This window comes from Sessilibacter corallicola, assembly GCF_021290925.1.
GTDB lineage: Bacteria > Pseudomonadota > Gammaproteobacteria > Pseudomonadales > Cellvibrionaceae > Sessilibacter > Sessilibacter corallicola.
The window spans coordinates 57,672-115,342 of record NZ_JAJSLX010000002.1 but is presented as its reverse complement, the minus strand read 5'-3'; the positions used below and the strand labels follow the sequence as shown (position 1 = coordinate 115,342).

General features: G+C 45.4%; 51 protein-coding genes (2 of these 51 cut by a window edge). 29 read left to right on the top strand and 22 right to left on the bottom strand.

Annotated elements, in window-relative coordinates:
• Window positions 1-114, bottom strand: the beginning of a protein-coding gene (locus LU361_RS07840; protein ID WP_233088303.1) for an LON peptidase substrate-binding domain-containing protein. Its footprint begins 468 nt before the window's first position; only the first 114 of its 582 coding nucleotides appear in the window; the start codon lies at window positions 112-114; its stop codon lies beyond the left edge, outside the window.
• 465 nt (window positions 115-579) lie between these two features.
• Between LU361_RS07840 and LU361_RS07835 the strand changes: the two genes are divergently transcribed.
• Genes LU361_RS07835 through LU361_RS07825 form a run of 3 tightly spaced genes read left to right on the top strand, consistent with a single transcriptional unit; the run spans window position 580 to window position 3,045 of the window.
• Window positions 580-945 carry a hypothetical protein gene (locus tag LU361_RS07835; RefSeq protein WP_233088302.1) on the top strand — a complete coding sequence of 122 codons (366 nt, stop codon included), beginning with the start codon at window positions 580-582 and terminating at the stop codon, window positions 943-945.
• A 12-nt stretch (window positions 946-957) separates the two neighbouring features.
• Window positions 958-1,638: a response regulator transcription factor gene (locus tag LU361_RS07830; RefSeq protein ID WP_233088301.1), complete on the top strand. Its 681-nt coding sequence runs from the start codon at window positions 958-960 to the stop codon at window positions 1,636-1,638.
• 42 nt (window positions 1,639-1,680) lie between these two features.
• Entirely contained in the window at window positions 1,681-3,045 is a 1,365-nt protein-coding gene (locus tag LU361_RS07825; RefSeq protein ID WP_233088300.1) for an ATP-binding protein, read from the top strand.
• On the opposite strand, the gene LU361_RS07820 is transcribed toward LU361_RS07825, so the two are convergent.
• From LU361_RS07820 to LU361_RS07810, 3 genes are all read right to left on the bottom strand, one after another.
• On the bottom strand, window positions 3,017-4,606 hold the full coding sequence (locus tag LU361_RS07820) for a cation:proton antiporter family protein (protein WP_233088299.1): 1,590 nt from the start codon (window positions 4,604-4,606) through the stop codon (window positions 3,017-3,019). The two genes, LU361_RS07825 and LU361_RS07820, sit on opposite strands and share 29 nt — an antisense overlap.
• 36 nt (window positions 4,607-4,642) lie before the next feature.
• Window positions 4,643-7,231 (bottom strand): efflux RND transporter permease subunit, encoded by a 2,589-nt coding sequence (locus LU361_RS07815; RefSeq protein ID WP_233088298.1) that lies wholly within the window; start codon window positions 7,229-7,231, stop codon window positions 4,643-4,645.
• A 795-nt stretch (window positions 7,232-8,026) separates the two neighbouring features.
• The gene (locus LU361_RS07810; protein WP_233088297.1) at window positions 8,027-8,314 is read right to left on the bottom strand and encodes an Rdx family protein; all 288 of its coding nucleotides are present in this window, start codon (window positions 8,312-8,314) and stop codon (window positions 8,027-8,029) included.
• 277 nt (window positions 8,315-8,591) lie between these two features.
• Between LU361_RS07810 and LU361_RS07805 the strand changes: the two genes are divergently transcribed.
• Window positions 8,592-8,918: an FHA domain-containing protein gene (locus LU361_RS07805; RefSeq protein WP_233088296.1), complete on the top strand. Its 327-nt coding sequence runs from the start codon at window positions 8,592-8,594 to the stop codon at window positions 8,916-8,918.
• A 2-nt stretch (window positions 8,919-8,920) separates the two neighbouring features.
• Here LU361_RS07805 and LU361_RS07800 read toward each other — a convergent pair whose 3' ends face one another.
• Complete coding sequence (locus LU361_RS07800) at window positions 8,921-9,532, bottom strand: flavin prenyltransferase UbiX (RefSeq protein ID WP_233088295.1); 612 nt, start codon at window positions 9,530-9,532, stop codon at window positions 8,921-8,923.
• A 19-nt stretch (window positions 9,533-9,551) separates the two neighbouring features.
• Entirely contained in the window at window positions 9,552-10,904 is a 1,353-nt protein-coding gene (mpl, locus tag LU361_RS07795; RefSeq protein ID WP_233088294.1) for a UDP-N-acetylmuramate:L-alanyl-gamma-D-glutamyl-meso-diaminopimelate ligase, read from the bottom strand.
• A gap of 637 nt (window positions 10,905-11,541) precedes the next feature.
• On the opposite strand from mpl, the gene LU361_RS07790 reads away from it, so the two are divergent.
• Window positions 11,542-12,549, top strand: a complete 1,008-nt coding sequence (locus tag LU361_RS07790; RefSeq protein ID WP_233088293.1) for a class 1 fructose-bisphosphatase — start codon at window positions 11,542-11,544, stop codon at window positions 12,547-12,549.
• Between the two features lies 1 nt (window position 12,550).
• On the opposite strand, the gene LU361_RS07785 is transcribed toward LU361_RS07790, so the two are convergent.
• Window positions 12,551-12,922 carry an ArsR/SmtB family transcription factor gene (locus LU361_RS07785; RefSeq protein WP_233088292.1) on the bottom strand — a complete coding sequence of 124 codons (372 nt, stop codon included), beginning with the start codon at window positions 12,920-12,922 and terminating at the stop codon, window positions 12,551-12,553.
• Window positions 12,923-13,188: 266 nt separating this feature from the next.
• Between LU361_RS07785 and ppa the strand changes: the two genes are divergently transcribed.
• The 3 genes from ppa to LU361_RS07770 all read left to right on the top strand — a co-directional run bounded on the left by ppa (window position 13,189) and on the right by LU361_RS07770 (window position 15,555).
• Window positions 13,189-13,722: an inorganic diphosphatase gene (ppa, locus tag LU361_RS07780; protein WP_233088291.1), complete on the top strand. Its 534-nt coding sequence runs from the start codon at window positions 13,189-13,191 to the stop codon at window positions 13,720-13,722.
• Between the two features lie 763 nt (window positions 13,723-14,485).
• Window positions 14,486-14,959 carry a hypothetical protein gene (locus LU361_RS07775; RefSeq protein ID WP_233088290.1) on the top strand — a complete coding sequence of 158 codons (474 nt, stop codon included), beginning with the start codon at window positions 14,486-14,488 and terminating at the stop codon, window positions 14,957-14,959.
• A gap of 113 nt (window positions 14,960-15,072) precedes the next feature.
• Window positions 15,073-15,555 carry an RDD family protein gene (locus tag LU361_RS07770; RefSeq protein WP_233088289.1) on the top strand — a complete coding sequence of 161 codons (483 nt, stop codon included), beginning with the start codon at window positions 15,073-15,075 and terminating at the stop codon, window positions 15,553-15,555.
• A 113-nt stretch (window positions 15,556-15,668) separates the two neighbouring features.
• Here the strand turns inward: LU361_RS07770 and lptG are convergent, their stop codons facing one another.
• Window positions 15,669-16,730 carry an LPS export ABC transporter permease LptG gene (lptG, locus tag LU361_RS07765; protein WP_233088288.1) on the bottom strand — a complete coding sequence of 354 codons (1,062 nt, stop codon included), beginning with the start codon at window positions 16,728-16,730 and terminating at the stop codon, window positions 15,669-15,671.
• Window positions 16,717-17,826, bottom strand: a complete 1,110-nt coding sequence (gene lptF, locus LU361_RS07760; protein ID WP_233088287.1) for an LPS export ABC transporter permease LptF — start codon at window positions 17,824-17,826, stop codon at window positions 16,717-16,719. Before lptF ends, lptG begins: the two co-directional genes overlap by 14 nt.
• 486 nt (window positions 17,827-18,312) lie before the next feature.
• Between lptF and LU361_RS07755 the strand changes: the two genes are divergently transcribed.
• The 4 genes from LU361_RS07755 (at window position 18,313) to LU361_RS07740 (ending at window position 23,564) form a co-directional block, all read left to right on the top strand.
• The gene (locus LU361_RS07755; RefSeq protein WP_233088286.1) at window positions 18,313-19,791 is read left to right on the top strand and encodes a leucyl aminopeptidase; all 1,479 of its coding nucleotides are present in this window, start codon (window positions 18,313-18,315) and stop codon (window positions 19,789-19,791) included.
• Between the two features lie 12 nt (window positions 19,792-19,803).
• Window positions 19,804-20,238, top strand: coding sequence for a DNA polymerase III subunit chi (locus tag LU361_RS07750; RefSeq protein WP_233088285.1), 435 nt, complete (start codon window positions 19,804-19,806; stop codon window positions 20,236-20,238).
• 172 nt (window positions 20,239-20,410) lie between these two features.
• Window positions 20,411-23,191, top strand: a complete 2,781-nt coding sequence (locus LU361_RS07745) for a valine--tRNA ligase (RefSeq protein WP_233089509.1) — start codon at window positions 20,411-20,413, stop codon at window positions 23,189-23,191.
• Window positions 23,192-23,339: 148 nt separating this feature from the next.
• On the top strand, window positions 23,340-23,564 hold the full coding sequence (locus LU361_RS07740) for a hypothetical protein (protein WP_233088284.1): 225 nt from the start codon (window positions 23,340-23,342) through the stop codon (window positions 23,562-23,564).
• 303 nt (window positions 23,565-23,867) lie between these two features.
• On the opposite strand, the gene LU361_RS07735 is transcribed toward LU361_RS07740, so the two are convergent.
• Together LU361_RS07735 and LU361_RS20290 are read right to left on the bottom strand one after the other, a co-directional pair.
• Window positions 23,868-24,269 carry an energy transducer TonB gene (locus tag LU361_RS07735; RefSeq protein WP_233088283.1) on the bottom strand — a complete coding sequence of 134 codons (402 nt, stop codon included), beginning with the start codon at window positions 24,267-24,269 and terminating at the stop codon, window positions 23,868-23,870.
• A gap of 451 nt (window positions 24,270-24,720) precedes the next feature.
• On the bottom strand, window positions 24,721-25,752 hold the full coding sequence (locus tag LU361_RS20290) for a M15 family metallopeptidase (protein WP_233088282.1): 1,032 nt from the start codon (window positions 25,750-25,752) through the stop codon (window positions 24,721-24,723).
• A gap of 264 nt (window positions 25,753-26,016) precedes the next feature.
• Here LU361_RS20290 and LU361_RS07725 point away from each other — a divergent pair, with 264 nt between their 5' ends.
• A complete protein-coding gene (locus LU361_RS07725) occupies window positions 26,017-27,120 on the top strand; it encodes a phosphoribosylaminoimidazolesuccinocarboxamide synthase (RefSeq protein ID WP_233088281.1) in 1,104 nt (367 codons plus the stop codon).
• A 210-nt stretch (window positions 27,121-27,330) separates the two neighbouring features.
• On the top strand, window positions 27,331-27,846 hold the full coding sequence (locus tag LU361_RS07720; protein WP_233089508.1) for a 3'-5' exonuclease: 516 nt from the start codon (window positions 27,331-27,333) through the stop codon (window positions 27,844-27,846).
• On the opposite strand, the gene LU361_RS07715 is transcribed toward LU361_RS07720, so the two are convergent.
• From LU361_RS07715 to LU361_RS07705, 3 genes are all read right to left on the bottom strand, one after another.
• Complete coding sequence (locus tag LU361_RS07715) at window positions 27,843-28,337, bottom strand: dihydrofolate reductase (protein ID WP_233088280.1); 495 nt, start codon at window positions 28,335-28,337, stop codon at window positions 27,843-27,845. The genes LU361_RS07720 and LU361_RS07715 overlap by 4 nt on opposite strands.
• Window positions 28,338-28,439: 102 nt before the next feature.
• Window positions 28,440-29,072, bottom strand: coding sequence for a glutathione S-transferase family protein (locus tag LU361_RS07710; RefSeq protein ID WP_233088279.1), 633 nt, complete (start codon window positions 29,070-29,072; stop codon window positions 28,440-28,442).
• Between the two features lie 36 nt (window positions 29,073-29,108).
• Window positions 29,109-29,684, bottom strand: coding sequence for a PhnA domain-containing protein (locus LU361_RS07705; protein WP_233088278.1), 576 nt, complete (start codon window positions 29,682-29,684; stop codon window positions 29,109-29,111).
• A gap of 387 nt (window positions 29,685-30,071) precedes the next feature.
• Between LU361_RS07705 and LU361_RS07700 the strand changes: the two genes are divergently transcribed.
• Both LU361_RS07700 and LU361_RS07695 read left to right on the top strand, forming a co-directional pair.
• Window positions 30,072-30,491 (top strand): hypothetical protein, encoded by a 420-nt coding sequence (locus LU361_RS07700; protein ID WP_233088277.1) that lies wholly within the window; start codon window positions 30,072-30,074, stop codon window positions 30,489-30,491.
• 238 nt (window positions 30,492-30,729) lie between these two features.
• The gene (locus tag LU361_RS07695; RefSeq protein ID WP_233088276.1) at window positions 30,730-31,179 is read left to right on the top strand and encodes a globin family protein; all 450 of its coding nucleotides are present in this window, start codon (window positions 30,730-30,732) and stop codon (window positions 31,177-31,179) included.
• Window positions 31,180-31,288: 109 nt separating this feature from the next.
• Here the strand turns inward: LU361_RS07695 and LU361_RS07690 are convergent, their stop codons facing one another.
• The 3 genes from LU361_RS07690 to LU361_RS07680 form a co-directional block, all read right to left on the bottom strand.
• A complete protein-coding gene (locus LU361_RS07690; RefSeq protein WP_233088275.1) occupies window positions 31,289-33,748 on the bottom strand; it encodes a DNA polymerase II in 2,460 nt (819 codons plus the stop codon).
• A 10-nt stretch (window positions 33,749-33,758) separates the two neighbouring features.
• Window positions 33,759-34,820 (bottom strand): DUF2333 family protein, encoded by a 1,062-nt coding sequence (locus LU361_RS07685; protein WP_434064659.1) that lies wholly within the window; start codon window positions 34,818-34,820, stop codon window positions 33,759-33,761.
• 242 nt (window positions 34,821-35,062) lie between these two features.
• A complete protein-coding gene (locus LU361_RS07680; protein WP_233088274.1) occupies window positions 35,063-35,812 on the bottom strand; it encodes a tetratricopeptide repeat protein in 750 nt (249 codons plus the stop codon).
• Window positions 35,813-36,737: 925 nt separating this feature from the next.
• Between LU361_RS07680 and LU361_RS07675 the strand changes: the two genes are divergently transcribed.
• The 10 genes from LU361_RS07675 (at window position 36,738) to purD (ending at window position 49,010) form a co-directional block, all read left to right on the top strand.
• Entirely contained in the window at window positions 36,738-38,540 is a 1,803-nt protein-coding gene (locus LU361_RS07675) for a protein-disulfide reductase DsbD family protein (RefSeq protein ID WP_233088273.1), read from the top strand.
• A gap of 310 nt (window positions 38,541-38,850) precedes the next feature.
• On the top strand, window positions 38,851-39,291 hold the full coding sequence (gene aroQ, locus LU361_RS07670) for a type II 3-dehydroquinate dehydratase (protein WP_233088272.1): 441 nt from the start codon (window positions 38,851-38,853) through the stop codon (window positions 39,289-39,291).
• Between the two features lie 79 nt (window positions 39,292-39,370).
• Window positions 39,371-39,847 (top strand): acetyl-CoA carboxylase biotin carboxyl carrier protein, encoded by a 477-nt coding sequence (gene accB, locus LU361_RS07665; RefSeq protein ID WP_233088271.1) that lies wholly within the window; start codon window positions 39,371-39,373, stop codon window positions 39,845-39,847.
• 50 nt (window positions 39,848-39,897) lie between these two features.
• Window positions 39,898-41,238 (top strand): acetyl-CoA carboxylase biotin carboxylase subunit, encoded by a 1,341-nt coding sequence (gene accC / locus LU361_RS07660; RefSeq protein ID WP_233088270.1) that lies wholly within the window; start codon window positions 39,898-39,900, stop codon window positions 41,236-41,238.
• Window positions 41,239-41,336: 98 nt separating this feature from the next.
• Complete coding sequence (gene prmA / locus LU361_RS07655) at window positions 41,337-42,215, top strand: 50S ribosomal protein L11 methyltransferase (RefSeq protein ID WP_233088269.1); 879 nt, start codon at window positions 41,337-41,339, stop codon at window positions 42,213-42,215.
• A gap of 226 nt (window positions 42,216-42,441) precedes the next feature.
• Window positions 42,442-43,977: a DUF3426 domain-containing protein gene (locus LU361_RS07650; RefSeq protein WP_233088268.1), complete on the top strand. Its 1,536-nt coding sequence runs from the start codon at window positions 42,442-42,444 to the stop codon at window positions 43,975-43,977.
• Window positions 43,978-44,419: 442 nt separating this feature from the next.
• A complete protein-coding gene (dusB, locus tag LU361_RS07645; protein WP_286206457.1) occupies window positions 44,420-45,412 on the top strand; it encodes a tRNA dihydrouridine synthase DusB in 993 nt (330 codons plus the stop codon).
• Complete coding sequence (fis, locus tag LU361_RS07640) at window positions 45,409-45,741, top strand: DNA-binding transcriptional regulator Fis (protein WP_233088267.1); 333 nt, start codon at window positions 45,409-45,411, stop codon at window positions 45,739-45,741. The genes dusB and fis overlap by 4 nt, the downstream gene beginning before the upstream one ends.
• A gap of 332 nt (window positions 45,742-46,073) precedes the next feature.
• Entirely contained in the window at window positions 46,074-47,651 is a 1,578-nt protein-coding gene (purH, locus tag LU361_RS07635; RefSeq protein ID WP_233088266.1) for a bifunctional phosphoribosylaminoimidazolecarboxamide formyltransferase/IMP cyclohydrolase, read from the top strand.
• 66 nt (window positions 47,652-47,717) lie between these two features.
• Window positions 47,718-49,010 (top strand): phosphoribosylamine--glycine ligase, encoded by a 1,293-nt coding sequence (purD, locus tag LU361_RS07630; RefSeq protein ID WP_233088265.1) that lies wholly within the window; start codon window positions 47,718-47,720, stop codon window positions 49,008-49,010.
• Between the two features lie 51 nt (window positions 49,011-49,061).
• Here the strand turns inward: purD and LU361_RS07625 are convergent, their stop codons facing one another.
• A complete protein-coding gene (locus tag LU361_RS07625) occupies window positions 49,062-50,525 on the bottom strand; it encodes an AAA family ATPase (RefSeq protein WP_233088264.1) in 1,464 nt (487 codons plus the stop codon).
• A 148-nt stretch (window positions 50,526-50,673) separates the two neighbouring features.
• Here LU361_RS07625 and coq7 point away from each other — a divergent pair, with 148 nt between their 5' ends.
• A complete protein-coding gene (coq7, locus tag LU361_RS07620; RefSeq protein ID WP_233088263.1) occupies window positions 50,674-51,318 on the top strand; it encodes a 2-polyprenyl-3-methyl-6-methoxy-1,4-benzoquinone monooxygenase in 645 nt (214 codons plus the stop codon).
• A 104-nt stretch (window positions 51,319-51,422) separates the two neighbouring features.
• On the opposite strand, the gene LU361_RS07615 is transcribed toward coq7, so the two are convergent.
• Window positions 51,423-51,842, bottom strand: a complete 420-nt coding sequence (locus LU361_RS07615) for an OsmC family protein (RefSeq protein WP_233088262.1) — start codon at window positions 51,840-51,842, stop codon at window positions 51,423-51,425.
• A gap of 327 nt (window positions 51,843-52,169) precedes the next feature.
• On the opposite strand from LU361_RS07615, the gene crp reads away from it, so the two are divergent.
• Window positions 52,170-52,805 (top strand): cAMP-activated global transcriptional regulator CRP, encoded by a 636-nt coding sequence (crp, locus tag LU361_RS07610; RefSeq protein WP_233088261.1) that lies wholly within the window; start codon window positions 52,170-52,172, stop codon window positions 52,803-52,805.
• 492 nt (window positions 52,806-53,297) lie between these two features.
• A complete protein-coding gene (locus LU361_RS07605; RefSeq protein WP_233088260.1) occupies window positions 53,298-53,996 on the top strand; it encodes a winged helix-turn-helix domain-containing protein in 699 nt (232 codons plus the stop codon).
• A 71-nt stretch (window positions 53,997-54,067) separates the two neighbouring features.
• On the opposite strand, the gene LU361_RS07600 is transcribed toward LU361_RS07605, so the two are convergent.
• The 3 genes from LU361_RS07600 to LU361_RS07590 form a co-directional block, all read right to left on the bottom strand.
• A complete protein-coding gene (locus tag LU361_RS07600) occupies window positions 54,068-55,195 on the bottom strand; it encodes a methanobactin export MATE transporter MbnM (protein ID WP_233088259.1) in 1,128 nt (375 codons plus the stop codon).
• Between the two features lie 6 nt (window positions 55,196-55,201).
• Window positions 55,202-55,966 carry an MbnP family copper-binding protein gene (locus LU361_RS07595; protein WP_233088258.1) on the bottom strand — a complete coding sequence of 255 codons (765 nt, stop codon included), beginning with the start codon at window positions 55,964-55,966 and terminating at the stop codon, window positions 55,202-55,204.
• A gap of 395 nt (window positions 55,967-56,361) precedes the next feature.
• Window positions 56,362-57,671, bottom strand: partial view of a S41 family peptidase gene (locus tag LU361_RS07590; protein WP_233088257.1) — the 3' portion only. It continues 292 nt past the right edge of the window; only the last 1,310 of its 1,602 coding nucleotides appear in the window; the start codon falls outside the window, past its right edge; the stop codon is at window positions 56,362-56,364.

Here is a 57,671-nt window from a genome sequence, read left to right as displayed (position 1 = left end):
CTTCAAGCAATCTTTGATTAGTCGAAGATAACGCTGCTCGAAAATCTGGAGCGGCAACACCATTTCTGGCACCAATAACGTATTCAACGGAAACAACGGCAAGTTTTCAGACATGGCATTCATCTAATGTTTATCGTAAATGGTCAAGAATTTGATCGTTAGAGGCTGAGAAAATAACTCATGATCGGGTAATCGGGAAATTATTCGAGGTTAGATCTGGCCAAAACCCAGAAAATCGCTTGATTGAGCGTATTATTTCAGTCGCTATTCAGAATGTCTAAGCTAGACTGCAACCTTGCTGGAGTCTTTAGGGGCCTCTGGCAACAGTTACCCAAACCTGAACATCACACTGAGTTTTCCCTGAGTTATTGAAGTAGCTCCTGCAAGGTGAATCAAAGACATCAATTGCACGAATTACCGCTAATTTAGGATAGGTTTTATGATGAACGCTGTTACACTTAACATCACCGTAAAATTAGCCTTGCCACTGAAATCATGGGCATTCTGTGGCAAAACATTCACCGCAATAGACGGAATTCTGTTTTGATCAACCCGCTTTGCATTTATTGGTTCCGGAATATGAAATCGGCGTTCATGCTGGTCGTTACCGTGATTCTCTTAACCACTCACATTGGTGCAACAGCCAACCCTTTGCCGCGTCCGTTCCCGTTCGAAATAGCGGCGGCCAAAGACGACAAAGGCCCAAGCTTTCCTCGCCCCGGATTTGAAAACTCAAATCAGAAGGACAATCGCAAATCGCTGCATTCTGGCGCCGGAGCCCAACGTGGAATCGATTCACGCGAAGCGGCAAGAATCGCCAAAAAACACATTGGCGGTAAAGTGCTGAAAGTCAGACCGTCCAGTAACGGTCACCGAGTAAAAATCTTGCTTCCCTCAGGCAAAGTCACCTATATCAATGTCAGCCCCGACGGCAAAATACAATAAGGTAGAGTTAACGTGCGTTTATTAATTGTCGAAGACGAAGTAAAACTCAATGAACAACTGTGCGCTTATTTAAAGTCTGAAGGCTACGTCACTGACAGCGCTTTCGATGGTCAAGAAGGGCTGTATCTGGGTGAAGAACACCCCTACGATCTCGCTATCATCGATATCGGCCTACCCCAAATCGACGGCATTGAGGTGATCAAAAAACTGCGCGAAAAGGGCAAGAAATTCCCAATCTTAATTCTCACTGCACGCGACAGCTGGCAGGACAAAGTTGGCGGCTTGGAAGCCGGTGCCGACGATTACCTGGTTAAACCCTTCCACAACGAAGAATTACGCGCCCGAGCCAACGCTTTAATACGCCGATCCAACGGTCACGCAAGCCCATTACTTCACTTTGGCCCGCTCACATTAGATACCGCAGCAAAAGTGGTGAAGCTCAAAGAAGAAGCCCTCGAACTGACCAGCTTTGAATACAACACTTTTGAATATCTGGTGCAGAACGTTGGCAAAGTAATCTCGAAAACCGAACTGACAGAGCACCTGTACGATCAAGACTTTGATCGCGACAGCAATACCATTGAAGTTTTTGTTGGACGTTTACGTAAGAAGATCGATCCCGACGGCTCTCTCAAACCCATCACCACCATTCGCGGCCAAGGCTACCGTTTTAATTTAGAAGCTGACGCCTAAATTGATAGGCACCCAATCACTAGGTGCCTTCACGAATTCGTGATGATAAAACGCTTATTTCGACACCTATTCCAAAGCTTAAGTGGCCGACTGATCTTGGCCTCGGTGATTCTATTGCCGATGATTTTAGCGGTCACTGCAACCGCTTTGGATCGCGCCTTTGCTCAAAGCCAGCAAGTCGCCGAAACAGAACGCTTAAGAACTCAAATTTATTTGTTGTTAGGCGCGGCGGAAATTATCGGTGAGGAAATTTGGCTGCCCGATCAGTTGCAAGAACCGCGCTTTAATCAGCCCGAATCGGGACTTTACGCGCGCGTCCTTGAAGGCAGCAACACCGTTTGGCAATCGCCCTCGGCCATGATGGCAGAATTACCCAACCCGCTCGGCCCGCCGCTTACGGCCGGACAAGAACAGTTCTCAGAGATTTTAATCAATTCAAATTTAGCCCATACCTTGAGCTTCGATGTTGTCTGGGACACCGAGCTCGGCTTCGAAAAAACCTATCGATTTGAGGTCTATCACGATCAAGCACCCCTGTTGGCAGAAAAGAAAAGCTATCGACGACAGTTGCAGCAATGGTTGGGATTGATGGCAATTGCGTTGGTGGTGGTGTTATGGCTCATTCAAAAGTGGGGATTACAGCCTTTATCGGCGTTAGCGCAAGATTTAAAACGCGTCGAAACCGGAGAATCACTGCGTTTAGATACCGATTACCCTTCCGAGATTCAACCGGTGATCACCAACTTAAACCGTGTACTAGAAACTGAACGCGCTCAACGGGATCGCTATAGAAACACACTGTCTGATCTGGCGCACAGTTTAAAAACGCCATTGGCCGTGATTCGCGGAAGTCTGAGCCAAGACAGCAGCTCCAATGTGATCAACGAGCAAGTCTCGCGCATGGATGAAATTGTCCGCCATCAACTCCAACGAGCAGTCACACAGACGGCTCCAGTGATGGGCAACAAAGGTGAGTCGGTGGCTGAGGCCTGCGAACGTTTGGCCAATGCATTGGGTAAAGTCTATCGCGAGAAAAACGTCAGCTTTGATTTCAATATCGGCAAGCAGTGCCTTTTTCACGGCGATGCGTCTGATTTACTCGAACTTTTGGGAAACCTGCTCGATAACGCCTGCAAATATGGCGACGGAAAGGTCAAGGTCTCAGGTGAAGTTGACAAGAAAACGCTCATCATCACCATTGAAGACAATGGCCCCGGTGTTACCCACAAACACCGAGGAACCATTTTAAAACGCGGCGCCCGAGCCGACACCGTCGAATCCGGCCAGGGCATCGGCCTCGCGGTTGTTGTCGATATCGTCAGCAGCTACAACGGCAGCTTAGACATCAATGACTCCACCTTGGGCGGCGCCGCCTTTGTTATTGAGCTGCCAGTCGCTCAAGCTTAACGTCAGAATCAATTAAGTGCGCACATTCTGCCGCAAAGCCCGCCCCAACTTCGGCGTAGTAGTTAAACACAACGTCAGCGCCCAGTTTTAACAGCTCTTTGCGTTCGTCATCGTAGCGCGCAACCGCAGCAATTCGACCTTTGAACTTCGATTCGCGCAACTGAAAAATAATGTTCTTCATTTCACGAATGGAAGGAATCGCCAACATCACGAGTTGAACGTCGCCCGCATCTAACTGTTCCCAGAAATCAATGTCGTCCGCATCACCCAAAACAACGTTACGCCCTTTTTCTTGCAGCGCTTGCGCGCGTTCTGGATCAATCTCTACACACCAAACTTTTTCGTGCATATGAGGTTGCAAGGCTTTGTATGCACCGGTTCCAACCCGGCCCATTCCACAAATCAACACCTCTGCGCCGTAGGGCTGTTGATAACCGTGAAGGCTTTTGGCCGAGGAGCGCTCGAATTTACAAATAAAGTGTTTGTACTTGGCGTACAAGCTGTGTGCGCGCCGATAAATAAACGAGCTGGTGACAAACGAGATGGATACAGCCAGCGCAATCATCACCAATTGGCTCTCAGGTAACCAGCCTTTATCCACGCCTTGGCTGGCGACAATCAGACCAAACTCACTGAAATTTGCCAGCGCCAAGGCACTCAAAAATGCGGTCCTCGCCCTTAGTTTAAAGGCGATAAACAGACCAAAGAACATGGCAAATTTAAGCGGCAACAGCGCGACCATTAAGATTGCCCAACCCAGTAATTCCCACGTTGGTAACGCGCTAAAGCCAATGTTTAGGAAGAAACCAACCAAGAATAAATCTTTTAGGCTCATCAACGATTTATAGAGCTCGGTCGATTTTGGCAAACCAGCGACAACCATTCCGAGAATTAACGCGCCCAAATCACCTTTCACATCGGTAATGTGGAACAACTCATAACCGCCGAGAGCGATAAAGAAGCCCACCAATACCAGCAACTCCCCGTGGCCGCAGCGAGTCAATAACTTGGCAAATAACGGTCGAGCTAAAATCAAAAGAGGCAGTGCCAGCGCCCAGTAGCTCGGAGTTTTCCCGGTTGCGAATACCAAGAACAACACCGCGAGAATGTCTTGAATAACCAAAACACCGATGGACAAGTCACCGTGGCGGCTTTTCAGTTCGGCACTGTCTTCAAGAGTTTTCATCACACACACGGTGCTGCTGAAACTGAAAGCAAAGCTGACGAGAAGGATTAGAATCCAGTTTCCTTCGGCAAACGGAAACAGCCAAACCATCAAAAAGCCGCCAATTGCCAGCAGTAGGCACCAAATCGATGAGTGAACGGTGGTGCCGCCCCAAACCTCGGGGCGAGCGAGATTACGCAGATTCAGCTTTAAGCCGATGGTGAATAGCATTAGGGTAATGCCCAGATCGGCCAGTTCAGTAATGCCCGCAAACGGCTCAATACTGAAAGCATTCAGACCAAACCCAGCGAGCAAATACCCAACTAATGGTGGCAATCCAAGCTGTCTAGCGCCGAAGCCAAAGGCAAAAGCGACGCATATCCACAAAAAATCCATAGAAATCTGCCCTAATCTCTCAAATCTAGGGAGAGTTTATGTGGCAGAGGCGGCTCGCGCAAAGGGCTTTACGACTAAAATTAATTTAGGCAGCAGTGTTAATGCCCCCAAAATGGCCGCAAGCATAGCCGCGCCGGTCAATAATCCAAACAAAATTGAAGGAATAAACTCCGACAACGCCAACACAGAAAAGCCAACAATGATGGTCACTGAGGTGTAATACATCGCGCTACCGATCGACGCATGCGAGCGATGCATAGCAGCGATGTAATCGCCATCGATCTGATATTCGCGGTTAAATCTGTGTATGTAGTGAATGGTGTCGTCGACACCGATACCGATGGTGATTGCAGCGATGGTAATGGTCATCATGTCCAGAGAAATACCGGCCAGACCCATTCCACCCAAAATCACGAGTGCTGCGAGCATATTTGGAATGATTGCCACAACAGCGATCAGCAGGGAGCGGAACAAAATCATAAACATCACCATGATGGCCAAGAAAACCGCCCCCAAGGTTAATATTTGCGATTGAAACAAGCTTTTCAGCATGTTGTTGTACAACACCAAGCCGCCGGTAAAGTGAATTTGTTCTGGCTTGAAGCCCAAAGTGTTCACCATCTCTGCCTGTACTTTATCGATGAATGTTAATCGACGCAGATCGGGATCAGTCTCTTTAACACGCAACGTCACTCGGGCCTGGTTAATTTCAGCATCCAAGTAAGGATTTACCAAAATGCCTTCGATTTCATCAGGCAAGCCGTTTTTCAGAACGGCCAATTCAAAGTCATTGAGCGAACCGCCGTTGATATCTTCGGCAACTTCGTAAAGCGTGGCTAAGGAATCCACACGCCCAACTTCATCAAGGCTGTTGAGATAATTTTGTAACGACTGCAACTCTCGCAAACCGGCAATGGTGAACCAATAACTGTTCGCTGGTTGTGATTTGGGATTATGTTCAGAAAACGGGTCTACCTCGGCGAAGGGATCTTCTTCCACCAAGGGGCCATGAAACTCAAATGGATCGGGTTCGTCGAACGGATCGGCCTCAGCAAAAGGGTCTTCTTCTGGAGACGCTTCACTGGCACCTCCGGCAATCAAACGAGCAACTTCCGGATCGACATCCAAAATAATGTCTAGATTGATCGTGCCACCTAAATTCTGATCGATGACCTTCATGCCTTGGTAGATTTCAGTATCTGATCGGAAGTAGTCGATAAAGCGGTTATCAACTTGCAGCTGACTGACACCAATACCACCCAAGCCAAGTGCTATCAGCGCAAACACTAATACCAACGAGCCTTTGCGCTCGGTAAAGCGCGAAAAAATTAACGTGATGGGTTGATCGGTTGCTTTATCTTCTTGAGCTTTGCCTGGCGATAACAACATCAATCCCGCTGGTAAAACCACAAACACAAGCACGAAACTGACTAACAACCCGATGGTCATCATCCAACCAAAATCGATAACCGGGCGAATTCCGCTAACAACCAATGACATAAACGCAACGATCGTGGTGAGCGTTGTGTATAGACACGGCTTAAACATAAATTTTGTGGTTGCTAACACAAGCTCTGCTTGTGACCACGTAGGGTTTTGCGCGTGATATTCCCGATAACGCACTACCAAGTGAATGGTAATTGCCAGCGATACAATCAACAGCAGTGCCACGAAATTTGTCGAGATCACGGTTAATCGCCAATCCACCCAACTCAAAAAGCCGAGCATAATAACCACGGACAATACCGACGTTGCCAGCGGTAAAACGACAAAGCGAATACGGCGGAAAATGACCGCTAATAACGCTATGATGAAAACAACAATCGCCGAACCAAACACGACTAAGTCGTTTTGGATAAATCGGATCATGTCGGAGGTGATCATGGTGACACCGCCAACAAAAATCTCTGCATCGCCTTTGTATTTCTCAGCAATGTCTCTGACCGATTGCACGCGAACGCGCGAACGCTGCGCGGCTTGCGTGCTGTACTCTAAAAATTCTGCGCTTACTTTTTCGAGTTCAAGAGATTCTTCTGGCGACAAACCCAATTGCTTTCTCTTAAGGCGCAACGCATCGCGAGCACGGACCAGTTCAATAAATTTTTCATCCACTTCAAGCGACAGCGCAATAACCGTTGTTTGCTCGTCTGGACCGAGAATTAAATTCTTGTAAATGGGGCTCGTTAAAAATTCTTGTCTTGCAGAATTAAAGTTGACGTCATTGGTTTCAAGCGTGCGCAACCCTTGATTAATTTGAGTGAGATTTTGCAGCGGGCTATACAGAAGAGGAACATCGAGAATACTGAGAGCATTCGCAACGCCTTCAATCTCTTTAAGTTCATCTCTCAACTTTTTGAGATTATCGAGAGAGTTCGCTTGAAACAGTTCATCGTGCGGGCGATAAGTAACAACCAATAAATCACCGGTACCGTAGCGTTTGATAATTTCACGGTAATAATCCAGGTCTCTATCGGCTTCTAATGTCAAAGCGTCAGCGGATGCATCCAATTTAAAATTGGGTAATCCTGCGGCCATTACCGCCGCAATCAAAAATACGATCACCAACGCCAGCTTCGGACGCTCGATCACTAATCCACGATAAAAACTTAAAAATCTGTCACTCATACTCTTGCTATTGCTCTTTTTCGAGAAATCGACAGCCGCCAACTGCCTGGCAGACGAAGTTTTTCAACTCTCTGCTGATTATTAAATCATCCTAAGGATTTGCAGATGAAACAGAGCCTAATGCGCTCTTTAATACATTTTTGGCGAGCAGCTCTTTTGCTGGTCTTGGCTGCTTTCTTTGACATCGGCATGAACTCAATACAAATCCTGAGTTTGCGCCGCTATGTATGAATGCCTGCCAGAAGTGACGGCATTGTTAATTCCCTACAGAATGTTGTGCTTTACATTGATGGCGTTCACCGCAAAACACACACTGCTAAAAGAAATTTAGGTGGTTAGTTTACTCACTCAAAAACACCCAAAGCAACCCGACTTAAGGTAGAAAACAAAGTGTTTACGATGATTCCCAAGTCGGAATAGACTACTTTAACGTTACTGAAAGCGGTATTGTACCGAATGTTAGGTATGTATATCCACGCTACTTATAGACAGGCTTTTATAAATTTTCTATCGGCTCAATGTCAGTTTCTAATTTGGCACTTGTTTCATCAGTGCGCCAACACCCTCTAAACACTCACTAAAGTAGCAGCAACAAAGTCATTTTTTCTTGCATTGCCGTTGTATCGGACTTTGCATCAACCGTGAAAGCGCCCACCAATAAAACCTTAGAAAAAATAAGGCCTAAACACCCACACGATGCCTCACAGCAATAAGTAAGACCCGCAAATAAACCTTTTACGGACTCTAAAACCTAGAAACTGAACGCAAGCATAACCAACTGTAGAAAGGGTTTATCTATGCGACGGGCTTATCGGAATGGCCCAAGCTCATGTCAGGATCGATAATGTCGCGAACTTTCTGCTTTAGCACTTTAATATCTGGGAAACCGCCATCGCGTTTTCTTTCCCAAATCAAATGATCATCAACAGTAATTTCAAACACACCGCCCGTGCCCGGTGACAGAGTTACCCCTTCGAGTTGAGATTCAAATGTGGTCAATAGCTCTTGCGCTAACCACGCTGAACGCAACATCCAACGACATCCCGTGCAGTAGACAATTTTTACCGAGCAACGATGACTCAAACTAAGGCTCCATGAAATTTAAACATTTTGAGCAACATCTTCAGAGAAGAGTAGGCAATGATACCTATTCGTAAGCGAGTAAGCACTTATGACTGAGTTCAAACAAGCGGTGTGATTGTGTATTCAAAACGAAAAAAAGCGAGATAAATTATCCCAACAACTCACTAGCAATTAAGACAACCAATGCTTTAATGATACCCAGCAAAAGAGGTATGAAGTAACGCAAAGCATTGGAAGGTAATCAATCCGTTATACAACCATTGTGGAGATCGTGACTGTGCCATCTGTGAAAGAGAATCTGAGCCAATGGTCGTTAGTAGCTAACGACAGCTGGATAAAAGGCCAACGTTTTCAGCTTGCAAAAGGCGCACAAACCATTGGCCGAAGTACCGACGCAACCCTGACATTTCCAAGTAAACACCTATCAAGACTGCACGCAGAAATCACCGTTTCTGAGGATTTTCTATTTGTCACCGATTTAAAATCGGCCAACGGCACATTCGTCAACGGTAAACTGATTAATTCTGCGAAGATTAAACCCGGCGATCACATTCGATTCGATCAGTTTTCATTTGTAGTTGAAGGACCGCAAAATCACGCCTGAAACTAATTTCCCCAACGGGGCATGATCGACTGAGGCACGTCCAACTGATCGAGAATTCTGCCGACAATAAAATCAATCAAATCGTTAATAGACTGCGGCTGGTGATAAAAACCCGGCGCCGCAGGCAAAATCACCACACCGAGTTTGCTCAGTTTCAACAAATTTTCCAGATGAATCGCTGACAGCGGTGTTTCTCTTGGCACGATAATAAGCTTGCGGTTTTCCTTCAGAATCACATCGGCCGCGCGCTCAATTAGGTTGTTACTCGCACCGTGAGCAATGGCTGAAACCGTGCCACCGCTGGCCGGACAGATCACCATTTCGGTTGGCGCCGCCGAACCCGAAGCCACATGAGAAAACCAATCTTCTCGGCCATACAGTTTTAATTGGCCATCGCCAATCCAGAAGTGATTTTGCAAAAACTGTTGTTGGGCGGCGATGCCCCACTCTTCTCCAGGTAACGCAAGTCCAGTCTCTTCTCGAATAACAATTTCACCCGCTTTCGAAATCAACAGCGACACTTCGCAACCCGCCGCTAGCAAACACTCCACTAATCGCAGCGCGTATTGCGCGCCCGATGCACCAGTAATGGCAACAGTAACTCGTTTTGTCATGGTTTCAGTTATGCACTTTTTAATTAATGTTTTTCAGGCGATCAACCAAACGTTGGTGAATACCACCGAAGCCGCCGTTACTCATAATGACAATATGGCTTTCGCCATCAATCAGACGAATGCTGTGTTCGATGATTTCATCGATCGACGCGCACCGTTTTGCTGGGATAGGACTCGAATGGACCACGTCCTCCAGTATGTGTGGATCGCCATCGCCTTGATACCAAAGCGCGGTATCTGCTGCCATACTGGAAGCCGCCAATTCGTGTTTGTGGAACCCGGATTTCATCGTGTTGGAACGCAATTCAATAACGGCAATGATTCGTCCGCTCCCGACACGGGCTCGAAGACCGGCCAAAGTAGTCTCAATTGCCGTTGGGTGATGGGCAAAATCGTCGTAAATAGAAACGTGGTCTAGCTCGGCAATTTTTTCCATGCGCCGCTTAACCCCTTTAAATTCACTCAGGGCTTGGCAAGCGGTGGTGATGTCTACACCTACCGATCTCGCCGCAGCAATGGCAGCCAATCCGTTCATGACATTGTGATTACCATTCAACGACCAACACACGTTGCCGCAAGGTTGATTGCGAAAATCGACGGTGAATTCATCGCCACTGGCACTCACATTCAACGCTTTCCAATCATCATTCAGAGTTTGCTGATCACTCCAGCAACCGCGTTCAATCACCGGCTCAATATTGTCGTTGTTCGCGGGGTAAATGATTGTCCCGTCGCCTGCGACAGTACGCACCAAATGATGAAATTGGTTTTGTATGGCAACGATATCGGGAAAAATATCAGCGTGATCAAATTCCAAATTATTGATCACCAAAGTTTTCGGTCGATAGTGAACGAACTTCGAGCGCTTATCAAAAAAGGCACTGTCGTACTCGTCGGCTTCAACCACAAAAAAATCACTTTTCCCCAGTCGCGCCGACTGAGAAAAATTGCCGGGCACACCGCCAATTAAAAAACCGGGCTCAAATCCGGCGTATTCAAGAATCCAGGCCAACATCGAAGAGGTTGTGGTTTTTCCGTGAGTGCCCGAAACCGCCAACACCCATTTATTGGTTAATAGATGATCACACAGCCATTGGGGGCCAGAGGTGTAGGGAATGTTCCGATTTAGCACGTATTCAACAGCGGGATTGCCGCGACTCATTGCGTTGCCAATAATCACCAAATCTGGAGTTGGATTAAATTGCTCCAGCCCAAAGCCTTCGAACATTTCAATGCCCGCAGATTCCAACTGGGTGCTCATTGGTGGATAAACATTGGCGTCGCAACCACTCACTCGATGGCCCAACGCTTTTGCCAACTGGGCAAGGCTGCCCATAAACGTTCCGCAAATCCCTAGAATGTGAATATGCACAGCAACACAATCTCCGTTCTCATCAGTCAATTACCTCGGCATTCGCGCCTTTAGCAACACAAGTATTTTTCTAATGCCATGAAGTCTTGGAAAAATAGACGTGACATTTTTCTGTTTTTTTCTCAATATCAGATACGACAATCTACGCTAAATTAACCACACCTTCTTTTGAGCTGACCACAGACAATATTTTAATTTTACCAATCGCGGCAGCTTAACACGCAGGCTTGGTTTGCCGCGAACAACCCAGTTGTTATAATGTACAAACGCAATCAAAAGTAGCTAATTGATAAGTAACACGTTGGTTTCTTCTGTAACTGACACTCCAAATTCACTTTTTACAATCTAGCGACTGCTGATTTTCAGCTCTAGACTTATGCTTTGTGGATAACTGTCTCGATTAAGTTGAATTTTCGGACTGACGATTCAACTTTTGATGAATCATTATTATTTCAAAAATTATTCGTTTTTGATTAGGTTTTCATCTCAGCGAATAATTCATACAAATCACTCAATGAACCCATAATCATTGTTTCAAATTATACATTGCTTGAACCATTGCAAGGACGTGCCCAGAGCCGTATCAGCTTTGGCAAAACAATCAAACCATCGTGGTTGTATTAACAGGAGTTAGAGGATGCCCGCCGCCACAGTTACTCAACTTTTAAAAGATCAAAAAACCGATCCAGAATTAATCTCTGTGATCAACGTTATTACCGCTTGCTGCCAAGAAATTGCTGAGCAATTGCGTCTAGGCGCATTAACAGGAATTTTAGGAGCAACGGTAGAAACCAATGTTCAAGGCGAGACCCAAAAACAATTGGATGTTATTGCCAACGATATTTTAAAAGAGAAATTACTCGCTCTCCCGCTGATTGCAGGTATCGCCTCAGAAGAAGAAGATCTACCCGTCGCTGGCAACAAAGACGGTCGTTTTTTGGTGTTATTCGATCCCCTAGATGGTTCTTCGAATATCGACGTGAATGTTTCTGTCGGCACTATTTTCTCAATTCTTGAAGTGCCAGAGGATTGTCATGGTGGGGAAGAAAAAGCCTACCTACAAAGTGGCAGAAAACAATTGGCCGCAGGTTACGCGCTTTATGGTCCAGCCGCGACCTTAACCTTATCCACAGGTAAAGGTGTCCAACAATTCTCGTTGGATAACCAGGGCAGCTTTTTGTTGACGCAAGCAGAGATGTCCATTCCCCAAGACACCAAAGAATTTGCCATTAATATGTCAAATCAACGTTTTTGGCAGCCACAAATGCAAGCCTACATTGGGGAATTAGTGGCCGGGAAAGACGGTTCACGCGGTAAAAACTTCAACATGCGCTGGATTGCATCGATGGTTGCAGATGTCCATCGAGTGCTCACTCGCGGCGGCATATTTACCTACCCTTGGGATAATCGAGATGCTGACAAGCCGGGCAAACTTCGCTTGATGTATGAAGGCAACCCTATGAGCTTTCTAGTGGAGCAGGCAGGTGGCTTAGCAACCACCTGTTTTGGCAACATCTTAGATATTCAACCGCAGAAAATTCACCAACGTGTCTCTGTTGCACTCGGATCTAAAAACGAGATCGAAGTGTTGCTACAAGCACATCAAACCGCAGCTGACTCGCAAGCTGCGAGCCTAAACAAGTAGGTTACGCTGAAAGATTAGTAATCTCTGCTGGCACTGGTCGCTCGGGCAATCGGTCGCCGGCATTGATAACATTTTCAGCAAAAAAGTTTTGCGAAATACAATCAAGCAGCGCGCGGGTTCGATTGTCGGATAACCGATAGTAAATACGTTGCGCATCCCGACGGGTTGAAACGATTTTTTCTTCGCGAAGCTTCGCCAAGTGTTGTGACAACGCTGACTGACTTAAGCGTGCTACAGACTCTAAATCCCCAGCAGAGCGTTCGCCATTCATTAAGTTACACAATACCGCTAAGCGTCCTTTGTGTGCTAAAAGCTTGAGCAAACGCTCAGCTTGTGGAGTTTTGCTGTCGAGTGGATCGATTTCGATCGCCATAAGAATATCCTTCACTTACTGTCTGATGTATCACTTTTCATAAGCTTAGCGAAGTTATACGCATACGCCAGAAATCCACTGGTAAATGCTTACTCAACCCTTTTGAACGCGATAAATGCTTGAATTAGAAAATTAAATATTTCAGGTGAAACCTGCTCATCATTAAACCCAACTTAGGTTTAATGGTTCGCAAACCTGAATATGATAAAATCCAAGTTTCGGGCAAATGCCTGTGATAAATACTTCACACACTAACGGAAATTGCTATGAGTTTTGAAAAAGTCCCAGCCGGCAAAAGTCTGCCTGACGATATCAATGTAATTATCGAAATCCCAATGAACAGCGATCCAATCAAATACGAAATCGACAAAGACAGCGACGCTATCTTCGTTGACCGTATGCTTGGCACCGCTATGCACTACCCGTGCAACTACGGTTATGTACCACATACCCTTTGTGGCGACGGCGACCCTGTGGACGTTCTAGTATTAATGCCTTTACCAGTATTGACCGGTTCAGTGATCCGCTGCCGTCCAATTGGTGTGTTGAAAATGACCGATGAGTCAGGTGAAGACGCAAAAGTATTGGCTGTTCCATACGAAAAAATCACGCCTTTGTACAAAGACGTAAAAACTGTATCAGACGTTCCACAACTGACTCTTGATCAAATTGCACACTTCTTTGAGCACTACAAAGATCTTGAGCCTGGCAAGTGGGTAAAAGTTGACGGTTGGGGCGACGTTGAAGAAGCGCGCAAAGAAATCGTTGATTCTGTTGAGCGTTACAACAGCTCTAAATAGTTTTATTGATATCGAGGCGGTAGCAACCGCTTCGATATTAGCTCGATCTTTGAGCACACATTACCAAAGCTTATAAGTGTTCAAAAACCTATCCCTTCTAATTACACTTCTAACAACCAAACTCCCTTATTTGTTAAACATAATGCCAGTTTTTTCTAATCAAGCGCGCATTAAATGACGTCAAACCGTTTTTAAGAACAATTTTTTATAACCAATATTTTTGATTAATCGATTACAAATTAACCATAGTTCTCGAGTAAAACTCCCGCTCGGAAAAATCACCCCAAAAACTCGATAATATTCAGAGTAATACCACTATCTCAGGCACAGTTGTTGAAAAATACCCCCTAAAAACCAACACAAATATTGAAAAACAATCCAAAATTTTGCCGCTTGCCCTCATAAGAAATCAATCTAAAACGCCATTATTAAACTACTGCGCATTTACGGAAACTCCCCCATACTAACCAATACACGGCGATAAATTTACGCGGCTTTTTTGTAGGGACAAACAAAAAGAGAACACAACATCAGCACAGGTTTATTAGCCAACCGTCAATTAATGAGTAGAGTACAAAAACGATAAATTAAATAAATAATAAATTAGATAAAACCACAATAGGTTTACGTTTGGTCTGATATATGAGGACAAAGTGCCATGGTTAGGTTAAATAACAAGGAATACACCACATCGGAAACTTACTGCTTAAACACCGCCAGCGACAGGCAACATCAGACATGCCTCATAAAGCTCTTCGTGACAATGTCGCTCGCCTTTCTAATTTCCACTCACACCCTCTTTTCATTTGCAGAACAAACAACCAATCAATCGCTGATATTCTTACCGGATTATTTATACCCAGACGAGCGTGTCAAAGGTGCAATTATTGAAGGCAAAGGCGAAGATCGACACTTTAGCGCATACGGCCTCGACAACAGCGCACTAGAAATATCCGCAGCACATTTTTTTGATACCAGCTTGAATACCACACAACGACTCATGAACCACAACTGGATCTACCAGTCCTATCACGACATTGAACTGGAAAGCGGCAGTCGATTCTTTTCTAACCTGCTAAAATCAAGCCTGAAAACTTATTGGCAGTCATTCCATCAGAGAAAGCTCGCCCACACCGTATTACCAGACGCAACCGGCAATGGAAAAATCAACGAATTTGATTACAAAATGCGTTTAAAAGACGACTCCATCAAAGTCTCTGTTAAATACGAATTTTAGCGCTAATTGACATTAACCCCTTAAACAAACGCTCGTGCTTGTTTCGTCTGCGGCTGCGCACAAACACCATCTTTTGTTATGATTAGGCGCCTCTAAACACGCCGGTAACAAGAATGTCAGCAAGCGCCAACGCATCCGAAACAGAAAATACTTACCCCAACGCCCCGCTGTGGAAAAAATTCGCCGCGTTGGTGTACGACTATTTAGTGCTCGCCGCAGTCAGCATGGGGTACGGTGCGCTCGCGCTTTTGGTACAGGTAAAAATATTGCAGAAAACCTTCAACGAAGGGGAATTGGGGGATTTTGGGCCCGCTGGTTTCTTTGGCTGGGTGCTCGTTATTTTCGCCTTTTATTGTTATTTCTGGCGTCGTGGCGGGCAAACGTTAGGCATGCGAGCTTGGCGACTTAAAATCTTAACCCAAGACGATGAAAAGCCAGGCTGGAGCCACTGTATCATTCGATCCATTGTCGCGCCGTTGAGCCTAGCGGCAGGTTTACTCGGCTATTTTTGGCAACTGGTTGATCCAAGCAATCTGACATTACACGATCGCCTCAGTAAAACCAAAATCGTGCAATTACCAAAGCGAAAAAAATAAACCTTCATCAATCGCGGCAATACACTAAAAACACTGAGCGAAAAGAATCGAGGAACCTTCAGTTAAAGGTATTTAGAGAATACCCAACAAATTCTCGATTCTTTTCACCTGAATTACCGGTAACGCGCTAAAACCCAAACTCCTGCCGCAGCACAAATAATAATAGGAATGGCAACGGCAATGAGCGGTGAAAAGCCAAACACCAAGCTCGATGGCCCTAAGATTGTTTGACTGGTTCGAAACGCAACCCCCACCATAACTCCAGTAAAAACCCTGAAACCTGTGGTCACTTGCCGCAGTGGGCCAAAAATAAAAGAAACAGCAATTAAAACCAAACTGATTGTGGCAAACGGTTGTAATACTTTTTCCCAAAAGACCAACCAATATTTTTGCGTCGGCAACCCTTGCTGCTCACGGAAATCAGCGTAAGTGTATAAATCGCGAATAGACAGCGACTCTTCTTGCAACACCAAAACGTTTAATAATTGCGGAGTCAGTCGAGTATCCCACGGTCGAGTTTCGTAGGTTTTGGTATTAACGGAATCCGGTAAAAAAATGGTCTCACGCACATTTTCTTCTACCCAACTGCCATTTGTGTAAATCGCCAAATCCGCTTGGCTTGAACGCAGGAGCTTGCCGTCTTGGTCGTATAAATAACGACTGACACCGAACAATTTACCGTTCGATTGCACGGCATTAAAATGCATAAACTCATCGCCGTCTCGACTCCACAAACCAACGTCAGAATCTTCAACCTGGCTGTCACCCCGGGCAATCGCTCGATTACTTTCCGCAATTTGATCCGTAATCGGCGCAACAAATTCACCCACTAACGCGCCGACAAACACCAACGCTAAAACCGGTTGAAGCACCAGCCACGTGATGCGCAGTACCGAAATACCAGATGCTCGCATGACTACTAATTCACTGGTTCCAGCCAACAGTCCTAAACCAATCAAACAACCAATCAGTGCCGAAAACGGGATAAATTCAAACAACCGCCCCGGAATGCTCAATGCCGTGTACGCAAACGCCTCTTTTGCACCGTAGTTATTTTCCAAATCGGTGAATTCATCGATAAGAGAAAATAGCGTGTCTAAACCGACAATCACCAACAGAACAACAAAAATTGCACCGGCAATGGTTTTGCCAACGTAACGACTAAGCCTGCGCATGTTTCACCTTCGATTTTTTGCCAGTAAACCATGAACGCAAATCGGGACTTGAAAACAAGAACAAACCTATTGCTAAGAAAATTAGATTAATCAACCAAAAGCTGACCTGAGAGATTTTTTCATCTTCAATTGCTCCGCGCCCAACATTTAATGCCACCAAATACACCAAATAAATCAAGATTGCGGGGATCATTTTCGTATAACGACCCTGGCGAGGATTGGTGTAAGACAGAGGTACGGCAATCACCGTCAAAACAAACACCAGCGCGGGTAAAGTTAAACGCCATTGCAGTGCGGCTTGAGAGTCAGGATTGGGATCGCCTAATAATTCCAGGGTTGGCGTGCGGTCGCTGGCAGATTTGTAGCGAATTTCCGGTTCATCCAATTGTTGCGCGTAAGAATCAAACTCAACAATACGGAAATTATTGGTGCCCGGAATTCCCTCCACTCGCGAGCCTTCATTGATTTGCAGATACTTTCGACCGTATTGTTCGACAATGATTTGTTCGCCGTCTTTGGCTTTCACAAGCGTCAGTTGTGGGCCTAATTCAGATTCGCTGACACCGGCAACAAAAACATCGAACATGGATTTTCGATCATCGCTCAATGACTGAGTATAAATAACCGAAGAGCCTTCATCTAACGACTGAAACTGTGCCGGTGTTAAGGTTTCGAACTCACTGCGTGCTTTTGCTTGCTCCAACAATGTATTGGAATGATCCAACCCTAGCGGGCTCAGCCACAAACTTAATGCAGCCACCATCAAAGCCACCCCAGTTGCCGGGCCTAACGTATAAGCGAGCAAGCGTTTTTTACTGAATCCGCAGGCAAACAACGCCGTCATTTCACTGTCGACGTACATCCGACCAAGGGCTAACAACAGCGCGATAAAAAAGCTCAGCGGCAACACCAATTCCAACACCACCGGAATTCGAAGCGCAATCACGGAAAATAAAATATCGGAGGGAATGCGGCCCGAGGCAGCCTCAGCCAAGTATCGCCCAAATCGACTGCTGAGAATAATAAATACCAGAACCAGACTCACCGCCGCCATGCTGGTAAAAATTTCTCTTGAAAGGTAGCGAAAAATAATCAAAGGAACACTTCGTTCAAAATATAAAAATACAATTGTGTATTATGCAAATGTTTTACGCAGCCAGAATAGTTTTTTCGTCATAGCTACGTGCGCAAGAAAACAGAAGTCGTTTAATTTGACGTTACGTCATATTTAGATTCGGTTTTCAAAGTTAACGATGGTAAATTACCGGTTTATAGCGTCTTTCTGAGACAAGAAAAATTGTAAGTAATTTGCAGTCGATTGGCGAAGTTTACCGGATTCCTCAAACCGCACCGCAAACCAGAACGTTTTTTAAACAATCTTTTCACTTTTCTCACGTTGACAACAACGATGTATGACAGCGTTTGTCCCGAATGAGATTGTAAAAGATATTCTTCAGAAATAACGACGACCAACGAAAAATAAAAGTTTTTGATGAGCGTTCCCCGCAGACACTCGTTCACATTGACGTAGAAATTTAACTTATTCAATTTTCATTTTGACTGTAAACAACGGATTACCAATATGAATTTTCAGGCGAAAGTCCTCGACACCCTCAAAGTAAAAACCGACTGCCTCGTGCTGGGCATTTACGATGGAGCGCTCACCCCCAGCGCTGAAGTTGTGGATAGCGCCTGTGACAATGTCATCAGCAACCTGATCAAATCTCTCGATTTCAAACCCGCTGTTGGTAAAACCTTGGTCGTTCCTGCCGTCACTGGCGTAGCGGCAAGCCGATTATTACTGGTTGGCCTAGGAAAACAAGACGCGTTGACCAGCGACAAATTGAAAAAAGCCCTGACATCGGCGGCAAAATCGTTGTTGGCAACCCCGTCAAAAACCGCGGTTATCACCTTTGACGATATAGATGCGGGCGACATCAGCAGCGACTGGATTGCCTGCCAAGGTGCTCAACTGATTACCCACGCCAGTTACAAATACGACACCACCAAATCCGAAAAAGCCAAACCAGCACCGCTGAAAACCGTTGTCTTCGCAGCCAGCAAAGAATCACTAAAAGACGTTAAAGGCGGTATGACGCGCGGCCAGGGTATTGGCATCGGCGTGAACTACACACGCCAACTCGGTAATCTTCCGGGCAACATTTGTACCCCGGCGTTCCTTGCCAAAGAAGCGCGCAGCCTCGCTCGCAATCAGCCCAAGCTCACCGTTAAAATTCTGAAAGAAAAAGACATGCGCGAGCTGAAAATGGGATCGCTATTGTCGGTATCCGCTGGCAGTGACGAAGAAGCCCATCTGATCGTTATGGAATACAAAGGCGGCGCAAAAACCAAAAAGCCACACGTGCTTGTGGGTAAAGGCATCACTTTCGATACCGGCGGCATCAGCTTAAAGCCTGGCAATGCGATGGATGAAATGAAGTTTGATATGTGTGGCGCGGCCAGTGTATTCGGCACTATGAAAGCCATGATCGAATTGCAGCCTTCTGTAAACGTTGTCGCTGTGGTTGCGGCGTCTGAAAATATGCCAAACGGCAAAGCCACCAAGCCTGGCGATATCGTCACATCCATGTCTGGGCAAACCATTGAAGTACTCAACACCGACGCCGAAGGCCGCTTGGTATTGTGTGATGCGTTGACCTACGTTGAGCGTTACAAACCAGAAACTGTCATCGACATCGCCACCCTAACCGGCGCTTGCATTGTTGCCCTGGGTAAACACGTGTGTGGTTTGTACAGCAACGACGACGACTTCGCCAATGAACTGCAAAGTTTGAGTATGGATGTGTGCGACAAAGCTTGGCACATGCCGTTGTTCGACGAGTACCAACAACAGCTCGACAGCAACTTCGCCGACATCGCTAACATTGGCGGTCCCGCAGGCGGCAGCGTTACCGCAGCGTGTTTCTTGTCGCGCTTCACCAAAGAATACACTTGGGCACACTTGGATATCGCAGGTGTCGCGCATTTATCTGGCGCAGCCAAAGGCGCAACCGGTCGCCCTGTTCCACTACTGACTGAATACCTACTCAGCAAAGCGTAAGGCAACACTGCAATGACTCATATCGACTTTTACATTCTCAGCTCCGCCGACGAAAACGCTCGTTTAGCATTTGTCTCTAAGCTGGCTGAGAAAATCTTCCAGGCGCGTAGACAGCTGGTCATCGCCACCGAAGATGAAAGTACCAGTCAATTGGTGAGTCAGCAATTGTGGTCAGCCAGACCGGAATCATTTCTCGCCCACGATTTGGGCGAGAAATTCCAACAACCCAGCGAGGCGATTATTGTGACCAATAATCAACCTCACCCTCATTGCCACGATGTTCTGATCAACCTCACCGAGGGCGTTCTTGAAAATCACTTCAGTCGTTTTCAACGCTTGGTGGAAGTCGTCAATCAGAACGAAGACACTCTCGCCCGCAGCCGAAAGACGTTTCAGTTTTATCGCGAACGCGGCTACCCCATTAAATCGCACAAGCTAAAACACTAACCCGCTATTTAGTCTGAATCTTTGTCGGGCTAGCTAGGCGCTATATCGACGCCTTGGTATACTGAGCCCCTTTTTTTCGCTCAACGCGCATTCGTACTTTTGTGCCTCAAATTTTCTTTAGATATCTGTAATTATGTCTGATCAACAAACGCCAGAGACTCAAACCACTGGACTGGCGAAAGCCTACCAACCCTCAGAAATTGAAACGCCGCTTTACCAGCACTGGGAAAGCCAAGGTTACTTCGCACCTCAAGGTGACGGAGAGCCATTCAGCATCATGATTCCACCGCCAAACGTCACCGGCTATTTGCACATGGGACACGGCTTCCAGGAATCCATCATGGATGCGCTGATTCGCTACAACCGCATGCTCGGCAAAAAGACCTTGTGGCAAGTGGGCACCGACCACGCCGGTATCGCCACGCAAATGGTTGTAGAGCGTTTGTTGGAAGCTGAAGGCACTAACCGCCATGAGTTGGGTCGGGAAAAGTTCATCGACCGCGTTTGGGACTGGAAAGAACACTCTGGTGGGCAAATTACTCAGCAACTTCGCCGCCTTGGCGCCTCTCCCGATTGGAGCCGCGAGCGCTTCACCATGGACGACGGCTTCTATAAAGCGGTACAAGAAGTTTTCATCAAACTGTACGAAGACAAACTGATATACCGCGGCAAACGCTTGGTGAATTGGGACCCGAAACTCAAAACCGCTGTTTCTGATCTCGAAGTATTAAGCGAAGAAGAAAACGGCTTTTTGTGGCACTTACGTTATCCGGTAACCGATGAAAATGGCAAGGTTTTACAACACCTAACCGTTGCCACCACGCGCCCAGAGACCATGCTCGGCGATACCGCCGTTGCGGTGAATCCCAACGATGAGCGCTATCAAGACATTATTGGTAAAACGATTACCTTGCCGTTAGTGGGTCGTGAAATTCCAATCATCGCCGATGATTATGTCGACCAAGAATTCGGTACCGGCTGCGTTAAAATTACGCCGGCGCACGATTTTAACGACTACGAAATGGGCCAGCGTCACAAACTACCGATGATCAACATCTTGGATGACGACGCCAACATCAACGATAACGCGCCAGAAAAATACCGCGGTATGGATCGTTTTGAAGCGCGCAAACAAGTTGTTGCCGATTTCGAAGCCGCAGGTTTATTGGAAAAAATCGACGATCACAAATTGAAAGTACCGCGCGGCGATCGCTCGGGCGTGGTTATCGAGCCGTACCTCACGGATCAGTGGTACGTGAAGACTCAACCATTGGCCGACGAAGCCATCAAAGCGGTTGAAGGCGGCGATATTCAGTTTGTTCCCAAGCAATACGAAAACATGTATTTCTCGTGGATGCGTGATATTCAAGATTGGTGTATCTCGCGTCAGCTTTGGTGGGGTCATCGTATTCCCGCTTGGTACGACGAACAAGGCAACGTTTATGTTGGGCGCAGTGAAGAAGAAATTCGCGAGCGTGAAAACATCGATGCCTCAGTAACCCTAACCCAAGACGAAGACGTTCTCGACACCTGGTTCTCTTCCGGCCTTTGGACCTTTGGTACGCTCGGATGGCCAGAGCAAACCGAATTTCTGAAAACCTTCCACCCGTCGTCAGTATTGGTGACCGGTTTTGACATCATTTTCTTCTGGGTTGCACGCATGATCATGCTGACCCTGCACTTCAAAAAAGAAGTGCCTTTCCACACGGTTTATGTGCACGGCTTAGTGCGCGACAGCCAAGGCCAGAAGATGTCGAAATCCAAGGGTAACGTGCTCGATCCGATCGACTTGATCGACGGCGTTGATCTCGACACGCTCTTGGACAAACGCACCTCCGGCATGATGCAGCCGCAGATGCAGAAAAAAATCACCAAGCAGACGAAAAAAGAATTCCCAGACGGCATTGAAAGCTACGGTACTGATGCTCTGCGCTTTACCTATTACTCATTGGCATCGACCGGTCGTGACATCAACTTTGATGTAGGCCGAATCGAAGGTTTCCGCAATTTCTGTAACAAAATTTGGAACGCTGCCAACTACGTATTGATGAACTGCGAAGGCCAAGATTGCGGACAAGACAATTCCACCGATTACGAATTGTCGAAGGCTGATCGTTGGATTATTTCGCTGCTGCAACAAACCGAAGCCGCAGTGAAAGAAGGCATTGAAACCTACCGTTTCGACCTTGCGACCCAGGCACTCTATAACTTTATTTGGCAAGAATACTGTAGCTGGTACTTAGAACTGTGTAAGCCGGCGCTGAACAGTGATGATTACACCGACGCTCAAAAACGCGGTACTCGCCGCACGCTCGTTCGCGTGTTAGAAACCGTGCTTCGCTTGGCGCATCCATTCATGCCGTTTATCACCGAAGAAATTTGGCAGAAAGTGAAAGGACTCGCGGCAGTTGAAGGCGACACCATCATGTACGCCACTTATCCACAGGCCGATAACAGCAAGATCGACCAGAATGCTATCGATGATATCGAGTGGCTCAAAGTGGTCATCACCACCATTCGTAACATTCGCGGTGAAATGAACATATCCCAGGCGAAAGCGTTACCGGTCTACTTCCAGAGCACCAACGCCGACAACCAAGCCAAGCTCGAAAGCAACCAAGCATTCTTAACCAAGCTTGCTAACCTCGACACCATCACTTGGTTACAAACAGGCGAAGAAGCACCGTTATCTGCCACCGGTTTGGCCGCTGATATGGACGTGTTTGTACCCATGGCAGGGTTGATCGATTTAGACGCTGAGCTAGCTCGCCTAAACAAAGAAATCGACAAACTCGAAAAAGAAGTGGCGCGTATTAACGGCAAACTCAACAACGAAAAATTTGTGGGTAAGGCTCCCGCTGACGTAGTACAAAAAGAGAAAGACAAGCTTTCCGACTACCAAGCCGCGCTCGCAAAATTAGTGGATCAACGCGAAAAAATCGCCAACTTGTAACAGCGATGCACCCTTTCAACAGCAGTGAAAGGGTGCAACAACCATAAAAAAAGCGGACATATAAATACTTTAATTGTTATACTCAATGTCTATACAATTAATAGCAGACTAAGACCTGCACTCTCTTAGCCTGAGAGGTTTTGATTTTATGTTCGATTTATACAGCAAGCACACTGCGGAGGGGTTAATGGCAGTCGGTGAGAAAAAGCGTAAAGTCAAAAAGAAGGACAGCCAGTTGATCGTTCGTATCAATGGCGAAGAGCGAGAAGAATTTATTAACTTGTGTGAGCATTTAGATACCAGCGCCGCAAGAGAGATTCGACACTTCATTCGAGACTTCATTAAGAAGCATTCAACGGATACGGAAGATTAGATTTACAGACAGGAAATTCCGATTTAGCGCGCTAGACTGACAAATCAGTTTAAGAATTTAACTTCTCTTAATGGCGGAATGTTTTAATAACGGAATATCTATTCCACATACCTATATTCCACGTACCTATTGTACCATTCCAAACACTGTTCCGGCTTTAATGAAGTAAGTGCTCTAATACGGGCACTGCATTAAGAGAAGCTATTGTCGTTCTTATTGTTTTAAGGGTTCTTACAGCGTTTTAAGCTTAAGAACCATCCATCACCCAAATAACTATTCAACACGCGATTATTCAATAGCCATTTACTCAATAGTTACTCGACCGGCCACACGTACGGCTTCTAACTCATAAACGTACTTTCTAACCAAACCTTGCACTTCAACGGTTTCGTCGCTTTTATCAGTTGCCGAAAATTTAGATGCTAATAAGGCACGTTTAGCGGAAACACCAAAAGTCCGGCGAGGAAATTCCTCAATAACTTTGACGTTAACGGGTTTGCCTTTGGCGTTCAAATCGTAAGACAACAGCACATAACCTTGTACGCCGTTTTTCACAGCGGCCATGGGATAAACTGGATCTACCCACTCCAAAACTGCAATATCGTCATGGCTGATGGTTGGCATGGCTTCTTCAGCCTGCGCTACAAACGCTGCCGAACAAGAGAACATCAAACCTGCCATCCACAATGTTAACTTTGACTTCATACTACCCTCCTGGAACAACCCAAAAATTGATAATCACCGCCATATTCACGGCTATTTTTTATTTACATATGAATATCAAACCGCTTTGGTTTATATTTAGTATATACATTGTATGACCTTAGTCAATGCGACAACTATATTTTAATATTATTGTAATATTTGTATGGTAGCGAATAATAATTAGAAAGATCGATAACGATAACGGCTTCAAACAAACGGCCGATTTAGAAAAGAAGCAACCTAAAAACCTGCAAAAATTAAGACAGAGTGTTCAAAAATCAACAGCCAGGGTCGGAAAGCTAGGAAGGGAAGAAAAAGGGTAAATTAAAGAAAAATAACGATGAAGCTCAACGGTTTAGACATTGAGCCTCCCGAAAACTTGAACAGTCGCCAATTCACGTAACGACTTTCAGGCGCTAATCATTAGGTTCGCACAGCCAGTATCAGCCACTCAAACTACCTTGATATGCCAAGGCTCAAAACGAACTCCCAGTTCATTTTCTGGCAGATAACGAATTTGAATGTAACCTAAATCCTGCATTTTTTTGAAGGTATCTGACTTGGCAAAATCGCCCGTGAAGTTCAACGCGCCCCAGCCTTTCTTACCAACATCGTAATCACCAATGCCATGAAATGAATATCCCGGTGGCGCCAGTGATCGCGACGCTCGCGATAGGTTATAAGACACCGATTTAGACTTAGCCAAGAATAAATGGATTTGCTTCACATTCGATCGAATGCCTGAGGTCAGAATGACATCGTCACCAACATCCTTAACCAATTTCTCGTAATGGGCCAAAGATTCGTCGCGATACAGGTAATGACCGCTACCTGGAACCTTATACACTTCTGACTTTTTAATTGATTGGGTCAAAGCATCACTCACCTTTTCGCCAAAAAAGCCGTAGTCGCTGGCATCTGTCTCAAACATCTGCTCAATGAAAGCCAACTCCGCTTCGGTAAACTTACCCACATCGGAATAATTCTTGGCGTAAGCTCGGGCTTGGTCAAAATCGATGACATTGAAGTGACCATGACCCACCAGAGACTGCAATCGTCCCAAACGGGCCAAGGTGTCATCGAGCACCGAATGCTGATTTTCGGCGAGAAAAATATCGTCGGTAAAATCGAGGGAAAAGTCTCGCACCTTTTCAGAGACTGATTGTGCAACCTTGCGGATTTCTGAGGTTTTTTGGAGCGTAGCCGGGCCGACATCTTCTAAAATAGGAACCTGCTCGGACTTCAAGTTGGGATCAGATAACGAGCGAAGATCAGAAACAGGCGCAATCAACGACGGCGCTTCGTTATCGCTCAACAGGATATCCACAGGTTGTGGCCGAACTCCACGCGTTACAGGGCCGCCGCGACCGACGTAACTCTCAACGAGTGCTGGGTCAGACTCATTTCGCCATAAACTTGGAATTTTTAGCTGGCTTGCAACTACAAACGTAGTCACACCCAACAACAACTGCCTACGATTCACCGCCACCTCCATGAGAAAGCTAAATTCCCAGAGCCTAAGTACCGTAATTAATAACTCTTAAAAGCAACTTAAGCGTTACAACTGCCATTCAATAATGCTAAAAACCAACAACGAATGCACGAAAAATACCGACCAAAGCCCCGCATTTGTGACGAAGAAACATCAAATCCTTCATCCGCTTAATCGATTCGCACAATAGAGTATTGTTGACGGCTTCTGTTAAAATAGTGTGTTTTCACCCTCATATCGATACAAACCCACATCATGACTTTAGCTCAAAAGATTCTCGCCAATAATAACGACCTTCCAATTCGCACCGACCAGCCCGTTCACAGCGGCAAAGTACGCTCTGTCTATTGGTTATCTGACGAAGACAGCGCGCGTTTAATCAATCAACGCGGCTACCCGGTGGCGAGCAACGCCCAGCTCGCGGTCATGGTGATCAGCGATCGACTCTCCGCCTTCGATTGCATTTGGCACGGAGAAAATGGTCTTCACGGCGTGCCGGGTAAAGGGGCTGCGCTCAATAGTATCGCGAGCTTTTGGTTTGATTCCTTCAAACAAGAAGGACTCGCACCCAGTCATATTTTAGACGTTCCGCATCCGCTGGTTTGGATTGTCCAGAAAGCCCGCCCCGTGAAAATTGAAGCCATTGCGCGCCAATACATTACCGGATCAATGTGGCGTGCATACGCCAAAGGCGAACGCGAATTTTGTGGTCAACGCCTTGAAGAAGGCCTAAGCCAAAACCAACGTTTAGAAGAATTACTCATCACTCCGTCGACCAAGGGCGTTCTAAAAGGTTTGGCCGGTGTTCCCGAAGCCGATGACGTGAACATCGCAAGAGCCGACATTGAACGCCACTACCAAAGCTTTGGCTTCGAACATTTAGACGATATCTCTCGCTACGAAACCTTGCTAAAACAAGGCTTCTCCGTGATCAGCAAACAACTTGATAAAATCGGCCAGATATTCGTTGATACCAAATTTGAATTTGGCTACGTCGATGATGCCGATGGCAACAGCCAGCTGATTTACATGGATGAAGTCGGCACACCTGATTCATCACGATTGTGGGACGCGGCAGAATTTAGCAACGGTAACGTTGTTGAAAACTCAAAAGAATTATTCCGACAAAAATTGTTGAGTTATTTTCCTGATCCAGACATTTTGTTAAATAAAGACAGAATGGACGAGCGCGAAAGCTTAGCGAAAAACAATGAACTACCTGCAGAAATCATGTTGGAAGTTTCTGGTGTTTACACCAACATGGCCGAACAAATCATTGGCTCGCCACTCTACAAACCAGAAAACCCACGCCAAGAAATTCTAGATGCGCTGAACGAAGAGTATAAACTTATTCAGTAAAGCATCTATTTTGGTAAATAGATCTACACAAGAAATCTCTGATTAACACCAATACAAATAACCTCTGCGTTAACGTTAATCGGAGATTCCTAACACTCTTTCCAGTTATTACAAATCGCTTTAACCGCCGGTTCGCAAATTTCATCTCTGACTTCTACTCTGAATATTCCAAGCTTAATTCCCACGCATTATTCAGAGGTCAGAATCTTGGTGATTCCCCCCAACATCATGGATATCGAAGCATCAGGCTTTGGGCCTGAAAGCTATCCCATCGAAATCGGATTGGTGCAATCAAACGGACAGCGATTTTCGCGACTGATAAAGCCGATTCCCGCGTGGCAGTTTTGGTGTATTGATGCTGAAAATGTTCACGGCATTAAGCGCGAAATGCTCGATCAACAAGGACATTCTATTAAAGACGTTGCTAAAGAACTGAATGAATTATTAGAGGGAAAAAAGATATACAGCGATTGCTGGGTTGTGGACAAACCCTGGCTTGATCGGATCTTTATTGCTTCGCGAATTAAACCTTTATTTTCGCTCAGCCCTCTGGAGGCCATTCTCCCAGATGAACAAATGGCGCATTGGCAACACTCAAAGGAAATCGTCACTAAGGAATTAAATGTAAGACGGCATCGCGCAAGCACCGATGCCTTAATCATTCAACAAACGTATCTTAAAAGTTTAGCGATGATGAATCGCCCGCTCGAACAATTCGGCGGCTAACCCCTTTTTCTTTCGTACACCGTAAAACCGTAACGATTTTTTTCATCCGGTTCGCTCACTGCCAATTCGGAACTTTGCCATTGGCTAAAATCGAATGTTGGAATATACGAATCACCATCAATTTCGGCATCGACCACGGTTTCAAATACGCGATCGGCAAACGGAAAAGCGGTTTGAAAAAAATGAACGCCACCAATAACAAAAATATCTTCAGATTCTTTTTTGGCAAGCTCAAACGCTTCTTCCAAACTTGCAGCGAGATGAATTCCTTCAACAGCCTGATAATCTTTTTGGCGAGTAATAACGATATTTAAACGGCCGGGTAATACCGATTTATGATCCTCATAAGTTCGGCGCCCCATAATAACAGGGCAACCCATCGTAATTTTTTTGAACCACGAAAATTCTTTCGGTAAATGCCACGGTAATTTTCCGTCGACACCGATACAATAGTTTTTTGCGCGCGCGTAAATCAGGTTAACTCGGGACATGCGTTTTCAACATCTAAATTAAAAAAGTAATTAACAAAAAGGCGCTGTATTTCAGCGCCTTTTATCGATGATGCAGTGGATTATACCCCGCAACAAATGCAATTAGCCAAGTAAACTTTTCACTCGTTCAGTGTGCGCACGCAGCGCATCGTGCTTACCCTCCTGCGGTGCCAATTTAGCTATTTTGGCAAAGGTCGACATCACCATTAAATCAATGTCAGCTTGGCTGGCAGAATCGTTGACGAGAAAAGCCTTATCGGCAAGCTCTGCATTGGCTTTATCCCAAAAAAAACCAAGGCGTTCTTTGCCTCGTTCAGCCAACGCCGGGATTTGTGCGACTTCACGCGGCCCTGGCAACGCTCGGTTTTCAAACATCGGATGACCATTACGTAAACACTCAACCAATGGAATAAAGCACTGTAGAAATACTTTATTCATCCAGCTCATAATCTCGACTTTTTCGATAGTATTACTGCCAAACAAGGGCTTTTCAGGGTAAAGCTCTTCGATTAGCGTCAAAATTGGCGTTGTCTCTGTGAATTGGCGACCATCTTCCATAATCACCACAGGAATCGTACCGTCTGGGTTTATCTCTAAATATTCTGGAGTCAGTTGTTGGCGAGCGGCAAAGTCAATCGTTTCGATATCAATATCCAAGCCTTTGAAAGCGATGGCAGCTTCTACGCGTCTGGGATTTGGGGCGATGTCATTGCTGTAGATTTTTTTTATTTTCATAGCTCTGTCCTAATGGATATGTGGAAATAATGATCGTTACAGGCTCTTTTTAACATACTGAGTTAACAAAACAATACGAGTTCCGTTCACTCTTCCCTCAATTTGAGTGGGATTGTTAGTTAGCGATATATTTCTCACTGCGGTACCGCGCTTAGCGACAAAGCTGGTGCCTTTTACGGCCAAATCCTTAGTAATAACAACACAATCACCCGCGTTTAACGCAACACCATGACAATCCAATGTGGGCTCTAAATCATCACCTGCACCGTCTGCGTCGGCCCAAAGACGGGTTTCATCTTCAATAAACATCGATTCCAACGCATCTTGAACCCACGATTGACTCTTAAATTGGTTCATAAGGCGCAAAACCAATACTTGCACTGGCGGATGCGGGCTCCACATGCCGTGCTGTAAACATCGCCAGTAGCTTTCATTTTGCGCTTGGTTGTCATGACCGAGAACATCCGCACAAGTGCTGCACACAGCAACGCTGGCGTCTTCAATGGAACGATCACCAGAGTTAGGAATGGCATAAACGCCCAGTGCATCATTGGCACCGCACAACTCACAATGCCCACCAGCTCGCACAATTACACGGGTCGTTATGTTCATATAAGCCTACTTAAATAAAATAACGCTACTTATAGCAGTTAATTTTATGGTTCATTGCATTAACGATTGGAAAAACGGCAAATGCATACCTGCTGTTATTCGTAATATTGCAGAAAGAACGCCGTTAGCATCGCAATTGCCAATCATACAACACTCGGTTAATTCAATTAACAGATTAGTCGACTCACCCGACAACAGGCAAAACCGTGAAAAAATTACGGGTAAAAATGAACAGATTGACGTATTTTGACGACTGCGTTTTTATGAAGTTAATGCTTATGCTGTGAATTCGGTTTTGATTTCATGGCCTGGTTAAAACAACAGAAATTTCGCCAGCGATGGTTGGATGTAGAAAAGTGACCACTCGCATTTCTAATAAAGGAATCCATGATGTTTGCAACAACCTTTAATTTCACCCCAATGGGAAGCCTTCCCAATTTTCCACTGTTCGATATCTACGCTCAACAAACACGTTCTCTCATTCAAATGCAACTCGCCTTTGCCGATATGATGACCATGGGATTAATCAGTGATTTCCGTGAAGAAGTTGAGCACTCAATGGTTGAAGGCGCAGACGTTGCCGAAACCTTAATTGAAAAACTACAAAACTTAGAAACGCAGTACGTTAATGAAACCGACAAACAATTCTTAGTGGACGATGCCATTAACAATGCCCAAGAGAATCTAAAAACTGTGATGCATGAGTTTGCTCTTGCGACAATGGCGTTACCTTTTCAGAGAATGTCCCCTAAACCTCCGCGAAAACGCTTTCCTGTTACCTTAGATGGCGAAGTCGTCAATAAATAACACACCAATTGCCGCAATCGTTTTGGGATCGCATTATTCACCCAATGAACGAACCTCTGATCAAGCTCGAATTTGCGCAAACTGAGTTATGTCAAATCAAAAACTTACCAAGCTGTTATAAATAATAAACCTTGGCAGCAGCTCTAGAGCCTATTTACACCCAATCAGTCTATTGTGAGGGATGTGAAAAGGCTCTGGGAGTTTGCAGAAAAAAAGCGAATTGACGAGGTTGACGACTGTGAATACTCAAGCCACAAAACCAGCAACCATCAATTACGAAGATATTTTTGATGCGAGTTATCAGCGTTTATTAGGAAATGGCAGTTACAACGTTGATCTAATTGATGAATTTTATCGGCTGTTCATTTCTAAATCGGATGTAATCGCACAGCTGTTTGCCAAAACCAACATGAGTGCGCAAAAAACCATGTTGCACGATTCTCTCGATACCTTGGTTGAATTTTCTAGAACCAAAACCATCACCCATTCGCTTGAAAAACTGGCAAGCATACACGGCAAATCTGGTAAGAATGTTCCTCTGTATTTATTCGATATTTGGTTAGACAGTTTAATGGAAGCACTTTTTGCCAAGGACCGAGCCTTTAATAAAACCGAAGAATTATCTTGGCGATTGGTTTTATCCCCCGGCATTACCTACATAAAATATTCTATTGGTAAACCTGCGTGAATTGATAATAACCTAGGGCCTGTTCACACTAACTTAACCGCACCTGTCGCGCCTAAAATACGAAAAAAATACCCTCCAGCAGGTGTGATTAAATGAGTGTGAACAGGCCTTAAGCAAATAAACCGAGCTGGCGATCGGTAATTTGCGCGAAGCTGCAATCTAAAAATTGCAAAAGGCTGTCTGCCACTGGAGCCAGCTGCTTATCAATGTAATGGTCGTAATCGATGGCGCTGTAGGGCTGTTGGGAAATTTCCAACTGACTCATGCCTTTAACTGGCTCAGGCCCATTAACCGTTATCACGTAATCCACCCAATCCCCTTTTCGCAACACAATACCTTTTTCTGCCAATTTTCGCGCCGCCTGAACGTGCGGCGGGCTGGTTCTATCGTACTCTTCGAGCTTTCGCCTTAATCTCTTACGATAAATTAAATCGTTATCTCTTTTTCCAAGATAAACATCACCGGCGTATTGCTTTACGAATTCTTTAAAAGGCTCATGAAAAAATACTTTGCTGTACAGAAGCTGCTGAAATTCCCGAGCAAGAGGCGTCCAATCGCTGCGAACCGATTCCAATCCGCGATAGATAACCTCCGTTTTATCACCATTTTTAACCACACCAGCGTAGCGCTTTTTACTGCCAATTTCTGCACCACGTACACTCGGCATAAAAAATTGTAGAAAATTGGACTCGAATTGAATTTCTAAAAAAGAGGTGAGCTGATATTGATTTTTAATTTCTTCTTGCCACTGTTGATTTAACGATTGGGCCAATTCCAAACCAATCTTGGGCACCTCTTTTTCATCAATATCATCACCCAACCAAACAAACACCGAATCGGTATCACCATAAATGACTTTTTTCCCTGATTCCTCAATCCACCGCTTTGTTGTTTGAATAATTTCGTGGCCACGCAAAGTGATGGAACTCGATATTCTGGGATCGTAAAACCGGCATCCCGGTGATCCTAATACGCCGTAAAACGAGTTCATGATAATTTTTATCGCAAACGACAGAGTTTTGTCGTTGTCTTTTTTGGCTTGATCTCGCTCAGAACCGAGCTTTGCTACCAAATCCGGTAAAATTGATTGCTCACGCGAAAAGAAAGCACCGTTAAACCCGTCCACTTTTTCACTGTCATTTAAATGTTTATGCTCTGCGTACCAAAAACTGTAAGGATCGATTTTAAATGTACGAATAATACTTGGGTACAGGCTTTTAAAATCCAACAAGAGAACATTTCGGTAAATGCCCGGCTCAGAATCTAAAACGTAGCCACCGGGGCTTAACAAATCTAGTTTTAATTCAGCAATGTTCGGAGCAACGTAGCCTTTGCGATGCAATCGCGGTAAATAAGCAAACTCAAAACTCGCTGATGAACCGCCGATTCGATCCAACGGCATTCCCGTCATTCGACTTTTTGCCGCAGCAAACTGCAACAGTTTGGTCTCTTCAAAGATCTCCCAAACCAATTCGCAATCTTTTAAATTGTAGCGCGCAAGAGACAATTTATCGGTTTCAAACAACTCGGTAATTTCTGATCCACGACCACTTCCCTTCAGCAATTTTCCCTCCCCCAACAATTCAGTTGCGACAAATTCTAGGGAAAAACTGGCGAAGGTATAAAAAGCCGTTCTCAGTAATTCAATACCATCAAGGGCAATGCGACCAGGAATCGAAATATACCGCTTATCGTTTTCTTCCGGATCAATTCGCCAACTGGGTTTAGCCTGATTACGACCAAGAGTAAATGGAACATCAAGCTTTATGGATAACTGTGATAACACCCACAAATCAAATCCGATAAAACTCCAACCAATTAAAATATCGGGGTCGTAAATTTCCAGCCAATCCAAAAACTGAATAAAACACTCACGCTCACTTGCGCAATAAATAAGTTCGAAATCATCAACTGCTTCTAGACGATTTTCATCACTCGACATGAATACTTTTTTTACGTCGGCCCCATAAACACCAATGGAAAACAGCGTTTTTGCATCCATAGTGGTTTCAATATCCACCGAGATAACTTTGAATACCGGAGTCACCGACGCGGGCTTTAGTATTGGGTTTTTAACGGAGAGATAAGCAGGACAGGAATCAGGATGATTCAGAGCCAAACGGCCGGACGTAGCATTCCCCAAAGCTTTGGTTTTTGACTGGGATAACGAATATTCGAATGATACTCCCGCATTAATAAAGCGCTCCATAAGATAGCGCTCGGGAGGGCGAATATCGGCCTCCCAAATACGAATATGCCGCCTTAAAATATGCAATGCATCTCGGGAGCGTTTATGACTGCGAAAATACACCGCTGCAACGGGTTCATTTTCGAAATTAACTAAACTCAGCGGTTTAACGGACCAGCCGCGCTTAATACCCAACAGCGGCTGCAGTCGATCAATGTCTGTTTGCGCAATAAAAAATACAGAATCTTGATTTTCGATGGTGAGCTGAACGGGCCCGTTATGGGTACACAACCAGAGTTCGAGAGAAACTCCATCATCGGTATCATTCCAACTGCGGGTCAGAATAAATCCTTCACCGCAACAAGATTCGTTATCGCTCATGACCTAAAAACTAACCCTGAGCTAACAACCCACGTAAATCAATAAGCGCTGCGTTTGCTCTCGAAATGTAAGAAGCCATAACCAACGAATGGTTAGCCCACATTCCAAAACCACTGCCATTTAAAATAAGTGGACTGTAAATAGGTTCTTGAGTCGCTTCTAATTCACGAATAATTTGCTGCAAACTGACACGTGCATTTTTTCGCTCAAGCACATCGGCAAAATCCAATTCGATGGCTTTTAATAAGTGCAAAATTGCCCACGCGCTGCCTCGGGCTTCAAAAAAGACATCATCGATTTTTCGCCACGGTGTTTTTACCACAACTTCGGTTGACGTTTTTGTCGATTGTTTTGCGTCAGCGTCGCCAGCCAAATCGGTATTTAATCGCTTTTGGCCAACACTTGCGCTCAGTCGTTGTGACAAGCTACCAAGACGGGTTTCAACAGTTGCCAACCAATAACGTAAATTATCTGCACGCGCGTAAAATTGAGTAGTCGATTGTTGTGTATCGGACAAACGCACAAGGTAGTTATTTAGAAATTTAAGCCCGTCTCGATATTCGGCTTCTGCTGAGGGTAATACCCAGCTTTTATTATCAACATTCAGTCTTGATTCCGCTTTTGCCAAATCACTGTCTTCTGTCGATTGAGATTGCGAACGGCTGAATGATTCTCGCATGGCTTTGGCCATATCGCGGGCTTGAATGAGAACTCCATATTCCCAATTGGGTTGGTTGTCCAACCAAACTCCAGGCGGCGTTAAATCATTTGTTAGAAAACCGCCCGGCTTCTCCAGAAGCGTTTCCATAATTTCGATTAACGTGGAAGTGGTGACCGATCCCGTAATAAGCTGGCTGTTGCTTTGCGAATCGAACTGCAATCGAGTCTTGGTCTTTTCTTCGACCGAGAAGCCGTTTGGAGCCATGCTCCAATAAATTCCCAATCCAGTTGCTACTACTAAATAAAAGACGACCGCTATCAGTAATATAAATAGGAACGATTTACCGCTCGCTCTATCTTGCCAACTGCGCTTAATCATACCGCGCAGCTGAATGAAGGGTCGGGTTATCATATTTAGAGCCATATTTTTTGCTCACTTAGTTGTCTTTATAAAACAGCATTAATGGGAATCCTGTCTATTCTATCAAAACTAAGACAGAGCATTTGCCTTTTCGGTTTAGATCAAAACCTCTTCCCTACCCCATAATTTTCAAACTCGCCACATTCAAACAAACCTCCAAACACCCCCCCAAAACAAACCACGGTTGCGATGAATGAAACTTAAGCCCGATGTTATGGGTGTACAGAGATGATTTAAGGAAGTGGGGCCTGCAACACGATTTTAGGGATTTTACCGCGTCGGATATCACCTCTCAGTCGATACCCCGGCACTGCTTTTTTCATTTCTTGATAAACCCAACGTCCGTCAGCATCGGTCGGTGTGACAATCAAAAGGTACTGATCGCTTTGACGTACTTGCTGTGCAATCGTTTTCAATTCGGTTGCTAACTCTTTTGATCGCTTTTGCAGATCTTTCCGTGACAGGGCAATTTCATGATCGCTTTGCTTTTCCGTTGGATTTTGCAAGGTAATTAATTGCGTGAAATTCTTTTGCGCCCGCGCAATAAATTCTCGCGTTTTTAACACTTGGCTTAAATTGGGCTCAATACTCTCTGCTCGGGATAAGAAAATTTTTGCCTGCTTAAAGTTTCCTTTTGCCGCGCTCGACTGAGCCAATTCACAGTAGCGCTCTACCACTTTACCAATTCCTAATAACGCCTCTGTGTTGTTTTTATCAAACAGCAACACCGCTTTGTACTTATCAAAGGCGTTATTGTGAGGCGGCGTCATAAGCTGATCACGAGTTAATGCTCGCTGAGCATCCTGTAACAATCGCTCAACAATTTGAGAACTAGAAACAGGTTTAGTATTAGCTTCTACGATAGGATTTTTAGTATCACCGCTTTGGGATTCAACAGACGGATCATTATATTCCTTACTGGAATACTGGGAAAAAACAGTACATCCAACGAGACCATTGATAAAACATACTAACGTAGTCATTTTCACGACTGAGTGTCTGTTAATTATTTTTCTCATTACGGCCCTTAAATTATTCACTCTTACCTGAAATTTATTTTTCAAAACAGAAATTGTCGAATACAGACAAATAAAGTCAAAAAGTTATTGTCTGCGACTCGTAGTTATTCGTTCGCATAGTGCTAAATAAATTCATTGCCATACATTTTCACACGAATTTGAAAACTAACTAATCAATACACCTTATTTAAAGACGCTAAGCCTTTCAAATTGTCGTTTTATCGCACTTACATTGACAGCCCTAGAAACATTACAGGAAACTTTTATAGGTTTTCTGTGGCAACAATCGAAAGCGCCATCGTAAAAAAGCCTAAATTTTAACATTCACTAATCATACGGTTATATAGCACTGTGACCCGCATGGATTTAGTTGAATCAGACGTTATTAGTTTTCTTAAAATCTTTATTCTATAACAGTCTTAAACTCATAAAATCTGACGAATTCTCGAGCTTTTTTACGTTTAAATATTTGGTTTTTCAGAACTGTTAGACCAATTGGTTTCTTAGGTAACTTTTTGATTGCACTAGACAATGGGAATATGCGCTAATTGCGCCCTCGGAGAGATTCCTCAGTACATATAAATGACTAGAATGGGCACGTGAATTTAGCAGTTCTCTCTAGATTCCCCGGAACCCACCCACTTGTATTAAGTCCAACGCCTGGAAAATAGGTGGTAAAAGGTACGCTTTTTGTTGTCGTAATGTAAAAGCGCGTAAAATATCACCAATAAAACTTGCTTAGAATTACAATTAATACATCGGTAATGCGAAGATTTCATCATTACTTGCACTATTGCAATTGAATCTTGCGATGTATTGCAAAGCGGACTTGCCTTTTCAAAGCTACCCTTAGATAACTGAACCTGATAGCCGAGTAAGAACTGTATTTATGAATTGGGTGTCGAAAAAGCAATCACACTTCATACTGACCATTTGGTTAGCTTTTGCCTTGAGCCTGCTTTCAACTGCAAGCAATGCTCAAGACCTATTCGCTAACCCTGGCCAAACGTCATTGGGATTGAGCTCAGGCATCAATGGTGATGTTGAATTTCTGCGCGTTGAAGAAGCCTACCAAGTTCAAATCCACAGTCATGATAACCAACTTGAACTCGCCTGGTACATCGAACCGGAATACTACCTTTATAAGTCCAAGTTTAAGTTCAGCATCAACGGCCAACCCCTAACAGCCGAATTTGATGACGGCAAAGTAAAGTACGATGAATACTTCGAAGAATACTTAGAAGTGTTCTACGATTCGACCATCGTCAATATTAAAAATACACCCAGCGAACCGTTTCAGCTAAAAGTTACTTCTCAAGGCTGCGCTGACGCAGGTCTGTGTTACCCACCTTACACCCAATATTTTGACGTCGATCCTATCAACGGCTCATTCGCCGAAGTAGATGGCGCATCACCAGAGCAGAGCACTACGAACGCTCAAAATACCGTTGCCGATGCTCAACCATTCAGCTTGGAAATCTGGCTAACCAGTATCATCTTTGCCATCATTGGCGGCGTAATTCTGAATCTTATGCCGTGCGTGTTCCCAGTTTTGTCGATCAAGGCACTGAGCCTCGCCAACTCCCACGAGAGCAAGCACAAATTGCATATGCACGGTTGGGCTTACACAGTCGGCTGCATCTCTACTTTCTTGGTAATTGCCGGCGTTATGCTCGGTTTGAGAGCCAGCGGCGAAGCTGTGGGCTGGGGCTTTCAGCTACAGTCTCCCGCGGTTATCACTGTTCTGCTCTATCTCTTCTTCTTAATGGGCTTAAGCTTCTCAGGCTTTGTAAACTTGGGCAGCGGCTTGATGGGCATTGGCCAAAATTCCACTCAAGGCTCAGGTTTGCAGCACTCTTGGATGACTGGTGCTCTTGCCTCGGTTGTTGCCAGCCCTTGTACTGCACCAATGATGGGAGCAGCACTAGGCTACGCAATCACTCAGCCGACTGTGGTTGCTCTATCGATTTTTGCAGCACTCGGTTTTGGTATGGCGCTTCCGTTTTTACTGCTAACCTACATTCCTAAACTTGCCGCCGCACTGCCAAAACCTGGCGCATGGATGGACACACTCAAGCAGTTCTTGGCATTCCCACTGTACTTATCGTGTGTTTGGTTATTGTGGGTACTGGCCAATCAAACCGACATCAATCACGTTGCCATTATCGCCTGTGGATTAGTTGCGATTTCATTCGCTCTTTGGGTTATTCATCACACACCTAATTCTAAGACTTGGCTGTGGAGTAACCGTGCAGTTGCGCTTTCCAGCCTTGCCTTCGCACTTGTTGTTGGCCTTAGCTATAAGCCACCGGTTAAAGATGAATTGTGGTTGGCTTACTCGCCAGAAAAGCTGCAAGAACTTCGCTCTAACGAGCAAGCAGTGTTTATCAACTTAACAGCGTCTTGGTGTATTACGTGTCTGGCAAACGAGAAAGTAGCGCTCAGTAAAGATTCTGTGCGCGATGCGATGGAGAGAAACAACATTCAAGGTTTGAAAGGTGATTGGACAAACGCTGACCCAATGATTACTGATTTATTAAAGCAGTATGGGCGTTCAGGCGCTCCTCTTTATCTTTACTACCCAGCTCAATCATCGTCGGATGCTGTTATTTTACCGCAGCTATTAACCCCTGAGATTGTGTTGAACACCATCGACACACTTCAAACTGAAAAGTTAGCCGACATTAAATAACTTTTCCCCGAATTTATAAGCAAGATTAAACATTTTCTCAAAAATAGCCGCTATTGAGCTCCAATATGCGGCTATTTTCTTTGAAATAGCACCGAAACCACTTATCACAATAAATTTTCCGCACTAAAAAAGCGGAAAAAACCTGCCATCTTCGCCTAACTTGCAGCCATCTTCTGACATTTCTCCAAATTTACACTAAAGTCATAGACAGCCTGCTTTCATTCAGGCACACTCCTTGGCGTTTAATCATCGACTCGTTTGAACACAACGCCAAACAGTCATTAGAACTGCTTATAGGTTAATAAATACTATGTCTCACCTTTTGGTGCTGCACGGTCCCAATCTCAATCTTCTCGGCACACGTGAGCCAGAAATCTATGGAACGCTCACGCTTGATGACATCAACCAACAGCTAAAACAACTCGCATCGTCAAAGGGCTTTGACTTGGAGTCGTTCCAATCCAATGCGGAACATGAGCTGATAAATCGCATTCACCAAGCACGGACAGACGGGGTTAAATTCATTGTAATTAACCCAGCCGCTTTCACTCATACAAGTGTCGCCTTGCGAGACGCACTTGCTGGAGTCGATATTCCTTTTATCGAAGTGCACCTGTCCAATGTTCATGCCCGAGAACAATTCAGAAGACATTCTTATTTTTCTGATACTGCAATTGGTGTTATTTGCGGCTTGGGTGCAAAAGGCTATGAGTTCGCATTAGAAGCTGCCATTGCACACATCGAAAAATAATTGAGACCTTATTAGTAATTCTACCCACCTCCTAAATTAACGAACAAAGCCCAACAATCGGCAAAGTAGAGAAAGTTTGATGGATATTCGAAAAATTAAAAAACTGATTGAAATCCTTGAAGAATCCGACATCGGTGAAATTGAAATCAAAGAAGGTGAAGAATCAGTTCGCATCAGTCGCGGCAGCAGCACTGCCCCGCAACCTGTGTACGTTAACGCACCAGCAGCCGCTGCACCTATTGCCGCAGCAAGCCCTGCCCCGAGCGCTCCAGTTGCAGCACCTGCAGCTGCTGAACCTGCCCAAGCAGCGCCTGAAATAGCAGGCCACGCGGTTAAATCACCGATGGTCGGCACCTTCTATTCCGCACCAAGCCCAGGTGCAGCTGCGTTTATTGAAGTAGGAAAAACAGTAAAAGCTGGCGATACCATTTGTATCGTAGAAGCCATGAAAATGATGAACCAAATCGAAGCTGACAAATCCGGTGTAATTGAAGCGATTTTGGTTGAAGATGGCCAAGCTGTTGAATTCGATCAACCATTAGTTGTAATCGCTTAAGCCCTGCCTTACGGCTACCTAACTAACATCCGTAGGAGTAGGCTTACTATATGATTAACAAAATTCTTATCGCCAACCGAGGCGAAATTGCACTGCGTGTTTTGCGCGCCTGTAAAGAACTCGGTATTGAAACCGTCGCTGTTCACTCAATGGTCGACCGCGACTTAAAACACGTGCGCTTAGCAGACGAATCGGTGTGCATTGGACCGAACCCGTCCGCGCAAAGCTATCTGAATATTCCATCTATCATTGCTGCCATGGAAATCACCGACTCCGTTGGTGTTCACCCAGGCTATGGATTTTTGGCAGAAAACGCAGATTTCGCAGAGCAAGTCCAGAAAAGTGGCTTTACCTTCATTGGCCCAAGCGCTGATGTGATCCGCTTGATGGGTGATAAAGTTTCCGCCATTCAAGCAATGAAGCAAGCCGGTGTTCCGACTGTTCCAGGATCCGACGGACCACTGCCAGACGACAAAGAACGCTGCATCAAGATTGCTCGCGAGATCGGCTATCCAGTGATTATCAAAGCGGCTGCCGGTGGTGGTGGTCGAGGAATGCGCGTTGTTCACACTGAAGCAGCGCTACTTAATTCCATCCAGGTCACCAAAAGTGAAGCTGGCGCGGCCTTTGGCGATGACACGGTTTACATGGAGAAATTCCTGGAAAACCCACGCCACGTAGAAGTGCAAATACTTTCTGACGGCCAAGGCAACACCATTCATTTGTACGACCGCGACTGCTCATTACAGCGTCGACACCAAAAAGTGTTGGAAGAAGCACCCGCTCCAGGCGTTGACGAAGACGCTCGCCAGGCAGTGTTTGAATCGTGCATTAAAGCCTGTAATGAAATTGGTTATCGCGGTGCAGGTACTTTCGAATTCTTGTACGAAGATGGTCGCTACTACTTCATTGAGATGAACACTCGAATTCAGGTTGAACATCCGGTATCTGAAATGGTAACTGGCGTCGACCTTATCAAAGAGCAAATTCGTGTGTGTGCCGGCGAAAAGCTGAGCATTAAACAGGAAGACATCAAGCTTTCTGGACACGCATTCGAGTGCCGTATCAATGCTGAAGATTCGAAAACTTTCATGCCTTGCCCAGGTACCGTGCAAAACTTCCACGCACCAGGTGGCTTGGGTGTTCGCGTCGATTCGCACCTTTACAGTGGCTACAAAGTTCCAGCAAACTACGATTCGATGATTGCCAAAATCATCACTTACGCTGAAACTCGTGAGCAAGCGCTGATCAAAATGGGCGTGGCTTTGGATGAACTCGTCGTCGACGGCATCAAAACCAATACCCCGCTTCAGCAAGAACTCGTTAAAGACGAAGGCTTTCGCGCAGGTGGTGTCAACATTCACTACCTAGAGAAAAAACTGAACCTTTAATTTGTTCACCCGCTCACTTCATGTGAGCGGGGCAATACCCTTTCTAAAACCTTCGAACTACCCACACTTTCGAACACTGCTTTAAATTAGGAAACTCAATGGCTTGGTTGCAACTTAAGATTTCTACTTCAAAATCCCACGTTGATGCATTCGAAGACGAACTGCTTAACCAAGGCGCCATGTGTGTCACTCTCAGCGACAACGCCGATCAACCGATTTTAGAACCTGCTCTCGGCGAAACCCCCTTGTGGAATGAGACTCAAATTACCGGCCTTTTCGACGCCGATATAGACACTCAGCAGATTTCTAAAAACTTAGAGCCTTTACAGAATAAAACCCAATGCACTCTGCGCTGGGAGCAACTCGAAGATAAAGATTGGATTCGCGCCTGGATGGACGAATTCAAACCCATTCAATGCGGAAAGTCGTTATGGATTTGCCCGAGCTGGTGCGAACCACCCGAGCCCGACGCAGTGAATTTAAAGCTCGACCCAGGTTTAGCATTTGGTACTGGTACCCACCCGACCACGTTTTTGTGTTTACAATGGTTGGATCAAATCGAATGCCAAGGAAAAACCGCCATCGACTTTGGTTGCGGCTCAGGGATTCTTGCAATAGCGGCATTATTGTTGGGCGCAAAATCAGTTCAAGGTATTGATATCGATCCACAAGCACTGATTGCATCGAAAGATAACTGCGAAAAAAATGGCTTAGCGGCAGACACTTTCCCGGTATATTTGCCTCAAGAATTTAAATCCGACGCCGTTGACTTAATGCTGGCCAATATTTTGGCTGGACCGTTGGTTGAATTAGCGGATGAAATTTCTTCCCATTTAAAGCCCGGCGGCTTAATTTGCCTATCCGGCATCTTAGCGACTCAAGCCGAAGTCGTTATGAATGCCTATACCGATATTGAGTTTGATAAACCCGAGCAAAAAGAAGACTGGGTAAGACTCACCGGTAAAAAACGCAGCTAATTTGTATATTTTTTTAGATTAAGTCGATATATCGCCATCGAACAATTTACGAACAAGCAGTAAACCACTAGAATCTTTCGTAATTACAGCACCTTACGGTGCTCGCTTGAAGTATTGGATGAAACCCAACGCTCAAATTGATCACTCGGCCATAGAAAATTTAAGTCATAACGCGTAGTTTTCAGCTTTTACTTGTACCATCGGTCGATAATAGGTTTCTCGTGCTATGACCAGCTCCATAACCCGCTGTCCGAAATGTAAAACTACTTTTCGGGTAACTCAAAAGCAACTGCAATCTGCCAAAGGCGCAGTCCGCTGCGGGTCTTGCCTACATATTTTTGATGCGCGAGAAAATTTCCTAAAACGCACGCCTGAAAAACCAAAGCCCGAAACCGAGCCAGAACCTGTTGCACCGGTACCTGAAACAACCGTCGCACAACCTACGGCTGCGCCCAAAGCACCCACAAAAGCCACACCTGAAGCTGCGGCCATGCCTGTGAATCAGTTGGCTTTCGATCAGAACGCCATTGACACTGAAGCTGAAGATGACTCCGAAGACTTCCTTATCAGCGACGACATGGAACCGGAAGAGCCTTCTGTAAACCGCTACGATGAAGGGTTAGATGATCTCGTCGAATTCAAATTAGATTCGGGACAAAACAATTGGTTGGACGACAACCAATCGCTGTTCGATTCAACACGTAAATCGAAACCAGCGGAAGAAGACGAATCTATTGAAGACACCGATGAGTCCTGGGCTCTGAAAATGCTCGAAGACGAGCACAATTCAGAAGAAACCATAGCGAAACCGCAAGATCCATACGAACAAGCCACTCAATCGTCACAAGAGCAATCCTTCGAGGAGCAGTTTTCAGAGGAACGGCCTTTAGAAGACTCGTCCTTTGGAGAGCAAGCCTTTGAAGAACGGTCGTTTGATGAGGGATTTGATCAATCACTTGACGACTCAAGCAACGATCGTTTTGACGGCAGCCGAACCGGTAGCTTTGATTCCCTCAGCGATTTCAACGAAGACGACTTCGACAACTTTGGCGAATCAAACAATGCTCAAGACTCACAGCAATCCGATTTTGAACGAGACCTAGAAGACATCTTCCGCGAAGACGAAGATATCACTCAAGTGGATTATTCGCTCAACGAGCTTAATGATGGCGATGAAAGTCATCTCGAAGACAGCTACGTACCTGATTCTAATGACCGCCAAGATCTGTTGAATGCTCTTGAGCCGGCGCCATTGGAAATGACGTTTGAACAAAAAAACGAACGTCGCTGGCTGATAAAAACCGCTTTCATTACCGGTAATGTAGTGTTGTTACTGGCGTTAATCGTACAAATTGGTTACTTAAAGTTTGACACTTGGAGCCGCGTAGAACCTTATCGTCACTGGTACGCACTCGCCTGCCCAATCTTTAACTGCACACTTCCAACCCGACACGATTACGAAAAAATTCGAATCACTTTGGTTGTTAGAAGCCATCCCGAGGTAGAAGATGCCCTGGTTGCCGATGCCATTCTGCTAAATACGGCGGAATTCCAACAGCCATTCCCATCGCTGGCAATTCGCTTTAGCGACATCAACGATAATCCGCTGGCAGAGAGGATATTCTCGCCGGGAGAATATTTACACGGTGAGCTTGCAGGCGCACAGCAAATGCCTAAAGGGCAACCGGTCCACATCAGTTTACAGGTGGCAGACCCCGGCAGCGAAGCTGTCAATTATCGAGCCTTCATTCCAATCCGTTAATCGCTTTAACGGATTGATAAAACCTTCTGTAACACGTTCCCTCTCAATTTGAACGAAGTAAAAGCAAACGCACGTTAGACTCGAAAATCAAACGTAGCTTAGCCCTTTGATCTTGTTGGTTATTTTTGAATGAATCAATCTTAAAACTTAAAGAACTAAAACGACTTAATATTCGATTCTATATTTTAAAACTCGCCATAAAAGTACTTGTCAGAAACCCCTAGTTTCAGTTTGAATATCTCGACTTTTAGACAGGTGCAAAAAATCTACAATACGGCTAATTTCTACTTTCCCATTTTCCCCAGATGCGGGTATGATGGGCGCCCTTTTTTGGCACCGCTTGAATTTACGATTTAAACAACCTTTCGCAAACAATCGAAGTTGGTTGATTAGGTGCTTTTGGAGATAAACAAACCAGCGCAATTAAAGGCTTGGAGTTCCATTGGCATTTAAGATCGGCCCACACACCATTAACAGTCGTGCATTATTGGCACCGATGGCAGGTATTTCCGACCGGCCTTTTCGGCAATTATGCCGTTCTTTTGGTGCAGGGCTTGCGGTTTCAGAAATGGTCACAAGTGACACACGCTTGTGGAACAGCAGAAAGTCAGCGTCGAGACTCGATTTTACCGGTGAAACGGGAATCAAATCTGTCCAGATTGCCGGAACCTGTCCTAAAACCATGTCTGAGGCAGCCAAAGCCAATCAAGACATTGGCGCTGAGATAATCGATATCAATATGGGTTGTCCGGCGAAAAAAGTGTGTAACAAAGCCGCAGGCTCTGCGCTTATGCGCGATGAAGCTTTAGTTGGCGAAATTTTAGATGCAGTGATTTCAGCCGTTTCACTGCCGGTTACACTGAAAATGCGTACCGGTTGGGATAAGGCAAACCGCAACGCATTGACCATTGCCAAAATGGCCGAATCTGCGGGAATCAGTGCTATCACCGTTCACGGTCGAACACGCGCCTGTCGCTTCACTGGCGAAGCGGAATACGAAACCATTTCAGAGATTTGTTCAGAAGTTTCGGTTCCCGTCATTGCCAACGGAGACATAACAGACGCGGCGAAAGCCAAGGCGGTACTTGAAAAAACCTCAGCTGCAGCAGTAATGATTGGACGCGCCGCTCAAGGGAGACCTTGGGTTTTTCGTCAGATCAATCACTTTTTAGAAGCGGGCGAACACCTGCCAGCTCCTTCTGAGGAAGAAATCAAACACATATTACTTAGTCATCTTAACGAGCTTCATGCTTTCTACGGTGACTATTTAGGGGTGCGAATCGCTCGTAAACACGTGGGTTGGTACCTGCAGGATTTTGCAAATGGCAAACTTCTGCGAACTCAATTTAATCAAATAGTAAGTGCGCAAAAGCAAGTCGAGTGCATTGAAGAACATTTTAATGACTTGATACGTGATGGGGAAAAAGCGGCATGAGTCAAATTGAAACAGCGTTAGCTGAACTGACACCTAACACTACAGTTACACCAACTGAAACTCCAAGTGATCGGTTTAAAACTACAAATATTGAAGCCAGCAGCAGCTCGCTTCGCGACTGCGTTAAGCAATCAATCGATAATTACTTCCAGCACTTAGATGGTCAAGCTGTATCCAATGTGTATGATCTGGTAATGGCAGAAGTTGAAGCACCGTTACTTGAAGTTGTGATGAAATACACTCGTCACAACCAAACCAAAGCCGCTGAAATCCTGGGTTTAAACCGAGGCACTCTACGCAAAAAATTAAAGCAATACGGCCAGCTTTAATCTCTTAAGCAGTTAGGCTGAAAAGTCTGCACTGCTCATAAGGAACCTAAACCAAATTCAACACGGTTTAGGTTACCTTTTTGTGAAATCTAAAACTCTACCTAAATGACATCGCGTCAATTGCTAGACGTTAGGCTCATTTGCACATGAACATTCAAGCAGTTTCTAGGTAAATTCCACGCACAGGTTACAATTGTCTCGACTAAGCTGTCACAGAACACGCCGAGAATTCAACCCAAAGTGCACCTCACAAACACTAACGTAATTTGGTACACGCTAGACTGATTACGTAGAAGCATTTCAAAACATCTTTTTTGGGAGAGAACGAGTTAATGTCCACGCCTATGGATCTAATACCGATTAAACGCGCTTTAATCAGCGTTTCTGACAAATCCGGCATTGTTGAGTTTGCCAAAAAACTGCAAGGCTTCGGCGTTGAGATTCTTTCGACCGGCGGCACGTTTAAATTGTTAAAACAAGAAGGCGTTGACGTTATTGAAGTGTCCGATCACACCGGATTCCCAGAAATGATGGACGGTCGAGTTAAAACTCTGCACCCCAAAATTCACGGCGGTATTTTGGCAAGACGCGGGCAAGACGACGCAGTGATGGCCGAACATGGAATCGCCGCAATTGATATGGTTGTTGTCAACCTCTACCCGTTCGAAAACACCGTCGCCAATCCAGATTGCTCTTTGGAAGACGCCATCGAAAATATCGATATCGGCGGCCCAACGATGGTTCGCGCTGCGGCAAAAAACAACGCGTTTGTGAACATCGTAGTAAATGCCAGCGATTACGAAACCATCATTGCAGAAATGGACGCCAACAACGGGGCGACGTCAAAAGCTACCCGATTCGACCTCGCCATTAAAGCCTATGAGCACACCGCTAAATACGATGGCGCGATCGCGAATTACTTCGGCAAAATGGTCGGCAGCGGCAACGACGATTTTGCACGCACCTTTAATATTCAGCTAACCAAACAACAAGACATGCGCTACGGGGAAAACCCGCATCAAAAGAGCGCTTTCTACGTTGAATCAACACCGGTTGAAGGTTCCATTAGTTCCGCCAAACAACTTCAAGGCAAAGAGCTTTCTTACAACAACATTGCCGATACCGACGCAGCACTCGAAACCGTCAAGCTGTTCGATGCTCCGACCTGCGTTATCGTTAAGCACGCGAATCCGTGCGGCGTTGCTTCCGATGCAAACCTGTTGAACGCTTACCAAAAAGCATTCGATACCGATCCAGAATCTGCCTTCGGAGGCATCATTGCCTTTAACCGTGAGCTTGACGGCGCCACCGCTCAAGCCATTGTCGACAAGCAATTCGTGGAAGTGATCATCGCGCCTTCGGTTGCCAACGGTGTCTCCGAAATCGTTGCCGCCAAGAAAAACGTTCGCTTGTTAGTGTGCGGCGACATCAGCGCATCGAATCCCAGCTTGGATTTCAAACGCGTGAATGGTGGCTTATTGGTACAAGATCGCGACTTGGGATTAATCACCGCCGATCAGCTCACTGTGGTAACCAAACGCAAGCCAACCGAAGCGGAGATTTCTGACCTTCTATTCACCTGGAAAGTAGCGAAAATGGTTAAATCTAACGCCATTGTTTACGCTAAAGGTCAGCGCACGATTGGTGTTGGTGCAGGCCAAATGAGCCGAGTTAATTCCGCTCGAATCGCCGCCATTAAAGCCGAACACGCAGGCCTGGAAGTGACCGGCAGCTGCATGGCGAGCGACGCTTTCTTCCCGTTCCGCGACGGCCTTGATAACGCGGCATCAAATGGAGTTAGCTGTGTGATTCAACCGGGCGGCTCGATTCGTGATGAAGAAGTCATCGCTGCGGCGGATGAACACAACATCGCGATGGTATTTACCGGCATGCGCCACTTCCGCCATTAATTTCGGCCATCCCGTTTCGAGCTTGTCGCAACGGGACGTTAACAGTAACGACAGAAACGCGAATCTATGAACATTTTAGTTATCGGCAGTGGCGGCAGAGAGCACGCCCTAGCCTGGAAAGCGGCACAAAGCCCCGACGTAAATACTGTTTATGTTGCACCAGGCAACGCAGGAACCAACGGCGAAGCAAACATTGAAAACCTTGCAATCGCCATCGACGACTTTGAAGCTCTGGCCAACTTTGCTGAAAATAACAACGTTAAGCTCACCATCATTGGCCCAGAAGCACCATTGGTTGACGGCATTGTGGATTTCTTCACCGAAAGAAACCTAGCGTGCTTTGGCCCAAGCCAAAATGCGGCACAACTGGAAGGCTCTAAATCTTTCACCAAAGATTTTCTGGCCCGACACGCAATCCCTACCGCAGAGTATCAAACCTTCACCGAAGTCGCTCCAGCACTGGAATACCTTGACGCCAAAGGCGCACCGATTGTGGTGAAAGCCGACGGCCTTGCCGCTGGTAAAGGCGTGATCGTTGCCGAAACACTTGAGCAAGCCAAAGACGCTGTCACCGACATGCTTTCAGGCAATGCCTTTGGCGACGCAGGTGCGCGCGTTGTCATCGAAGAATTTTTGGAAGGTGAAGAAGCTAGCTTTATCGTTATGGTTGACGGCAAAAACATCTTGCCAATGGCAACCAGTCAAGATCACAAACGCGTAGGTGACGGCGATACCGGCCCCAACACAGGAGGCATGGGTGCCTATTCACCGGCTCCAGTGGTCACACCTGATGTCCACAATCGCATCATGGCAGAAGTTATCGAACCAACCGTGGCAGGCATGGCCGCTGAAGGCAATCCTTACACAGGCTTTTTGTACGCAGGCTTGATGATTACTCCAGACGGCACACCCAAAGTGATTGAGTACAACTGCCGTTTTGGCGATCCTGAGACTCAACCTATCATGATGCGCTTGCAATCGGATTTGGTGAACTTGTGTCTTGCTGCAATCGACAAAAAGCTCGACCAAACCAGTGCCGACTGGGCAGAGCAAGCGGCCGTTGGTGTTGTTCTGGCCGCTGGCGGGTATCCGGGCAGCTACCCTAAAGGTGACGAGATCTTAGGCTTGGATTCAGTATCGGATGAACTTGGCAAAGTCTTCCACGCAGGAACCAAAAGCGCCGACGACAAAGTGGTTACCGCAGGCGGACGTGTTTTGTGTGCAACAGCGCTGGGTAATTCAGTTGCCGAAGCCGCAGAGAAAGCCTATCAAGTAGCCGAGAAGGTCAGTTGGAATGGCTCTTTCTATCGCAAAGATATTGCCTATCGAGCGATCGCTCGCGAGCAATCAGAAGCTTAACTCTTTGCTAAGATCAAGGCAGTCTCACGGCTGCCTTGGTTGTTCACACATTTAGGCACTGATTGTTCTATCCTGCGCCCAAGCCCTGAGTGCGGCAATTTTCTCCCCCATCACCACCGACAGCGGTTTAGTTAGATGCAACTGCTGCAACACTAACTGATCATCCAAATGCATTTCCTGGGCATTGGCAGCAAATTGTGCGGACACGATGGCCTGTTCTATCTCAGCACCGCTGAATCCAGCACTGGTTTGAACGAGTAATTCCATGTCAAAGTCGATGGTTGATATTTCCCGTCGATTCAAATGGATCGTAAAAATGGCTTTGCGAGCAGCATCATCCGGCAAATCGACGAAAAAGATTTCATCAAAACGCCCCTTACGCAGTAATTCCGGGGGAAGTTTAGAGATATCGTTGCTGGTTGCGACCATAAAAACTTTTTGATCCCGCTCCGCCATCCAGGTCAGCAAGGTTCCCAAGACACGCTTGGAGGTTCCATTATCGCTATCACCAACGGCGAGCCCTTTTTCGATTTCATCAATCCAGAGTACACAAGGCTCCATGACTTCGGCCTGAGCCAGTGACTGGCGCAAATTACGTTCTGTTTCACCGAAGAATTTGTTGTACAACGCACCAAAATCAAGACGCAACAACGGCAGATTCCACATTCCGGCCACCGCTTTTGCCGCCAAACTTTTACCCGCCCCCTGAACACCCACCATCAAAACGCCTTTGGGGGAATCAATCGTATTGCCCGATAAAAAACTGGTTTTGCGCTGCTCTAACCAAGATTTAAGGTTTTCGAGACCGCCGACTTTATCCATTTTTTCAACGCCAAATTCGTAACTCAGAATACCGTCCATCGACAGCAACTCGAATTTGGCTTTATTAATGGCCGGAACGTCACTTTGATCGATTACACCGTCGTCAAAAATGGCTGTTCTCACCAAATGACGTACATCTTGATGAGCCATTCCCTTGACCGTTTTCACCAACATTCTCAGCGCTTCGCGATCAACGCCAACTTTGCCGCCGCGCTGGTCAGTCCAGCGTTGCGCTTCTTCGCGAACAATTTTTGTAATTTCTGGCTCCGTCGGCAGCGCTAAGCGCACACGTTGAGAATACGGGCGAAGCTCAGGCGGTATTTCCAGCTTATGACTGACAAACACCAACACATGGCCGATCACATCAAAATTCAGTGCAATGTCTTTAATCAAGCGAACATTGACGTGCTCACCTTCTATAAAAGGGTGAAAATCACACAGGATATAAACACCGGCTGTGGATTCCTTTTTAATGTGTTCAAGAATGTGGGTTGGATTAGGCAACTCTGGGGGTTTAATGACACCAAAACCGCGCTCTAAGGTTTTGAGGCCATCACTGATGGTCCATTTAAAACAAGGTTTGCGTAACCCTTCTGCAGAATCCAACAGTTGTTCACAAGCACGTTTTTCATCGTCCGTTTCGATCACGGCAAGAGGAATATTGGCTGTTAAGACGGCGAGTAAATCATCCATTGAGTTGTTCCTTGTGATTGGCCTGCGGCTTTATAAGAGTTTAATCAATTTGCCTAAGAATTTTTTGCGTTAACATTCTTTAAACCTACATCATAGATTAAGATTGGAGTAGGATTTACCCAACAGAATTGAATTCGAGCAGAAATTTATGTCCACACGTGAGCTTAATCCCATTGATCACTTCATCACTCAAGCGGATCGCGCCCTGCGTACACTGACGTCGGGCAATAAGCCAGTTTTTCACGAATCGCCTGCGCACAACGACGTTAACCCAGAATTAACCGAACACGAGAAGCGTCACGCGGCGGGATTGATGCGAGTGAACCACTGTGGCGAAGTGTGCGCCCAAGGCTTATACCAAGGCCAAGCTGCGACCGCAAAATTACCCGAAATTCGAGAAGAAATGGACGTTGCTGCACTGGAAGAATTGGATCACTTAGCTTGGTGTGAAGAAAGAATAAAAGAACTGGATAGTCATACCAGTGTTTTAAATCCACTTTGGTACGGTATGTCGTTTGGTCTTGGCGCAGCGGCAGGTTTGGTCAGCGATAAAGTTTCTTTGGGATTTGTGGCGGCAACCGAAGAGCAAGTGTGCAAACATTTAAATGAGCATTTGCGAAAACTGCCAGAGAACGATACCAAAAGCCGAAAAATTATTGAGCAAATGGTGGAAGACGAACAAGAACACGCTGATCGAGCGTTGAATGCCGGTGGAACAAAATTTCCAAAACCGGTAAAACTGGCGATGTCTTTGGTCAGTAAAGCAATGACAAAAACCAGTTACCATATTTAATCGAGTTTTTTAAATTCTACTCGAATACAAAAGCCTGTCGTATTAAAACTGCACAGGCTTCTGTTGATACACTTTTATTGACAAATAAGTCAGCTTCTAAAAAATTATTCTTCAACAATTTCGTAATCGTGAGTCACTTCCACACCTGCTGCGTCCATCATTTTAGACGCGGAGCAGTACTTAGTCGCCGAAAGCTCTACCGCACGGGCAACCTGAGTTTCTTTTAAACCTTTTCCTGAAACCACAAAGTGTAGGTGAATTTTTGTAAATACAGCGGGAACAGCATCGGCGCGCTCTGCTTTTAATTCGCACTTACAATCTGAAACCGGCTGACGGGATTTTGTGAGAATGCTTAATACGTCAAAAGAAGCACATCCTCCAATTCCTAAAAGCAACATTTCCATTGGCCGCACACCCGTGTTACGACCGCCATGATTTTCTGGGCCATCCATGACTACGCTATGGCCACTACCGGATTCTCCGAGAAATTGAACACCATCGACCCATTTGACAGTAGCTTGCATTGAATTTTCTCCCAAAAAAATGATCATAAACAGATTGCAGAGCAGCCGTTAAGCTTACCATAAAGTAAAAAAATGGTCTGAACTCAATAATTTAGATCGATTAACGATAAAAGCACACGAGTAGTAGATAATCACTTCACAAAACAAGGTGATTATTTGTGAAATACTGGTGTGACATAAATAACAACGCCATAATGACTATTTGTATTGACGCTTGTATTCCAACTAGCGGCTAGACTTATTAGCATCGAGTAAATTTACTCGAAGCTTTTCGGTCGCAGGCCTGCGCGGTACACGATCAGAGGGCCACAAGCCAGGGGGAAAAATTTGGTTGCCGTATCTTTAACTCCACACATAAACAATGTTGATCAATTTCTGAGTCACTGTCATCGCCGACGTTATCCAGCGAAAAGTACTTTGATTTATGCAGGCGATAAGAGTGATTCGCTGTATTACATCATTCAAGGCTCAGTTACCGTCATCATCGAAGATGATGAAGGCCACGAAATGATTGTTGCCTACTTAAACGATGGCGACTTTTTCGGGGAAATGGGTTTATTTGATCAACACGATTCTCGTAGCGCTTGGGTTCGTGCCAAAACTGAATGTGAAGTTGCAGAAATCAGTTACGCCAAATTTCAAGAACTTACTGCCAGCCATCCAGAGTTCCTTTTTGCTCTTGGTACCCAAATGGCAAAACGCTTACGTAACACCACTCGAAAAGTGGGTGACCTAGCGTTTTTGGACGTCACCGGCCGTGTTGCGCGTACGTTGCTCGATTTGTGCAACGAACCTGACGCCATGACTCATCCAGATGGCATGCAAATCAAAATTACTCGACAAGAAATTGGCCGTATCGTCGGTTGCTCCCGAGAAATGGTGGGCCGAGTATTAAAAACACTGGAAGACCAAGGTTTGGTTTCCGTAAAAGGAAAAACAATGGTGGTTTACGGCACGCGATAACGCCTGCCTGCGAGATCAGCCTTAGGGCTAAACACCCTTTGGCGTCTCGTTCACTAACCACGTTTGCCTACCCCACGAATAAATTCCTATTCAGAGCAATCTACGTATTTTTCTTCTTATTATTTAATGTGTTATCCACATTAAATATTGCCTCAACAAATAAAACGCTGGATTCATCATTGCATATTTGTATCGAAGTCATGACAGGGCGCAAACACAAGTCGTGAATTACAGTCTATCCTAATATTGTACAGGGGATTGTTAAGACTCAGCTGCGGTTAAGGTGCTTTAGCACAAACTAATGCCCACAATGAGTGCAAATGAATTCCGTGAAATAAATAAATTAAAGTTGGCGCCCAAATCATTTCTCAACTTTACAATTCTTATGTGAAAATACGCCCGCACATCAACTATGAATCAATCGTTCGTTCAAGCTAAAACTTATTATTCTAGCAACGACTACGTTTCCATCCTTTCACAATGGAGCAAAGTGTGAGTTTCACTTTACCAAATGTATTATTGTTGATTAAAAACAGTGAAACTCAGGCCGAAATAAATCAGCTGTTATCGGACAAACCCTTTCATTTGTTTTTCCAGACCGATCCGGAAAAAGCCTTATCAGCTATTTCTGCTTTTCGCCCAGAAATCGTAGTTATCGACAGCGCCTACTTGTTAGATCTCAACCCAACGCTGCTTCACAGAATTCAGGTGTTTCATCCTGCTCCTTACTTGAAGATTACAAACACCGAAAAACTTCCCACAAATCACGGAAATTTTGCCAAAGAGGTTTCGGCAAGGTCGCTGAGAGCGAGCCTGGCAAAAACCTTAACTCAATTGACTCAAGCGCACCCGTTACCAACGCCAGAACACGCTCACCCTCAACGCAGAGATATCGTGGTCGGCAACCTTCGTATCGATCGATTTACCAAACAAACGTGGTTATCTGGGGCAAAATTGGATCTAACCGCGCAAGAGTACGATTTACTGATCTATTTGGTCATCAATGCAAATTCGGTCGCCAAACCTGAAGAACTGCTGAAAAGAGTCAAAAGTCTGGGAACTGAAAACTCAAACAACTCTGTTGATCTGTACATTGCTCGACTCAGAAAACTGCTCAGAGACGACGGCCCAGCGCCGGAGAAAATTAAAACAGTAGAAGGCGGGTATTTGCTGGCAAGAGACGCTTGGTAAAAACCGTAATCGCAACCTAAAAAGGCAGCAGCTCGCTGAGGTGCTGCCAAAGTAAATCTACCGTTACGCGTTTAGTCTGCGCCAACAAATGGATTTGAGTGGGCAGGATTGGTCAAAAATTCTTCGTCTGTTAATGCTTTTAAAAACGCGATCAAATCCGTTTTCTGCTCATCAGACATTTCCAACGGCCGAACGAACTGACTTTTATAAGGGTTTTCTCGTCCATCACCTTTAAAGGGGCCGTCTTCAATCAAACGTCCGCCAGCGATGTAAAAATCCAAAACTTCTTCCAAAGTCGTGAAACTGCCGTCGTGCATGTAAGGCGCAGAAACACCCACGTTCCGCAACGTTGGGGCTCGGAATCCGCCCATGTCTTTTTTACGACGAGTAATTTCGAAGGCACCAACATGATCGGCGGGATAAGAACCTTTGCCATCAATGTTGTACATTCCAATGTTATGAAACGGCCTGTGTTCGTCGATTTCTTCGTCTTCATCAATGGATTGAGTGAAGTTGAATCCGCCGTGGCAGTGATGACAGTCGAATTCTTCAGAGAAAAATACGTCCATACCTCGTATTTCTTGTTCGGTCATAGCGTCATCAATGCCCATATTCGCGTAACGATCGAACGGGCTATTAAACGATACTAAGCTGCGAACAAACGCAGATAACGCCTTGGCAATACGATCAAATTCAACCTCTTCATCGCCAAAAGCTTCTTTGAACAAAGGTTTGTAGAGATCGTTGTCAAAACGGGCCATGATTTCGTCTTCGAAACCGGTGATACCTAATTCCAAAGGTTCTTCATTGAACATTGGAATTAACACCTGCCGTTCGATCGAACGCAGATACGGATGTGCCCAGGTTAACGTTGCGTTGTAGCCAACGTTAACCAACGACGATGCATTTCTTTTAAGAATTTCCCCGGTTGAACCCACCGACACAGGTAAGGGCTCAGAGAACGCCAGCGATTGAATATGACAACTCGCGCAGCTCTGAGCTTTGTTGGCCGATAAATTGTTGTCATAGAACAAATATCGACCAAGCTGCACCCGAGCTTCGGTCATTGGGTTATCGTGAGGAATGGTTGGTCTAGGATAACCTTTAGGAAGATTCCACTCATAATCGCTTTCAGGTTGCTTGCCACCGCAAGCAACCAATACAAAGGATACAAATACAACTAAAAGAAACCTAACCATGATCCATTACAACGTCTGTGAGAATACGTGACTTTTCGACTGTTCTTCGGACAACACTTGAATCAACGGCTTACAAGAAGCGTCATCAGGATCACCCATGCAGTTGCCGTCCTCAATGATCTTCGAATTGGCAATCAAGCGATCGACATGGAAGTACACTGGCCTGTCAGACTGGAAGTCATCAAGAGTTACTGTAAATGTGTTCGGGTGCGCACAAGCTTCGGTTGGAGCACGCACTGAAGACGCGGAATCACAGCCGATAGAACCTAAATGGAAAGCCCAGCTTTTGCTCTTTTCTTCGGTTTGAGAACGAATATCCATGCGGACAAATTTATGGCCGATTTGCCAGGTCCAGAACATATCCGAATGATTCAACGGCTCGCTGGCTTGCAGTGGGTTTTGGTGGTTAACCTCAAAAGGCACACCGAGCATAAACGAGAAGCTAGAAGAATCAGAAACTGTCATCGGCTCCATATCGAACTGCCAACGACCTTCACCACTGCAGCGAGTGCCAAGCATTGCCACCGGTGATGCTTCACCTGATTTATTTTTTAATGTCGCTGCTTGGCCGTCAATTTCAACTTCTGAAAGGTAAAATTGGAACGCGCGCAGTTGCCATTCCAAACCTTCTTTTTCGAACGTTTGCTCACACGTCATTGGTTTGCCGTTGTAAGCCAACATAAATTCTACAGAAGAGCTTTTAGGCTCGGTTTCACAACCGGCCAATAAAAATAGGCCCATCAAACAACTGGTTTTCACTACTGGATTCATAATTACACCTAAAAATGCATAAATGACGAAAGCATTTCGATAAAAGACAGAATTAGTACAGGCTATCAGATCAATAAATTTAGACGAAGGTGTTTTGAACCATTAATTTGATTCACACCGATCTACATAGAGCGATAAAGCATTAGACTAGACTATTAATATCGCATTTGGATGAGGTAAATTGTCGCAGGCGAATCACAACCAGAGCACAGCCTCTGTTGTTTTCAACGCAGTTATTGCCCAAACCACACCATAGCAAAGCTATTAACAGGCATACCATCTACCGCGTTTCTCGCGATTCCATTGTCGAGTTGCACTATTGTGACGCGTTTATATTTTAATTTGACTTCAAAATCATTTCAGATGAAAGCCTCGCCCTCAGGTTAATGATTCCACTAAAACTCGAACGATTGAGAGTTTCTGATAATGCGATTTTCCTGCCAAATCGTTTTAATCAACTGAGAATCTCCCGTATTGGGTGACGAAGCTTTCGCGTTTTGCGACTGAGCCGAGGTTGCACTGCACTGGCCGGTAACTTGGTAATCCAAGGCCATTGCCAGCATATTTTCTTCTGGATTTCCTAAAGCCACACTGAAGTCATCTTCGACAACACAACCCGGAAGTATGACCGAACCAACCGATGTTGAACCTTGCGGCGCGAAGCCATCGGCGTAATCACCAAACCCTAGGGCGTTCACCGATTGAAACTGAACACTAAAGTACGTTGTGCCGCAGTTATCGGTTGCATAAAAACCAAATGGTTTGCCACAAGAGGTCGAACCAATTTGCACAACCTCAACACCGATACCTCGCAAGCCGTTAATGATTGATTCACTGGCAGAACAGGTGCTGCTTGTGGTTAACACAAACACTCGATCTAGATTTAAGGTTGGCAGCGGTTGCCCAGGAGAAACCGAAAACCCGAGAGACTCATCGAAGAATGGCACTGGGTCATTGAGCCTGCCCGTTACTGGGTTGATACTCGGATGTTTGTCGTTAAACCTTAGCTGCTCGAAAGTCTGGCTCTCTGTCGCCTCGGAACCGGCAATCATATAGGCAACCTGGCTGGCAATAGCTAAAAAACCGCCACCGTTGTATCTCAAATCCAACACCAAATCGTCGACGCCCTGGCTTTCCAAATCACGGAAAGCGTCAACCAATTCGGTTTCTGATGTAGCGATATGATCGTTGAAAAGAAAATAACCGACATTTCCGGCATCTGTGGTGAAGGTGTTCACTTCCTGGACCGACGTTAATGTAACCGTTCCAGCAGTAAGCGTAACGGATGTGATGGTGCCGTCGACTTTACGAAATACAAAATCGTGGCTTTCACCGATATCTGACGGTGCTAACCCTGCATTAAGGGTATTGATTCCCGCTTGGGTATTGTCATTAACGTCAACGCCATCAACGGCTAGAATCGTATCGCCACGCTCAACATTAGCCAGATCAGCAAAAGCATTGGGCTCAGTAAACGCAACTCGAATTTCCCTGGGTGTGGTGCCGGAGATAACCGCAAATTGAACGCCGTAATTCACCGAAATTCCCGTTTGCGACAACGCTTCCCACTCATCGGTAGGCACCGAAAAATGAAACTCATCTTTGTCTTTGCCGGAGGGCGTAATTTCGTTGGTTTTTAAGAGGTCAAAATACTGAGGGGTGGTAAACAGAGACGGGTCTAAATCTACGACCTCGTCATACCAAA

Excerpts from the sequence above, each read along its gene's own strand:
- lptG (WP_233088288.1), bottom strand. The coding sequence starts at position 16,730 with ATGCGCAGGCTTAGTCGTTACGTTGGCAAAACCATTGCCGGTGCAATT.
- LU361_RS07690 (WP_233088275.1), bottom strand. The coding sequence starts at position 33,748 with ATGAGCGATAACGAATCTTGTTGCGGTGAAGGATTTATTCTGACCCGC.
- LU361_RS07725 (WP_233088281.1), top strand. The coding sequence starts at position 26,017 with ATGACTTTAGCTCAAAAGATTCTCGCCAATAATAACGACCTTCCAATT.
- LU361_RS07710 (WP_233088279.1), bottom strand. The coding sequence starts at position 29,072 with ATGAAAATAAAAAAAATCTACAGCAATGACATCGCCCCAAATCCCAGA.
- LU361_RS07770 (WP_233088289.1), top strand. The coding sequence starts at position 15,073 with ATGTCAGCAAGCGCCAACGCATCCGAAACAGAAAATACTTACCCCAAC.
- LU361_RS07785 (WP_233088292.1), bottom strand. The coding sequence starts at position 12,922 with ATGGCGATCGAAATCGATCCACTCGACAGCAAAACTCCACAAGCTGAG.
- LU361_RS07715 (WP_233088280.1), bottom strand. The coding sequence starts at position 28,337 with ATGTCCCGAGTTAACCTGATTTACGCGCGCGCAAAAAACTATTGTATC.
- LU361_RS07815 (WP_233088298.1), bottom strand. The coding sequence starts at position 7,231 with ATGAGTGACAGATTTTTAAGTTTTTATCGTGGATTAGTGATCGAGCGT.
- LU361_RS07790 (WP_233088293.1), top strand. The coding sequence starts at position 11,542 with ATGCCCGCCGCCACAGTTACTCAACTTTTAAAAGATCAAAAAACCGAT.
- LU361_RS07800 (WP_233088295.1), bottom strand. The coding sequence starts at position 9,532 with ATGACAAAACGAGTTACTGTTGCCATTACTGGTGCATCGGGCGCGCAA.
- LU361_RS07600 (WP_233088259.1), bottom strand. The coding sequence starts at position 55,195 with ATGGTTAGGTTTCTTTTAGTTGTATTTGTATCCTTTGTATTGGTTGCT.
- LU361_RS07625 (WP_233088264.1), bottom strand. The coding sequence starts at position 50,525 with ATGGATGATTTACTCGCCGTCTTAACAGCCAATATTCCTCTTGCCGTG.
- accB (WP_233088271.1), top strand. The coding sequence starts at position 39,371 with ATGGATATTCGAAAAATTAAAAAACTGATTGAAATCCTTGAAGAATCC.
- LU361_RS07775 (WP_233088290.1), top strand. The coding sequence starts at position 14,486 with ATGTCGCTCGCCTTTCTAATTTCCACTCACACCCTCTTTTCATTTGCA.
- purD (WP_233088265.1), top strand. The coding sequence starts at position 47,718 with ATGAACATTTTAGTTATCGGCAGTGGCGGCAGAGAGCACGCCCTAGCC.
- LU361_RS07755 (WP_233088286.1), top strand. The coding sequence starts at position 18,313 with ATGAATTTTCAGGCGAAAGTCCTCGACACCCTCAAAGTAAAAACCGAC.
- LU361_RS07705 (WP_233088278.1), bottom strand. The coding sequence starts at position 29,684 with ATGAACATAACGACCCGTGTAATTGTGCGAGCTGGTGGGCATTGTGAG.
- purH (WP_233088266.1), top strand. The coding sequence starts at position 46,074 with ATGTCCACGCCTATGGATCTAATACCGATTAAACGCGCTTTAATCAGC.
- prmA (WP_233088269.1), top strand. The coding sequence starts at position 41,337 with ATGGCTTGGTTGCAACTTAAGATTTCTACTTCAAAATCCCACGTTGAT.
- LU361_RS07615 (WP_233088262.1), bottom strand. The coding sequence starts at position 51,842 with ATGCAAGCTACTGTCAAATGGGTCGATGGTGTTCAATTTCTCGGAGAA.
- coq7 (WP_233088263.1), top strand. The coding sequence starts at position 50,674 with ATGTCCACACGTGAGCTTAATCCCATTGATCACTTCATCACTCAAGCG.
- LU361_RS07650 (WP_233088268.1), top strand. The coding sequence starts at position 42,442 with ATGACCAGCTCCATAACCCGCTGTCCGAAATGTAAAACTACTTTTCGG.
- LU361_RS07675 (WP_233088273.1), top strand. The coding sequence starts at position 36,738 with ATGAATTGGGTGTCGAAAAAGCAATCACACTTCATACTGACCATTTGG.
- ppa (WP_233088291.1), top strand. The coding sequence starts at position 13,189 with ATGAGTTTTGAAAAAGTCCCAGCCGGCAAAAGTCTGCCTGACGATATC.
- LU361_RS07685 (WP_434064659.1), bottom strand. The coding sequence starts at position 34,820 with ATGATAACCCGACCCTTCATTCAGCTGCGCGGTATGATTAAGCGCAGT.
- LU361_RS07735 (WP_233088283.1), bottom strand. The coding sequence starts at position 24,269 with ATGAAGTCAAAGTTAACATTGTGGATGGCAGGTTTGATGTTCTCTTGT.
- LU361_RS07740 (WP_233088284.1), top strand. The coding sequence starts at position 23,340 with ATGTTCGATTTATACAGCAAGCACACTGCGGAGGGGTTAATGGCAGTC.
- LU361_RS07750 (WP_233088285.1), top strand. The coding sequence starts at position 19,804 with ATGACTCATATCGACTTTTACATTCTCAGCTCCGCCGACGAAAACGCT.
- aroQ (WP_233088272.1), top strand. The coding sequence starts at position 38,851 with ATGTCTCACCTTTTGGTGCTGCACGGTCCCAATCTCAATCTTCTCGGC.
- accC (WP_233088270.1), top strand. The coding sequence starts at position 39,898 with ATGATTAACAAAATTCTTATCGCCAACCGAGGCGAAATTGCACTGCGT.
- fis (WP_233088267.1), top strand. The coding sequence starts at position 45,409 with ATGAGTCAAATTGAAACAGCGTTAGCTGAACTGACACCTAACACTACA.
- LU361_RS07700 (WP_233088277.1), top strand. The coding sequence starts at position 30,072 with ATGATGTTTGCAACAACCTTTAATTTCACCCCAATGGGAAGCCTTCCC.
- LU361_RS07835 (WP_233088302.1), top strand. The coding sequence starts at position 580 with ATGAAATCGGCGTTCATGCTGGTCGTTACCGTGATTCTCTTAACCACT.
- LU361_RS07825 (WP_233088300.1), top strand. The coding sequence starts at position 1,681 with ATGATAAAACGCTTATTTCGACACCTATTCCAAAGCTTAAGTGGCCGA.
- LU361_RS07680 (WP_233088274.1), bottom strand. The coding sequence starts at position 35,812 with ATGACTACGTTAGTATGTTTTATCAATGGTCTCGTTGGATGTACTGTT.
- LU361_RS07595 (WP_233088258.1), bottom strand. The coding sequence starts at position 55,966 with ATGAATCCAGTAGTGAAAACCAGTTGTTTGATGGGCCTATTTTTATTG.
- LU361_RS07820 (WP_233088299.1), bottom strand. The coding sequence starts at position 4,606 with ATGGATTTTTTGTGGATATGCGTCGCTTTTGCCTTTGGCTTCGGCGCT.